The sequence below is a fragment of the Cytobacillus sp. FSL K6-0129 genome (assembly GCF_038007625.1).
Lineage (GTDB): Bacteria > Bacillota > Bacilli > Bacillales > Cytobacillaceae > Cytobacillus > Cytobacillus kochii.
Map to the genome: position 1 here is coordinate 173,015 of NZ_JBBOXM010000001.1, position 57,671 is coordinate 230,685.

The 57,671-nt window shown below is 37.9% G+C and carries 52 protein-coding genes, 1 pseudogene and 1 other annotated feature (1 of these 54 cut by a window edge); of the genes and pseudogenes, 50 read left to right on the top strand and 3 right to left on the bottom strand.

The features are described 5' to 3' along the window. The 21 genes from MHI57_RS00905 to pyrE all read left to right on the top strand — a co-directional run. Positions 1–49: the 3' portion of a YlmC/YmxH family sporulation protein gene (locus tag MHI57_RS00905; protein ID WP_095369605.1), read on the top strand. The gene continues 230 nt to the left of window position 1, outside the view; the window shows 49 of its 279 coding nt (coding positions 231–279); its start codon lies off the left edge, out of view; the stop codon is at positions 47–49. 59 nt (positions 50–108) lie between these two features. Next, the gene (gene pgeF, locus MHI57_RS00910) at positions 109–927 is read left to right on the top strand and encodes a peptidoglycan editing factor PgeF (RefSeq protein ID WP_095369604.1); all 819 of its coding nucleotides are present in this window, start codon (positions 109–111) and stop codon (positions 925–927) included. Positions 928–931: 4 nt separating this feature from the next. Beyond that, positions 932–1,609, top strand: a complete 678-nt coding sequence (locus tag MHI57_RS00915; RefSeq protein WP_095369603.1) for a YggS family pyridoxal phosphate-dependent enzyme — start codon at positions 932–934, stop codon at positions 1,607–1,609. Between the two features lie 15 nt (positions 1,610–1,624). Continuing rightward, positions 1,625–2,116: a cell division protein SepF gene (locus MHI57_RS00920; RefSeq protein WP_095369602.1), complete on the top strand. Its 492-nt coding sequence runs from the start codon at positions 1,625–1,627 to the stop codon at positions 2,114–2,116. Positions 2,117–2,123: 7 nt separating this feature from the next. After that, entirely contained in the window at positions 2,124–2,390 is a 267-nt protein-coding gene (locus MHI57_RS00925) for a YggT family protein (RefSeq protein WP_095369601.1), read from the top strand. Between the two features lie 177 nt (positions 2,391–2,567). Next, positions 2,568–3,344 carry a YlmH family RNA-binding protein gene (locus MHI57_RS00930; protein ID WP_095369600.1) on the top strand — a complete coding sequence of 259 codons (777 nt, stop codon included), beginning with the start codon at positions 2,568–2,570 and terminating at the stop codon, positions 3,342–3,344. Between the two features lie 144 nt (positions 3,345–3,488). Beyond that, positions 3,489–4,004 (top strand): DivIVA domain-containing protein, encoded by a 516-nt coding sequence (locus MHI57_RS00935; protein ID WP_095369599.1) that lies wholly within the window; start codon positions 3,489–3,491, stop codon positions 4,002–4,004. A 74-nt stretch (positions 4,005–4,078) separates the two neighbouring features. Then, positions 4,079–4,330, top strand: a binding site (T-box leader). Positions 4,331–4,427: 97 nt separating this feature from the next. Further along, the gene (gene ileS, locus MHI57_RS00940) at positions 4,428–7,199 is read left to right on the top strand and encodes an isoleucine--tRNA ligase (protein WP_095369598.1); all 2,772 of its coding nucleotides are present in this window, start codon (positions 4,428–4,430) and stop codon (positions 7,197–7,199) included. 335 nt (positions 7,200–7,534) lie between these two features. Next, the gene (locus tag MHI57_RS00945; RefSeq protein ID WP_224938549.1) at positions 7,535–7,828 is read left to right on the top strand and encodes a hypothetical protein; all 294 of its coding nucleotides are present in this window, start codon (positions 7,535–7,537) and stop codon (positions 7,826–7,828) included. 88 nt (positions 7,829–7,916) lie between these two features. Then, positions 7,917–8,402, top strand: coding sequence for a signal peptidase II (gene lspA / locus MHI57_RS00950; protein WP_095369597.1), 486 nt, complete (start codon positions 7,917–7,919; stop codon positions 8,400–8,402). Next, positions 8,383–9,288, top strand: coding sequence for an RluA family pseudouridine synthase (locus MHI57_RS00955; RefSeq protein WP_328199043.1), 906 nt, complete (start codon positions 8,383–8,385; stop codon positions 9,286–9,288). The genes lspA and MHI57_RS00955 overlap by 20 nt, the downstream gene beginning before the upstream one ends. A gap of 186 nt (positions 9,289–9,474) precedes the next feature. Further along, positions 9,475–10,017 (top strand): bifunctional pyr operon transcriptional regulator/uracil phosphoribosyltransferase PyrR, encoded by a 543-nt coding sequence (pyrR, locus tag MHI57_RS00960; RefSeq protein WP_095369595.1) that lies wholly within the window; start codon positions 9,475–9,477, stop codon positions 10,015–10,017. A gap of 131 nt (positions 10,018–10,148) precedes the next feature. Continuing rightward, positions 10,149–11,426, top strand: coding sequence for a uracil-xanthine permease family protein (locus tag MHI57_RS00965; protein ID WP_340974462.1), 1,278 nt, complete (start codon positions 10,149–10,151; stop codon positions 11,424–11,426). 203 nt (positions 11,427–11,629) lie between these two features. Next, positions 11,630–12,565 carry an aspartate carbamoyltransferase catalytic subunit gene (locus MHI57_RS00970; protein ID WP_340974464.1) on the top strand — a complete coding sequence of 312 codons (936 nt, stop codon included), beginning with the start codon at positions 11,630–11,632 and terminating at the stop codon, positions 12,563–12,565. After that, on the top strand, positions 12,528–13,814 hold the full coding sequence (locus MHI57_RS00975; RefSeq protein WP_289433502.1) for a dihydroorotase: 1,287 nt from the start codon (positions 12,528–12,530) through the stop codon (positions 13,812–13,814). Before MHI57_RS00970 ends, MHI57_RS00975 begins: the two co-directional genes overlap by 38 nt. Next, entirely contained in the window at positions 13,811–14,899 is a 1,089-nt protein-coding gene (locus MHI57_RS00980) for a carbamoyl phosphate synthase small subunit (RefSeq protein WP_251161456.1), read from the top strand. The genes MHI57_RS00975 and MHI57_RS00980 overlap by 4 nt, the downstream gene beginning before the upstream one ends. Next, positions 14,896–18,114 carry a carbamoyl-phosphate synthase large subunit gene (gene carB, locus MHI57_RS00985; RefSeq protein WP_340974467.1) on the top strand — a complete coding sequence of 1,073 codons (3,219 nt, stop codon included), beginning with the start codon at positions 14,896–14,898 and terminating at the stop codon, positions 18,112–18,114. Before MHI57_RS00980 ends, carB begins: the two co-directional genes overlap by 4 nt. Beyond that, on the top strand, positions 18,111–18,890 hold the full coding sequence (locus tag MHI57_RS00990; RefSeq protein ID WP_340974468.1) for a dihydroorotate dehydrogenase electron transfer subunit: 780 nt from the start codon (positions 18,111–18,113) through the stop codon (positions 18,888–18,890). The genes carB and MHI57_RS00990 overlap by 4 nt, the downstream gene beginning before the upstream one ends. Continuing rightward, positions 18,887–19,828: a dihydroorotate dehydrogenase gene (locus MHI57_RS00995; RefSeq protein WP_340974470.1), complete on the top strand. Its 942-nt coding sequence runs from the start codon at positions 18,887–18,889 to the stop codon at positions 19,826–19,828. The genes MHI57_RS00990 and MHI57_RS00995 overlap by 4 nt, the downstream gene beginning before the upstream one ends. Further along, complete coding sequence (gene pyrF / locus MHI57_RS01000) at positions 19,800–20,516, top strand: orotidine-5'-phosphate decarboxylase (RefSeq protein WP_289433505.1); 717 nt, start codon at positions 19,800–19,802, stop codon at positions 20,514–20,516. The genes MHI57_RS00995 and pyrF overlap by 29 nt, the downstream gene beginning before the upstream one ends. After that, the gene (pyrE, locus tag MHI57_RS01005; protein WP_224938560.1) at positions 20,513–21,145 is read left to right on the top strand and encodes an orotate phosphoribosyltransferase; all 633 of its coding nucleotides are present in this window, start codon (positions 20,513–20,515) and stop codon (positions 21,143–21,145) included. The genes pyrF and pyrE overlap by 4 nt, the downstream gene beginning before the upstream one ends. Before the next feature lie 82 nt (positions 21,146–21,227). Here pyrE and MHI57_RS01010 read toward each other — a convergent pair whose 3' ends face one another. Next, a complete protein-coding gene (locus MHI57_RS01010) occupies positions 21,228–22,271 on the bottom strand; it encodes a LuxR C-terminal-related transcriptional regulator (protein WP_340974474.1) in 1,044 nt (347 codons plus the stop codon). A gap of 243 nt (positions 22,272–22,514) precedes the next feature. Here MHI57_RS01010 and MHI57_RS01015 point away from each other — a divergent pair. Beyond that, positions 22,515–23,269, top strand: a pseudogene (locus MHI57_RS01015) (SDR family NAD(P)-dependent oxidoreductase). Between the two features lie 22 nt (positions 23,270–23,291). Further along, on the top strand, positions 23,292–24,035 hold the full coding sequence (locus MHI57_RS01020; protein WP_340974477.1) for an SDR family NAD(P)-dependent oxidoreductase: 744 nt from the start codon (positions 23,292–23,294) through the stop codon (positions 24,033–24,035). 73 nt (positions 24,036–24,108) lie between these two features. Here the strand turns inward: MHI57_RS01020 and MHI57_RS01025 are convergent, their stop codons facing one another. After that, a complete protein-coding gene (locus MHI57_RS01025; protein ID WP_340974478.1) occupies positions 24,109–25,821 on the bottom strand; it encodes an Rqc2 family fibronectin-binding protein in 1,713 nt (570 codons plus the stop codon). Positions 25,822–26,102: 281 nt separating this feature from the next. Here MHI57_RS01025 and MHI57_RS01030 point away from each other — a divergent pair, with 281 nt between their 5' ends. From MHI57_RS01030 to spoVM, 17 genes are all read left to right on the top strand, one after another. Continuing rightward, positions 26,103–28,781 (top strand): cation-translocating P-type ATPase, encoded by a 2,679-nt coding sequence (locus tag MHI57_RS01030; RefSeq protein ID WP_307314500.1) that lies wholly within the window; start codon positions 26,103–26,105, stop codon positions 28,779–28,781. A 167-nt stretch (positions 28,782–28,948) separates the two neighbouring features. Beyond that, positions 28,949–29,821 (top strand): YicC/YloC family endoribonuclease, encoded by an 873-nt coding sequence (locus MHI57_RS01035; protein ID WP_224938566.1) that lies wholly within the window; start codon positions 28,949–28,951, stop codon positions 29,819–29,821. A gap of 59 nt (positions 29,822–29,880) precedes the next feature. Beyond that, positions 29,881–30,144: an extracellular matrix/biofilm regulator RemA gene (remA, locus tag MHI57_RS01040; protein ID WP_095369581.1), complete on the top strand. Its 264-nt coding sequence runs from the start codon at positions 29,881–29,883 to the stop codon at positions 30,142–30,144. A 9-nt stretch (positions 30,145–30,153) separates the two neighbouring features. Continuing rightward, positions 30,154–30,768 (top strand): guanylate kinase, encoded by a 615-nt coding sequence (gmk, locus tag MHI57_RS01045; RefSeq protein ID WP_095369580.1) that lies wholly within the window; start codon positions 30,154–30,156, stop codon positions 30,766–30,768. Between the two features lies 1 nt (position 30,769). Further along, the gene (gene rpoZ / locus MHI57_RS01050; RefSeq protein WP_095369579.1) at positions 30,770–30,994 is read left to right on the top strand and encodes a DNA-directed RNA polymerase subunit omega; all 225 of its coding nucleotides are present in this window, start codon (positions 30,770–30,772) and stop codon (positions 30,992–30,994) included. Positions 30,995–31,152: 158 nt separating this feature from the next. Next, on the top strand, positions 31,153–32,361 hold the full coding sequence (gene coaBC / locus MHI57_RS01055; protein WP_340974484.1) for a bifunctional phosphopantothenoylcysteine decarboxylase/phosphopantothenate--cysteine ligase CoaBC: 1,209 nt from the start codon (positions 31,153–31,155) through the stop codon (positions 32,359–32,361). Continuing rightward, on the top strand, positions 32,358–34,766 hold the full coding sequence (gene priA / locus MHI57_RS01060; protein WP_340974486.1) for a primosomal protein N': 2,409 nt from the start codon (positions 32,358–32,360) through the stop codon (positions 34,764–34,766). The genes coaBC and priA overlap by 4 nt, the downstream gene beginning before the upstream one ends. 112 nt (positions 34,767–34,878) lie before the next feature. Then, positions 34,879–35,364 (top strand): peptide deformylase, encoded by a 486-nt coding sequence (def, locus tag MHI57_RS01065; RefSeq protein ID WP_095369576.1) that lies wholly within the window; start codon positions 34,879–34,881, stop codon positions 35,362–35,364. Next, positions 35,361–36,311, top strand: a complete 951-nt coding sequence (fmt, locus tag MHI57_RS01070) for a methionyl-tRNA formyltransferase (RefSeq protein ID WP_095369575.1) — start codon at positions 35,361–35,363, stop codon at positions 36,309–36,311. The genes def and fmt overlap by 4 nt, the downstream gene beginning before the upstream one ends. Next, positions 36,308–37,660 (top strand): 16S rRNA (cytosine(967)-C(5))-methyltransferase RsmB, encoded by a 1,353-nt coding sequence (gene rsmB / locus MHI57_RS01075; protein ID WP_095369574.1) that lies wholly within the window; start codon positions 36,308–36,310, stop codon positions 37,658–37,660. The genes fmt and rsmB overlap by 4 nt, the downstream gene beginning before the upstream one ends. A 4-nt stretch (positions 37,661–37,664) precedes the next feature. Beyond that, positions 37,665–38,750, top strand: coding sequence for a 23S rRNA (adenine(2503)-C(2))-methyltransferase RlmN (rlmN, locus tag MHI57_RS01080; RefSeq protein WP_095369573.1), 1,086 nt, complete (start codon positions 37,665–37,667; stop codon positions 38,748–38,750). A 4-nt stretch (positions 38,751–38,754) separates the two neighbouring features. Then, the gene (locus MHI57_RS01085; RefSeq protein WP_095369572.1) at positions 38,755–39,504 is read left to right on the top strand and encodes a Stp1/IreP family PP2C-type Ser/Thr phosphatase; all 750 of its coding nucleotides are present in this window, start codon (positions 38,755–38,757) and stop codon (positions 39,502–39,504) included. 9 nt (positions 39,505–39,513) lie between these two features. Next, positions 39,514–41,505 (top strand): Stk1 family PASTA domain-containing Ser/Thr kinase, encoded by a 1,992-nt coding sequence (pknB, locus tag MHI57_RS01090; protein WP_307314487.1) that lies wholly within the window; start codon positions 39,514–39,516, stop codon positions 41,503–41,505. A gap of 15 nt (positions 41,506–41,520) precedes the next feature. Beyond that, on the top strand, positions 41,521–42,405 hold the full coding sequence (rsgA, locus tag MHI57_RS01095; protein ID WP_095369570.1) for a ribosome small subunit-dependent GTPase A: 885 nt from the start codon (positions 41,521–41,523) through the stop codon (positions 42,403–42,405). A gap of 3 nt (positions 42,406–42,408) precedes the next feature. Beyond that, on the top strand, positions 42,409–43,053 hold the full coding sequence (gene rpe / locus MHI57_RS01100; RefSeq protein ID WP_224938574.1) for a ribulose-phosphate 3-epimerase: 645 nt from the start codon (positions 42,409–42,411) through the stop codon (positions 43,051–43,053). 132 nt (positions 43,054–43,185) lie between these two features. Further along, positions 43,186–43,839: a thiamine diphosphokinase gene (locus MHI57_RS01105; RefSeq protein WP_322909222.1), complete on the top strand. Its 654-nt coding sequence runs from the start codon at positions 43,186–43,188 to the stop codon at positions 43,837–43,839. A 90-nt stretch (positions 43,840–43,929) separates the two neighbouring features. Beyond that, positions 43,930–44,010, top strand: coding sequence for a stage V sporulation protein SpoVM (gene spoVM / locus MHI57_RS01110; protein ID WP_095369568.1), 81 nt, complete (start codon positions 43,930–43,932; stop codon positions 44,008–44,010). An 83-nt stretch (positions 44,011–44,093) separates the two neighbouring features. Here spoVM and rpmB read toward each other — a convergent pair whose 3' ends face one another. After that, the gene (gene rpmB / locus MHI57_RS01115; protein ID WP_095369567.1) at positions 44,094–44,282 is read right to left on the bottom strand and encodes a 50S ribosomal protein L28; all 189 of its coding nucleotides are present in this window, start codon (positions 44,280–44,282) and stop codon (positions 44,094–44,096) included. A gap of 406 nt (positions 44,283–44,688) precedes the next feature. On the opposite strand from rpmB, the gene MHI57_RS01120 reads away from it, so the two are divergent. The 10 genes from MHI57_RS01120 (at position 44,689) to smc (ending at position 57,611) form a co-directional block, all read left to right on the top strand. After that, entirely contained in the window at positions 44,689–45,051 is a 363-nt protein-coding gene (locus MHI57_RS01120) for an Asp23/Gls24 family envelope stress response protein (RefSeq protein WP_095369566.1), read from the top strand. A 16-nt stretch (positions 45,052–45,067) separates the two neighbouring features. After that, positions 45,068–46,753, top strand: coding sequence for a DAK2 domain-containing protein (locus tag MHI57_RS01125; protein ID WP_307314475.1), 1,686 nt, complete (start codon positions 45,068–45,070; stop codon positions 46,751–46,753). A gap of 252 nt (positions 46,754–47,005) precedes the next feature. Then, positions 47,006–49,045 (top strand): ATP-dependent DNA helicase RecG, encoded by a 2,040-nt coding sequence (recG, locus tag MHI57_RS01130; RefSeq protein ID WP_322909224.1) that lies wholly within the window; start codon positions 47,006–47,008, stop codon positions 49,043–49,045. A gap of 208 nt (positions 49,046–49,253) precedes the next feature. Next, entirely contained in the window at positions 49,254–49,811 is a 558-nt protein-coding gene (gene fapR / locus MHI57_RS01135) for a transcription factor FapR (protein WP_095369563.1), read from the top strand. A gap of 32 nt (positions 49,812–49,843) precedes the next feature. Continuing rightward, positions 49,844–50,833: a phosphate acyltransferase PlsX gene (gene plsX, locus MHI57_RS01140; RefSeq protein ID WP_095369562.1), complete on the top strand. Its 990-nt coding sequence runs from the start codon at positions 49,844–49,846 to the stop codon at positions 50,831–50,833. A gap of 15 nt (positions 50,834–50,848) precedes the next feature. Next, on the top strand, positions 50,849–51,796 hold the full coding sequence (gene fabD / locus MHI57_RS01145; protein ID WP_095369561.1) for an ACP S-malonyltransferase: 948 nt from the start codon (positions 50,849–50,851) through the stop codon (positions 51,794–51,796). Beyond that, positions 51,793–52,536, top strand: coding sequence for a 3-oxoacyl-[acyl-carrier-protein] reductase (gene fabG / locus MHI57_RS01150; RefSeq protein WP_322909225.1), 744 nt, complete (start codon positions 51,793–51,795; stop codon positions 52,534–52,536). Before fabD ends, fabG begins: the two co-directional genes overlap by 4 nt. Before the next feature lie 132 nt (positions 52,537–52,668). Further along, positions 52,669–52,902, top strand: coding sequence for an acyl carrier protein (locus MHI57_RS01155; RefSeq protein ID WP_095369559.1), 234 nt, complete (start codon positions 52,669–52,671; stop codon positions 52,900–52,902). 357 nt (positions 52,903–53,259) lie between these two features. After that, a complete protein-coding gene (rnc, locus tag MHI57_RS01160) occupies positions 53,260–53,997 on the top strand; it encodes a ribonuclease III (protein ID WP_095369558.1) in 738 nt (245 codons plus the stop codon). A gap of 47 nt (positions 53,998–54,044) precedes the next feature. Then, a complete protein-coding gene (gene smc, locus MHI57_RS01165) occupies positions 54,045–57,611 on the top strand; it encodes a chromosome segregation protein SMC (RefSeq protein WP_340974512.1) in 3,567 nt (1,188 codons plus the stop codon). Positions 57,612–57,671: the final 60 nt, after the last annotated feature.

Consider the following 57,671-nt stretch of genomic DNA (forward strand, 5'->3'; position numbering starts at 1 on the left):
TCATCAATATCAATTAAATGAACCAAAAGAAGAATATAGCAATCGATAGTTATAGCTGTAAACCTTAATCGCAATATGGTAAACTAAAGAAAAAAATGGGGAAAGTGTATGGAGCCATTTCAATTAACGAATGAAAAATATTTGATTATAAAACATTGGTTTGAAAAATATGGACTTACCTGTGGGTTTACAACTAAAAATGATGGGTATAGTGACAAAGCTTACACATCGCAAAACTTTGGCTTTCATGTAGGTGACCAACAAGTGCATGTTATTCAAAATCGAATAGCATTAGCACAAGAATTACAATTTCCGTTAGAGAATTGGGTGGGAGCAGAACAAACTCATGGTGTTCATATTGAATATGTTCAAACTAAAGATAGAGGTAAGGGCGCAAAAGAGTATGATACATCATTTGCTGCTACAGACGCCTTGTTTACAGATGAAAAAGATTTATTATTAACCATGTGTTACGCAGACTGTATTCCCCTATATTTCTTTCATCCAAAGAGTCAGCATATGGCTGTTGCTCATGCAGGATGGAAAGGGACGGTCTTTGAAATCGCTAAAAATGCGATTGATGCCTTCCGTGAAAAAGGAATTCATCCACAAGAGGTCGAAGTTGTTATAGGCCCGGGTATATGTCGTTCTTGTTATATTGTAGATAATTATGTAATTAACAAAGTGAACGATTGCCTAGGAGAAATAGCTCCTAGTGTATATAATGAAATAGCTAAAGGTCAATATCAATTAGATTTAAAACGATGTAATCAGCTCATATTGCAGAAATATGGTGTTTTACGAGATAATATTCATACTACTGAATATTGTACAAGCTGTCATGAATCCTTGTTTTTTTCACACCGAAGAGATGACGGAAAAACGGGTAGATTGATGAGCTTTATTGGTTTGCGTGAGGAGGAATAGCATCTTGAATGTACAAACAAACCTAGAGAATATACAGGAAAATATACAAGCTGTTTGTGAGAAAGTTAATCGTTCTAGTGATGAAGTGAAAATTATCGCTGTGACAAAATATGTATCAACAGAAAGAGCGCAGGAGGCAATTGCAGCGGGGGTTAATAACCTTGGGGAAAATCGCGATGAAGGCCTATTAGAAAAACAAGCTGTCATTAAAAATGGGGCTGTTTGGCATTATATCGGAAGCTTACAATCTAGAAAAGTAAAAAATATCATCAATAAAGTGGATTATATCCATTCATTAGATCGCATATCTCTTGCAAAAGAGATTGAAAAGCGAGCGAATAAACCAATTAAATGCTTTGTACAAGTTAATGTGTCTGGAGAAGATTCGAAGCAAGGGTTATCCAAAGAAGAAATCATTCCTTTTGTTAAATCACTGTCAGATTTTAAACAAATAGAAGTAGTTGGTCTTATGACAATGGCACCATTTACAAGTGATGAGACAGTATTAAGAAATTGTTTTCGAAATTTGAAGTTGATTCAGAAAGAAGTATTATCCCTTCAATTATCTCATGCACCGTGTAAAGAATTATCAATGGGGATGTCCAATGATTATCAAATTGCTATTGAAGAAGGGGCAACAATGGTCCGTATAGGAACGGCTTTAGTTGGAAAAGAAAAGTAAGGAGGCTAGGTGCAGATGAGTATAAAATCAAAGTTTAAATCATATTTCTTTTTAGATGACGAAGAAGACAACTATGAGACAAGAGAAGATGATTACGCTAATAGTAGGGATCGTAAAGAAGAGCAAGAAACAACCTCTGTGCGGACTTCTCAAAGGCAGCACGCTGCAACAAAACAAAATGTCGTAAGTTTACAATCCGTTCAAGGACAAGGCGGTCAGCAAAAATCATCAAAAGTTGTCCTTGTGGAGCCACGGGTCTATGCTGAAGCTCAAGAAATTGCTGATCAATTGAAGAATAGAAAAGCAGTTGTGGTTAATCTCCAAAGAATTGATAAAAGCCAGGCAAAGCGCATTGTTGATTTTTTAAGTGGAACTGTGTATGCCATTGGTGGAGATATACAAAAAATTGGAATGGACATCTTTTTATGTACACCTGAAAACGTTGAAGTATCTGGGAATATTTCACAAATGATTCAGGAACATGAAGAAGAAAACTCGAGGTGGTAAATTAAATATGGCAACTTTATTTTCGATTATTATAACAGCCGTGGAGATTTATTCATGGGCATTGATTATATACATACTCATGTCATGGTTTCCGAATGCAAGAGAATCTAGTATTGGGCAAATGTTAACAAAAATTTGTGAACCATTTCTTGAACCATTTAGACGTGTCATTCCGCCAATTGGTGGGATGTTAGATATTTCGCCGATTGTAGCAATATTAGTATTAAATTTAGCTACATCCGGAATAAGACAAATATTTTTTTGGATGATGTAAAAAATACGAGCTAATGCTTAGCTCGTATTTTGTTTTTATCAATAACAAATCATCGGATTCTAAGACAGTTGTAAAACAAATAAAAAAATAAATGTTATACTATTATACAATTGTAAACATAGGGGTAAGCGAGAAATTAGGCATTTCTTGCCTAACCAGTTTTAAAGGAGTAAGCTAATGTCAAATATATATCAACATTTTCGTATGGAAGAGAGAGAGTTTATTGATCAAGTGTTAAGTTGGCGACAAACGGTTGAACAAACGTATGCGCCTAAGCTTACAGATTTTCTCGATCCAAGGGAACAAGATATTTTACACACCATCATTGGTTCTCAAAGTGATGTGCGCGTCCAATTTGACGGTGGACATAGAAACGCTGAAAGAAAACGCGCGCTTATTTTTCCTGATTATTTTATACCGGAAATGGACGATTTTCGCTTAGAGTTATACCAAGTAAATTATCCGCATAAATTCGTATTAATCGAGCATCCCCAAGTACTTGGAAGCCTGATGTCACTCGGATTGAAAAGAAGTAAATTTGGAGATATTTTGTTTGAAGGTCATACGATACAAGTAATTGTCTCTAAGGAAGTATCCTCTTATATTTCTATGCAATTAGAATCTGTTGGGAAAGCTTCTGTTCAACTTGAAGAAAAGCCATTTTCATCTGTTATCGATGCAAAAGAGCAGTGGCAAGAAAAAGTTTTTACAATGTCATCCTTAAGACTTGATACGCTTATTGCATCGATTTATAATTTTTCTAGACAAAAGGCGCAACAACTCATTTCTGCAAAAAAAGTAAAAGTAAATTGGGCAATGAAAGAAAATGTAGCATTCGATTGCCGTGAGAGTGATACAATTTCAGTAAGAGGCTATGGGCGCTGTAAGGTTATTGCGATAGAGGGAAAAACGAAGAAAGAAAAATGGAAAGTAGTTGTCGGTATACAAAAATAATCTTTTTTAGCTATAATGATTATAGTGTTTTACCGATATAAAATTGAAAGTGTATCGAATTTTATGCAGGAATCTGCAAGAAACTGTCGAATTACATGTTAACAAATGTACATAATTTGACCAACTGATCTAGGAGGTGGCCTTATGCCATTAACACCATTAGATATTCATAACAAAGAGTTCAGCAAAGGTTTTCGTGGATATGATGAAGATGAAGTAAATGAGTTTTTAGATCAAGTGATTAAAGACTATGAAATCATTATTCGTGAGAAGAAGGAATTAGAAGAGCGTTTAAACGACTTAAATGAAAGAGTCGGACATTTTAATACGATTGAAGAGACGTTAAATAAGTCGATTGTTGTTGCGCAAGAAGCTGGCGAAGAAGTGAAGCGAAACGCACAGAAAGAGGCAAAGTTAATTATTCGGGAAGCGGAGAAAAACGCCGATAGGATTGTGAATGAATCATTATCTAAAGCAAGGAAGATTGCGCTAGATATAGAAGATTTGAAAAAGCAATCGAAAGTATTTAGAAATCGTTTTAAAATGTTAATTGAAGCCCAATTAGATATGCTTCAGAATGATGACTGGGACCACTTAATGGAATATGAGCTAGATACAACAGAATTAAAGTCTACAAAAGAAGAAGAGTCTAGAGTATAAGATACTTTTATCTTTTAAGATGAACGACGACTTGACGAAGTTGTATCCTATCGCATATAATCTAGAAAAAACATGATAAAACGATGACAGGGATAGTAGCATTCTATCTTACTTAAAAGAGTGGATTTCCACTTCAGCGATTCAGGGAAGGTGAAAGCCTGATATTAAGGAGAAGAATTTGAACATCACCCTTGAGTTCCTTACTTGAGCTAAAAAGTTAGAGTAAGGCGTAGACGTTCACGTTACGAATTGATTTTTGAGCGGATAGGAAATTTCTCTATCTACAAGGGTGGTACCGCGGGAATATATAACCTCTCGTCCCTTTTTTGGGATGAGGGGTTTTTTGTGTTTTTTCCGAGTACCTTATGTATGAACGCTACTTTGGTCATAATGTTATGTAGTATGTTGAGGAGGAAATGAGCTATGGATTACAAAGATACTTTATTAATGCCTAAAACAGATTTCCCAATGAGAGGAAATCTGCCAAAAAGAGAACCTGAAATGCAAACAGAATGGAATGAACAAGATATTTATGCAAAAGTGCTTGAGCGCACGAAAAATCAACCGTTGTTTGTCCTGCATGACGGTCCTCCTTATGCGAATGGCGATCTTCATATCGGACATGCGTTAAATAAAATTTTAAAAGACTTCATTAACCGCTATAAGTCAATGAGTGGTTACCATGCACCATATGTACCTGGTTGGGATACGCATGGATTACCCATTGAACAAGCGTTAACGAATAAAGGTGTAAAACGTAAAGAAATGACGGTAGCAGAATTCCGTAAGCTTTGTGAAGAATATGCGTACGGTCAAATCGAAAATCAACGTGAACAATTCATGCGATTAGGTGTTCGTGGAGATTGGGAAAATCCCTATATTACATTAAAACCTGCCTATGAGGCCCAACAAATCAAAGTTTTTGGTGAGATGGCGAAGAAAGGTTATATCTATAAAGGGAAGAAACCTGTATACTGGTCACCATCATCTGAGTCTGCATTAGCTGAAGCTGAGATTGAATATAAAGATAAGCAATCCGCTTCCATTTATGTAGGATTTAAAGTGAAAGATGGCAAAGATGTTTTAACTGATGACGTACGTATTGTTATTTGGACAACTACTCCTTGGACAATGCCAGCTAACTTAGGTATTTCTGTCCACCCGAAACTAAAATATGTTGTCGTTGAAGTGGATAACGAAAAATATTTAGTAGCTGAAGACCTGCTAGCGGCTGTATCAGAAGAGATTGGCTGGGAAAATCCTAAGGTCGTTCAAACCATTCAAGGTAGTGACTTAGAATATGTGACTGCTGAACATCCATTATATGGCCGTGATTCACTTGTTATGCTAGGTGACCATGTAACTACAGACGCTGGTACTGGTTGTGTTCATACGGCTCCAGGACATGGTGAAGACGACTTTTACATCGGATCTAAATATGGTTTAGATGTATTATGTCCAGTAGATGATAAAGGGGTAATGACAGAAGAAGCGCCTGGCTTTGAAGGTCTTTTCTATGATAAGGCGAATAAACCAATCACTGAAAAATTAGAAGAAGTTGGCGCGTTATTGAAGCTTTCTTTTATCAAGCATTCTTATCCGCATGATTGGCGCACAAAAAAACCAGTTATTTTCCGTGCAACGGCTCAATGGTTTGCGTCAATTAAAGATTTTAGACAGGAATTATTGCAAGCAATTAATGATACAACATTTACACCAGCATGGGGCGAAACAAGGCTTTATAATATGGTTCGTGATCGTGGCGATTGGTGTATTTCTAGACAGCGCGCATGGGGTGTGCCAATTCCTGTCTTCTATGCAGAAAATGGAGAAGAGATTATTACAGACGAAACCATTAATCATGTATCCAACCTATTTAGAGAGCACGGTTCTAATGTGTGGTTTGAAAAAGAGGCAAAGGAATTATTGCCTGAAGGATTTACTCATCCAGGTAGCCCAAATGGAGTATTTACAAAAGAAACTGATATTATGGATGTGTGGTTTGATTCCGGTTCTTCGCATCAAGCTGTATTGCTAGAACGTGAAGATTTACAAAGACCAGCAGACCTTTATCTAGAAGGATCTGATCAATATAGAGGTTGGTTTAACTCATCATTATCAACAGGTGTCGCTGTAACTGGTAAAGCACCATATAAAGGCATCTTAAGTCACGGCTTTGTTTTAGATGGTGAAGGTAGAAAAATGAGTAAATCAATTGGTAATGTCATTGTACCTTCAAAAGTGATGAACCAATTAGGTGCAGATATTTTAAGACTTTGGGTTGCATCAGTTGATTACCAAGCAGATGTAAGAGTATCTGATCCAATCTTAAAACAAGTAGCAGAAGTTTACCGTAAAATTAGAAACACTTTCCGCTTCTTATTAGGAAACTTAGCTGATTTTGATCCAGCAGTACATCGAGTTTCTTATGATGATTTACGTGAAGTCGATCAGTTTATGTTAGTGAAGTTAAATAAACTAATCGAAACATCGCTTCAATCATATGAGAACTATGAATTTGCAGGTATTTACCATGCTGTGAATAATTTCTGCACATTAGACTTAAGTTCGTTCTATTTAGACTTTGCGAAAGATGTATTGTACATTGAAGCGCAAGATCAACATGATCGTCGTGCGATTCAAACAGTGCTTTATGATAGCTTAGTTGCCCTTACTAAGCTTGTATCACCGATTCTTTCTCATACAGCTGATGAAGTTTGGCGTCACATTCCAAATGTGGAAGAGATGAGTGTTCAATTGACTGATATGCCGTCAGTAGAAACTTTTGCCAATGCGGAAGAATTAACGGCAAAATGGACAGCATTCATGAAATTAAGAAATCATGTCCTAAAAGCTCTAGAAGAAGCACGAAATGAAAAAGTAATCGGTAAATCATTGACAGCAAAAGTAACGTTGTATGTCGATAACGAAACCAATTCATTACTTGATTCTATTTCAGAAAGCCTACCACAACTCTTTATCGTTTCTGCATTTGAAGTGGCAGGCAGCTTAGAACAAGCACCAAATGAAGCACATAAATTTGACAATGTAGCAATCCTAGTTTCCAAAGCTGAAGGCGAAACATGTGAACGTTGTTGGACTGTCACACCAGAAGTAGGGGAAGTAGATGAATTTTCAACACTTTGCCCACGTTGTGCTACTGTCGTAAAAGAAAACTATAGCCATTTGAGCTAAGTGGCAGTAGGTTAAAAAGTACTACCATATTTTTGGCCCGGACTAACCGTTCGGGTCTTTTTCTAATTATATAAAAAGGATTAATGAAGATAGAAAATGAAGTAAAGCTAAAAATGATTTTTACCATAAAGCAAGTATGTTAGTGCATGGTTTTTATAATGTCTCGGCTTTTCACACTTTCCATTTTAATCCTTCATGATAATGAGTAAAAACTAATAAAATTTTCCTCAACCTGCAAAACTTGTTCAGCTTGTAAAATCTTTAGAGGCGTTCAAAATTAGCCAGTTGCTCATAATAACTTTATGAACAATCTTGTAGGATGAAGGGGGATTTTTTTGAACAATCAACCACATGTTATTCCACTAATTGAAGAGCTTCGTAATACGAGACAAGAGTTACTTGAGAGGTTAATGCAAAGTAATCTTCACCCCTTTATAAATGAAATGATATTAGATGAATTATATGATGTTGAAAAGGCAATTGAGAAGTATGAAAATGGCCAATTCGGCACATGTGAAATTTCTGGTGAGTTTTTGCCAGAGGATTTATTAACATTAATCCCTACGCTGAAAACAATGGACGATTGTCAGTCTCTTAAAAGGTTCTATCGTAAAGCCCTATATGATTAAAACGATCGCTTAAAGAGCAAAGCTACCGTTTTTTATGGGTTTATGCTAAAATGCAAAGGTATACAAATGAATATTGGAGGTTGCCTTTGTGTTTTTCTACATAATCGCTTTATTGATTATTGCTTTTGATCAATGGACTAAATGGTTAATTGTCAAGAATTTTACGCTTGGTGAAAGTATTACTGTCATTGAAGATTTTCTGTATATTACTTCCCATCGGAACACAGGTGCAGCCTGGGGAATATTAGAAGGTCAAATGTGGTTCTTTTATTTGATTACTGTTATTGTCATCATCGGAATCATTTATTATATGCAAACACATGCGAAGGGAAAATGGCTTCTTCAGCTCTCATTAGCACTTATATTAGGTGGTGCAATTGGAAACTTTATTGATCGTCTTTGGCGAAAAGAAGTGGTTGATTTTATTCATACTTTCCCGTTCGGATATAACTTCCCGATATTTAATGTTGCGGACTCCTCTCTATGTGTAGGTGTCGTGTTGTTATTAATACAGATGATACGAGAGGAAAGAGAAGTGAAAAAGGAGAAAGCAAATGAGCAAAGTGGAACATAATGTCACCGATAATCAAGCGGGTGATCGAATTGATAAGGTGCTGGCTAATCTGAATGCAGAATGGTCAAGAACACAAGTGCAAGAATGGATAAAAGCAGGACATGTGCTTGTCAATGGTAATAAAGTGAAAACAAATTATAAAGTAGTAAATGAAGACCATCTTGATATTATTATTCCTGATCCAGAGCCATTAGATGTAGTTGCTGAGGATATGGATTTGGATATTTACTATGAAGATAGTGATGTTTTAGTTGTCAATAAACCGAGGGGAATGGTTGTACACCCTGCGGTTGGACATGGAACAGGTACATTGGTAAACGGATTATTGGCACATTGTAAAGACTTATCAGGTATAAATGGGGTTATGAGACCAGGTATTGTCCATCGCATTGATAAGGACACTTCCGGCCTTCTGATGGTTGCTAAAAATGATCTTGCCCATGAGAAGTTAGTAGAGCAACTAGTTAATAAGACGGTGACGAGAAAATACAAAGCGATTGTTCACGGCGTTGTCAATCATGATCATGGCACAATTGATGCGCCAATTGGCAGAGATACGAAAGATCGTCAAAGTATGACGGTTGTGGATGGTGGCAAACATGCTGTAACGCATTTTAATGTTATCGATCGTTTTAAAGATTTTACTTTGATAGAATGTCAGCTCGAAACGGGAAGAACGCATCAAATCCGTGTTCACATGAAATATATTGGCTTTCCATTAGCTGGCGATCCGAAATATGGACCGCGAAAAACGCTTGAATTCGGAGGACAAGTGCTTCATGCAGGTGTGTTAGGATTTAATCATCCAAGAACAGATGAGTACCTTGAATTTACGGCACCATTGCCAGCTGATTTTAAACAGCTAATTGCTATGTTGGAAAAATAATTGTTGACACATAAGTTGAAGTGTTATAAGATGAATTCAGTTAAATAAGTCCTTTAAGAACAGTCCCGTGAGGCTGGGAAGGAAACGGTATGAACATACGGTTGTTGTATGTTCAAATAAAGTACAATCGTTTACCCTCTCATCCTTAGGTGAGAGGGTTTTTTAGTATAAAATGAGGTGAAAAAGATGTCACAAAAAGCCATTGTACTGGACGAACAAGCGATAAGAAGAGCACTGACAAGAATAGCTCATGAAATGATTGAAAAGAATAAGGGCATAGAGGATTGTGTGCTTATTGGAATTAAGACAAGAGGAATTTATATTGCTAATCGCTTAGCAAAACGAATAGAAGAAATTGAAGGTGCCAAGGTTTCGGTTGGTGAAATTGACATTACGCTATATAGAGATGACTTATCAAAGAAGACAGCTAATCAAGAACCACTTGTTAAGGGTTCAAATATCCCGATTGATATTAACGATAAGAAAGTGATTGTCATTGATGACGTCCTTTATACTGGAAGAACGGTAAGAGCAGCATTAGATGCTTTAATTGATATAGGTAGACCTTCAGCTATTCAATTGGGTGTGCTTGTCGATCGTGGTCATAGAGAATTACCGATTAGAGCCGATTATGTGGGGAAAAATATTCCAACTTCAAGTTCAGAAAAAATAGTTGTCGAACTAAATGAAATTGATCAAACAGATCAAGTTAGTATTTTTGAAAAATAAATGAGCCCTTTTTAAATGCAGTCCAGAGAGGCTGACAAAGGGGGAAGTAATAGACTGCTCCTGTCTATGCTTACCAACCCTCTTTGTCCGCAGGCAAAGAGGGTTTTATATTAAAGGGGAGAAATACCACCATGAATAAACCAGTATTAGACATACATGATAAACCAACGCCAGTACATTGGCTCACTCTCAGTTTACAGCATTTATTCGCCATGTTTGGTGCAACCATCTTAGTACCATACTTAGTAGGATTAAGTCCGGCCATTGCACTAATCTCAAGTGGTATCGGCACACTTGCTTTCCTAATGATTACAAAATGGAAAGTACCTGCTTATCTAGGTTCGTCGTTCGCATTTATTATCCCTATACAGACGGCACAGCTCGAAGGTGGACCTGGTGCTGCTATGATAGGGAGCTTTATGGCAGGTCTCGTTTATGGGATTGTCGCTCTCATTATTAAGCAAGCAGGTTATCGTTGGATTTTAAAATTATTACCACCAATTGTTACAGGACCTGTTATTATCGTTATTGGACTTGCGTTATCAGGAACAGCGATAGACATGGCCATGAACAACCCCGTAACAGGAGAATATAGCATGCTTCACTTCTCGGCAGCTTTAATTACACTTGCTGCTACAGTAGTTATCTCAGTATATGGAAAAGGTATGTTTGGAATGATTCCGATTCTTGCTGGTATAATTATCGGTTATGTATATTCACTCATGATTGGTATTGTTGACTTCTCGGTTGTTGCAAAAGCTGCATGGTTTGAAATGCCTGAATTTATCTTTCCTGTAATGGATTATGATGTCAGAATTACTTTTGATCTTGCTCTATTGATGATTCCAGTAGCTGTTGTCACTCTTTCTGAACATATCGGTCATCAACTTGTACTCGGAAAAGTCGTTGGCAAAGACTATATTAAAGACCCAGGCTTACATCGCTCAATCTTAGGTGATGGGATGGGAACCATGTTATCAGCTCTCATTGGTGGGCCACCGAAAACAACGTATGGAGAAAATATCGGTGTACTTGCGATCACCAAAATTTACAGTGTTTATGTAATTGCAGGCGCAGCAGTGATTGCCATCGTCTTCGGTTTTGTCGGAAAAGTAACAGCTTTAATAAGTTCAATACCGACACCTGTTATGGGCGGTGTTTCAATCCTTCTATTCGGTATCATAGCTTCTTCAGGGTTAAGGATGCTTGTAGATAATAAAGTGGACTTTGGTAATAACCGTAACTTAGCTATCGCCTCTGTTATCCTAGTATTAGGAATTGGCGGCGCGCATTTACAACTTTGGGTATTCAACTTAGAGGGAATGGCGATTGCTGCAATTGCTGGGGTTATACTCAACTTAGTCTTACCGGGTAAACCGGATGTAGATGAAAATATGTTTGAAAACTAATTACGCCTTTTAAAAGGAATCCAGAGAGGTTCATAAGGGTGTTGAAGAGCTCAGTTCAAAGTGGGAAGAAAAATCCCACCTTTGTACACTCATGTTTATTCGACACCTTGACTTGTTTTTGTCAAGGTGTTTTTTAATAGCAAAGCAAAGAAGTCAAGGTTGATCAAGCTTTACGTTTCAATAAAAAAAGGAGGCTGTCTTTTATGGAACATTGTCTCACTACAACTGATCTAACAATAGACGAAATTCAAGGGATTTTAGCCGATGCAGAGCATTTTATTAACGGTAAAATGTGGAAACCTAAAAACAAAGTTTTTATCGCTAATCTCTTTTTTGAAAATAGTACAAGAACAAAGTGTAGCTTTGAAGTAGCTGAAAGAAGATTGGGCTTAGATATTATTCCATTTGAAGTGAGTACTTCTAGTGTGTCAAAGGGTGAAACGCTCTATGACACAGTAAAGACGCTTGAAGCAATTGGTGTTCAACTAGCTGTCATCAGGCATAATGAGAATTGTTATTTTGATCAACTGATTGGGAAAACCAATAGTGCGATTATTAATGCAGGCGATGGATGTGGCCATCATCCAACACAGTCTTTGCTTGACTTACTAACGATCAAACAAGAATTCGGTAGCTTTAAAGGGTTAAAGGTAGCCATCGTTGGTGACTTACGTCATAGCCGTGTTGCAAGGTCAAATGCAGAGAGCTTAAATCGGTTAGGTGCGAACGTAATTTTCTCAGGACCAGAAATATGGTTCGATCAAGACATGGCCCAACATGGACAATATGTGACTATCGATAAAGCGGTCAAAGAAGCCGATGTCATCATGCTGCTAAGGGTACAGCATGAACGTCATGAAGGTGGTATATGGGACGCTGAAAAGTACCATAAGGCATTTGGGTTAACACTTGAACGGGAAAAAATGATGAAAAAGGGCAGCATTATTATGCACCCTGCACCAGTTAACCGTGGCGTAGAGATTGCAGACAGTTTAGTTGAGTGTGAACGGTCAAGAATTTTCAAACAAATGCAAAATGGTGTATTTATTAGAATGGCGGTATTAAAAAGAATAATTGAACAATTTGAAAGGGGAGAGCGTAATGGGAATCATCATCAAAAATGGTCAATTGCTTACTAATGAAGGGGAATTACTTCAACAGGATGTGTTAATTAATGATGGGAAGATTGAAGAAATCGGTCAATCCATCGCAGTAAATGAGCATGAGGTCATTGATGCAACAGGTCAACTTGTAACAGCAGGATTTGTCGACCTTCATGTCCATTTACGCGAGCCGGGTGGTGAACATAAAGAAACAATTGCAACTGGTACACAGGCAGCGGCACGAGGCGGATTCACTACAATTGCTGCAATGCCAAATACAAGACCTGTACCAGATAGTAAGGAACAAATGGAAGCATTACATAAAAGAATCACTGAAACAGGCGTAGTGGAAGTATTACCATATGCATCCATCACTATAAGAGAAGCTGGAGTCGAACTAACAGATTTTGCAGCACTTAAAGAAGCAGGGGCCTTCGCTTTTACTGATGACGGGGTTGGCGTACAGTCAGCTGATATGATGTACTCAGCGATGAAGAAGGCAGCTGAAGTAGATATGGCAATTGTCGCTCATTGCGAAGAGAATACACTAATTCATAAAGGTGCTGTTCATGAAGGGAAGTTTTCAAAAGCACAAGGTATAAATGGTATCCCTTCAGTATGTGAATCTGTGCATATTGCAAGAGACGTGTTATTAGCAGAGGCAGCCAATTGCCATTATCATGTTTGTCATATTAGCACAAAAGAATCGGTTCGTGTGGTAAGAGATGCCAAAAGGGCAGGAATTAAAGTAACGGCAGAAGTGACGCCACACCACTTATTATTATCAGAAGAAGATATCCCTGGTCTTGATACAAACTATAAGATGAACCCTCCACTTAGAGGCAAAGACGATCAAGAAGCGCTGTTAGAGGGTCTACTAGATGGGACAATCGATTTTATTGCTACTGACCATGCCCCGCATGCAGCAGAAGAGAAGGCTGAAGGGATGACCTTATCACCGTTCGGTATTGTAGGATTGGAGACAGCTTTTCCACTTCTTTATACTAACTTTGTTAAGAAAGGTATTTTCACACTAAAGCAACTCATCGATTTCTTAACAAGAAAACCAGCTGAATCTTTCTCTTTAAATAGAGGGCTATTACAAAAAGGAAGCAGGGCGGATATTGTATTGCTTGATTTGGAAAAAGAAGAAGCAATTGATCCTGATACCTTCTTATCAAAAGGTAAAAATACACCGTTTGCTGGTTGGAAGTGTAAAGGTTGGCCAACAACGACAATTGTCGCTGGAAAGGTAGTCTTTAAAAAGGGGAGTGTAACAGCATGAAAAGACAATTAATTTTAGAAGATGGCACAGTATTTATTGGTGAAGGCTTTGGTAGTGGTAAACAAACGATGGGTGAAGTCGTGTTTAATACAGGCATGACGGGATACCAAGAAGTGTTATCTGACCCTTCGTATTGTGGTCAAATCGTCACTTTAACTTACCCGTTAATAGGTAATTATGGTATTAACCGTGATGACTTTGAATCCATTCATCCAGCTATCAGTGGCTTCATTGTGAAAGAAGCAGCGGAATATCCTTCAAATTTTCGTCATCAACAATCGCTTGCTGAGTACTTTTCTATGAAAGACATACCAGGCATCGCTGGGATTGATACGAGAAAATTAACAAGAATCATCCGTAAAGCAGGAACTTTAAAAGGAACGATTTGTAGCATGGAAGAAAATGTTGCCGAGATATTAGAAAAAATGAAAGCAACTAAACTGCGAGTCGATCAAGTAAAGCAAGTATCAACAAAAACGCCTTACCCATCACCAGGGCGTGGCAGAAGAGTAGTATTAGTTGATTTTGGTATGAAACACGGGATTTTAAGAGAATTAAATAAAAGAGATTGTGACGTCATTGTTGTTCCATACAACACGACTGCACAAGAAATCTTAAATTTAAGTCCTGATGGCATCATGTTATCAAATGGCCCTGGGGATCCAAAAGATGTGCCACAAGCAATTGAGATGGTTAGAGAGATTCTTGGGAAAGTTCCACTGTTCGGCATTTGTCTTGGACATCAAATCTTTGCGCTCGCTTGCGGGGCCAATACGGAAAAGATGAAATTTGGTCATCGTGGATCGAACCATCCTGTAAAGGAACTGGCTACAGGTAAGGTTGCGATCACTTCACAAAACCACGGCTACTCCGTAGATGAAGCATCAATTACACAAACAGACCTTGAAATAACACATATTGCTTTAAATGATGGCACAGTTGAAGGGTTAAAGCATAAAGTGCACCCTGCTTTCACTGTACAGTATCATCCAGAAGCTTCACCAGGACCTGAAGATGCCAACGGACTTTTTGAACAGTTTTTAACACTAATTGAAATGAACAGACAGGAAGGTGTTTATCAATGACAAAGCGTACAGACATAAAAAGCATACTCGTAATTGGATCAGGACCGATTGTCATTGGGCAAGCAGCAGAATTTGACTACGCGGGTACACAAGCTTGTATCGCACTAAAAGAAGAAGGGTATCGAGTCATTCTCGTTAATTCGAATCCAGCAACGATCATGACAGATACAGAGATTGCTGATGCAGTCTATATCGAACCTTTAACACTTGAGTTTGTGAGTAAAATTATAAGGAAAGAACGTCCAGATGCGCTCGTGCCAACATTAGGTGGTCAGACAGGTTTAAACTTGGCCGTTGAATTGGCCAAATCAGGCGTGTTAGATGAATGTAATGTCGAGATATTGGGTACGAAACTTTCGGCTATTGAACAAGCAGAAGATCGCGACTTATTCCGTACATTAATGAATGAGCTCGGTGAACCGGTACCAGATAGTGAAATTATTCACACGCTAGAAGAGGCCAAACAATTTGTTGATATTGTTGGTTACCCAGTCATCGTCAGACCTGCTTTCACACTAGGTGGAACAGGTGGAGGCATTTGCCACGACGAAGAAGAACTAAATGAAATTGTTATAAGCGGTTTGAAAAACAGCCCGGTGACGCAATGTTTGTTAGAGAAAAGTATTGCTGGTTTTAAAGAAATAGAATACGAGGTTATGAGAGATTCAAATGACAATGCCATTGTTGTTTGTAACATGGAGAATATTGATCCTGTCGGCGTCCATACTGGTGACAGTATTGTCGTCGCGCCGAGCCAAACGTTAAGTGATCGTGAATATCAAATGTTAAGAAACGCTTCGCTCAAAATTATTAGAGCACTCGGTATTGAAGGGGGCTGTAACGTACAATTAGCCCTTGACCCTTACAGTTTCCATTACTACATTATTGAAGTAAACCCGAGGGTTAGCCGTTCTTCTGCTTTAGCCTCTAAAGCAACTGGCTACCCGATCGCGAAGTTGGCAGCGAAAATCGCTGTCGGATTAACTTTGGATGAAATGATGAACCCGGTAACAGGGAAAACTTATGCAAGCTTTGAACCAGCATTGGACTATATCGTTACCAAAATTCCACGCTGGCCCTTTGATAAATTTGAATCGGCTAACCGTTCATTAGGGACACAAATGAAAGCAACTGGGGAAGTCATGGCGATTGGTCGAAACTTTGAAGAGTCGATTTTAAAAGCTGTCCGATCACTAGAAGCAAATGTTCATCATCTCGCATTACAAAATGGAGATGAAATAGATGATGCCCTTTTACAAAAGCGGATTCGTAAAGCTGGCGACGAACGATTATTCTATATCGGAGAAGCATTAAGGCGCGGTGTCACCATTGAAACCATTCATGAATGGAGCCAAATTGATTTGTTTTTCTTATACAAATTCAATAAAATTGTTAAGCTGGAGGATCAATTAGCGGCGAATATTGGTGATCTAGAAATCTTGCAGGCAGCAAAAAAACTAGGGTTTGCTGATACGACAATTGCACAAATATGGTCGATGCAAGAAAGAGAAGTTTATGAAAAGAGAAAAAATGCGGGCATTACACCGGTTTATAAAATGGTCGATACTTGTGCAGCTGAATTTGAGTCAGAAACACCTTATTATTACGGAGCATATGAAGATGAGAACGAATCTGTTGTAACAGATAGAAAAAGCGTGCTCGTATTAGGATCTGGTCCGATTAGAATTGGTCAAGGGGTAGAATTCGATTATTCCACTGTCCATGCCGTTTGGGCAATTAAAGAGGCAGGATATGAAGCGATCATCATTAACAACAATCCAGAAACCGTGTCAACTGACTTCAGTATTTCGGATAAGCTCTACTTCGAACCTTTAACAATAGAAGATGTCATGCATATCATCGACCTAGAACGTCCTGAAGGGGTTGTCGTTCAGTTCGGTGGCCAAACGGCGATCAATTTAGCGGCAGGACTTGTTGAACGAGGAGTGAAAATCTTAGGAACCTCACTTGAAAATCTTGATCGTGCAGAAGACCGCGACAAGTTTGAACATGCATTGCAAAAATTAGACATTCCAATGCCAGAAGGAAAAACAGCATTATCGGTTGAAGAAGCAGTGGAGATCGCGACTGATATCGGCTATCCAGTTCTTGTCAGACCATCTTATGTACTAGGTGGTCGCGCGATGGAAATCGTCTACAAAGAAGAAGAGCTCCTGCTGTACATGAAGAATGCTGTAAAAGTAAATCCTGAACATCCGGTATTAATCGACCGTTACTTAACCGGTAAAGAAATCGAAGTGGATGCGATTAGTGATGGAGAAACGGTAGTGATTCCTGGGATTATGGAACATATCGAACGAGCTGGCGTACACTCAGGTGATTCGATTGCTGTCTATCCTCCGCAAAGTATTAGCCAAAGCATTCAGGCGAAGCTGGTTGATTATACCGAGAGATTGGCAAAAGGGCTTGGCATTATCGGATTGTTAAATATCCAATATGTCATCTCAAAAGGTGAAGTCTATGTGTTAGAAGTGAACCCTCGCTCAAGTAGAACGGTACCTTTCTTAAGTAAAATTACAAATGTACCAATGGCAAAAATTGCTACAAAGGTCATTTTAGGAGAAACATTACAAAGTCAAGGGTATGAAAATGGTTTAGTGTCGGAGAAAGCCGGCGTATACGTTAAAGTACCGGTATTCTCTTTCGCGAAACTAAGGAGAGTTGACATTACGCTTGGACCAGAAATGAAATCCACTGGTGAAGTGATGGGCAAAGATCAAACCCTTGAAAAAGCGTTATATAAAGGATTAGTTGCTTCAGGAATGAAAATCTATCCATATGGCACGGTTTTAATGACTGTAGCAGATAAAGATAAGGAAGAAGCTTTGAGTCTAGCGAAACGCTTTGCCTCTATCGGTTATAGATTGATGGCGACCAGTGGGACGGCAGAATATCTTCAAAGTGCGGGTATACCGGTTGATATTACGAATAAAATTGGCACAGATGAACCAAATTTACTTGATGTCATCCGAAACGGTCAAGCGCAAATTGTTATAAACACCTTAACAAAAGGGAAGCAGCCAGCAAGAGATGGTTTTAGAATTCGTAGAGAATCGGTTGAAAATGGGGTCCCATGTTTAACATCCTTAGATACAGCAGATGCCATTCTCCAAGTAATTGAATCGATGACTTTCTCTGCTGATGCAATGAATAATTTAGAAGAAAAAGCAGTACAGGAGGCGGTTTTCTTATGATCAAACAAGAATTATGTCAAGTGATTGATCAAACAGAAATCGCAACAAATATTTATGAGCTCACCGTAAAAGGTGAGCTTGTTCATGAAATGAAAGAGCCAGGACAATTTGTTCATTTGAAAGTGAATAACGGAATCTCACCGCTTTTAAGAAGACCAATCTCGATTGCAAATATCAATCAAGACGAAGAGACTTTCACGATGATCTATCGTGCAGAAGGAAAAGGTACACGCTTGTTAGCAACGTTACAACAAGGCGACCTTCTTGATGTATTAGGTCCGCTTGGTCACGGATTTCCTGTAGAGGAGACGGAGGCTTGTGATACGGCATTGCTTGTCGGTGGCGGTATTGGAGTCCCCCCGCTATATGAACTTTCGCAAAGACTAACTGCCAATGGTGTAAAAGTCATTCATGTCCTCGGGCATCAAACAAAGAATGCTGTTTTTTATGAAGAAGAGTTTAAACAATTAGGTCCGACTTTTATTGCGACTGCTGATGGTAGTTACGCTTATTCAGGATTTGTGACAGATATTATAAAGAATGAAAATATAACGTTCGATGTTTTGTATACTTGTGGGCCAACGCCCATGCTCCGCGCACTTGAAAAAGAATATAGACATAAAAAAGTATTTTTATCATTAGAAGAGAGAATGGGTTGTGGAATCGGTGCTTGTTTTGCCTGTGTATGTCATACAGCAGAAGATCCCACAGGCGTGTCTTATAAAAAGGTTTGTAGCGATGGGCCAGTCTTTAAGGCAGGGGAGGTTGTCATATGAGCGCTTTGAATATTAGTTTACCAGGGCTTGAGTTGAAAAACCCAATAATGCCGGCATCTGGTTGCTTCGGTTTCGGTAGAGAATACAGTGACTTGTATGATTTGAGTCAGCTCGGTGCGATCATGATTAAGGCAACAACGAAAGATGCGAGATTCGGTAATCCTACACCAAGGGTAGCGGAGACATCTGCCGGAATGCTGAATGCGATCGGGCTGCAAAATCCAGGATTGACGAAAGTCGTAGAGGAAGAATTACCGTGGCTTTCGCAATTTGATGTACCAATCATAGCTAATGTCGCCGGTTCAATGGAAGAAGATTATATCGAGGTGGCAAAAGAAATTTCGCAAGCGCCGAATGTTCATGCACTTGAATTAAATATTTCATGTCCCAATGTGAAAACAGGTGGTATTGCTTTTGGAACCGTACCGGAAATTGCGCAATCATTAACGAAGAAGGTAAAGGAAGTATCAGCTGTTCCTGTATACGTGAAACTCTCGCCGAATGTCACAAATATTGTTGAAATGGCAAAGGCTGTTGAACAAGGTGGTGCTGACGGATTAACAATGATCAATACGCTCGTTGGTATGAGAATTGATATAAAGACCGGTAAACCGGTAATCGCCAACAAAACCGGTGGTCTTTCTGGGCCGGCCATTAAACCAGTTGCCATTCGCATGATTCATGAGGTAAGCCAACAAGTAGCGATTCCAATCATCGGTATGGGGGGCGTGGAATCAGCTGAAGATGTGATTGAATATTTTTATGCCGGGGCGAGCGCCGTCGCAGTGGGAACGATGAACTTTGTTGATCCATTTATCTGTCCAAAAATCATAGCAGAGTTGCCAGAACTTATTCATTCTTTAGGATATGATCATATTTCTGAATGTACGGGAAGGAGCTGGAAAACAGTTGAAAAACTCACTCATCATCGCGCTTGATTTTGCTAACCGTCAACAAGTGGAAGATTTCCTCAAACCTTTCACAAATGAGCAATTATTCTTAAAGGTTGGAATGGAGTTATATTATCAAGAAGGTCCACAAATTGTGGAACGATTAAAAGCTGAAGGCCACCAAGTTTTCCTTGATTTGAAACTGCATGATATTCCGAATACAGTCAAAAGTGCCATGAAAGGACTTGCTCGTCTCGGTTGTGATCTCGTGAATGTCCATGCAGCTGGTGGTATAGAGATGATGCGGGCAGCTGTTGAAGGACTTGAGGAAGGGAAAGTGCAAGGAAAGGAACGGGCAAAGCTTATTGCTGTTACGCAATTAACGAGCACATCTAGGCAGCAAATGAATAGTGAACAGTTAATCCCTGTTTCTTTAAATGAATCTGTGTTGCATTATAGCCAAATAACAAAGCAAGCAGGCTTAGATGGTGTGGTTTGTTCGCCTTTTGAAGCCAAACAAATTGCCGAGAAGGTGGGCGCTGATTTTTTGACCGTGACACCAGGAATAAGAATGGAGACTGACGACAAGCAAGATCAAAAAAGAGTGGCAACACCTGATTTTGCCAGAGCTGAAGGTGTTTCAGCAATCGTCGTAGGGCGATCCATTACTAGAGCATCTAATTCCCTTGCTGCCTATTATCAAATCAAGAATCTTTGGGAGGGTATTTCCGTATGAAAAAACAAATAGCAGAAAGTTTATTAACTATTAAAGCAGTCGCACTAAATCCTAAAGATCCTTTTACGTGGTCATCTGGTCTTAAATCACCAATCTACTGTGATAATCGCTTAACATTAGCTTATCCTAAAGTAAGAAATGAAATTGCGCAAGGGCTACAAGCACTTATTGAGGAACATTATGCAGACGCTGAGGTGATTGCTGGGACAGCTACTGCAGGCATTCCACATGCTGCATGGGTAAGTGATCGGATGAATTTACCGATGTGCTATGTTCGGTCAAAGGCGAAAGCTCACGGTAAAGGCAAACAAATTGAAGGGAAAGCGGAGAACGGGCAAAAAGTTGTCGTCGTCGAGGATTTAATTTCGACAGGTGGCAGTGTGATCAACGCTGTCGAAGCACTAAGAGAGGCAGGTTGTGAAGTTCTAGGGGTGGTCGCTATTTTTACTTATCAATTAGCAAAAGGCGAAGAATTACTTCAGGCAGCAAATGTGTCCGTTCACACACTTTCCGATTTTGAATCATTAAAAGAAGTTGCAAAGAATCAAGGGACAATCGAGGCATCCGATTTTGCAGTATTAACTGAATGGAGAAAAGACCCGCAAGCATGGGGGAAAGCATTTGCATAAATAAGTGGCGGCGAAAAGTTAGCAATAGCAAACTTTTCGCTTAGCCTATCTAACAGTATACAGTTTTATCAGTAAAGAGGAATTAATGTAATAATCCCGATTGAAAAGCAATCGCCACAACTTGTGTGCGATTTTTTGCTTTTAGTTTAGTCATTAATTGACTGACATAATCTCTCACCGTATGCTCGCTTAAATAGAGCATGGAGGCTATGGTTTTATTATCATGACCATCAGCTAGTAGGATGAGAATAGAATGCTCCCTTTGGGTAAGATGAATGGAGGATTGGATCATATCATTTCCACTTTTTCGAGAAAAGAATAAACCCAATAATATACCTACTTCATTGATATAATCTAACTCTTCTTTACTATATTCAAACGCCTCTCCCTTTTGGTCAAAAGTTAACCAGCCATATAATTGTTCTTCACATAAAATAGGAAGAAAGATAATTGAAGATAAGCCGAATAATTCAATATGTTCTTGTCTAATTAATTGCTTAGGGTCTTTTAGGAAAATTGGTTTCTTTGTAGAGAAGACTGAGAAATTCTCTCCTAACTGACCTTTCATACTCTGCACTTTGATAACTTCTGTTCCGACTGCACCATAAAATTCATTGGACCACGGAATATAACCATAAAAGACACAACGTTTAAACCCAAACCAATCTTCACATTTTTTTAGGATATCGGGGAGTTCCGTCTTCGATGAACGAATTAATAATTGACTTAATTTAGTTAAGGGTGCTCTATGAGGTATTTGCTTCTCTTTTTTTGCTATTTGCTGATATGTTTTCAGTAAATCTGATTGTAAGTTAAATAAAAACATGATAAACCCATCGTTCTTATGAATTTTTTCTTTCTTTAATAAGGTTGTTACCGCTTTTTGTAGAATCAATGAAAACAAATATAATCGTTCAGTGGATAGAATGGATATTTGCGCATAAAGCCAATCTATTAACTGATTATGAATGTCTTCCTCCATTTCTCCCATGTGTATATGGTGAAACCATTCTGTAAAGGAACGGAGTAGCAGTGTAACCGCCTCAAAATGCTCTTCGTCAGAAATCCCCTCGACATTAAGGTATATCCGGATATTTTCTTCTAAGTTTTGCCTATATGTTTTCATAAAGAATATAAATTCCCGCAATGTAACTTCTTCAAAACGATCATGAGATTGAGCGATCATGAGATTGAGCCATGAAATTCCCCCTATATATGACTGTAAAATAGCTACTCATAAACAGTATCTTATAGGATAGCGCTAAAAAGTTAAAGTTTGTATCATTGTAGATGTGGGGTGAACAATGAATGAATTGTTGATAAGTAAGGATATTCATGTAAATATGACAGCAGAGAAGGGGTAAGGATTATGAGATTAAATGAAAAAGTGGCTGTTATTACTGGTGGTGGCACTGGGATTGGGAAAGAGACAGCACTTCTTTTTGCACAAGAAGGAGCAAAAGTTATTCTGACAGATATTCATGAAACGTCTGGTCAAGGTACCGTCGAAGAAATCAAAGCAAATGGTGGGGAAGCAATATTGTTCGCCATGATGTAAGTAATGAAAATGATTGGCGTAAGGTCGCTAATGAGGCGATAAAAGCTTATAACCAAATAGATATTCTCTTCAATAATGCAGGGATTTATCTTATTAAACCACTAGCTGAAATTGAGCTAGAGGAATGGAATAAATTAATGGCTATTAATGTAGGGGGTGTGTTTTTAGGAATGAAGCATATTATGCCATTAATGGCTGAGCGGCAGAAAGGTTCTGTGATTAACGCTTCTTCTATTGCAGGCTTAGTTGGCTCTCCTGGCCATGTTTTATATGGTGCAAGTAAAGGTGCTGTACGTGTCATGACTAAGGACGCTGCCATTGAATATGCTCCAATGGGTGTTAGAGTAAATTCCATTCATCCAGGGTATATTGATACTGGCATGGCTGATTATGCTTCAGAACAGACTGGTCAGTCAAAAGATGCACTAGGAAAGAACCTATTTCCACTCGGTTATTTAGGTAAAGTAAAAGATGTAGCTAATACAGTGCTCTTTTTAGCTTCAGACGATTCAGCATACACTACAGGGGCAGAGTTTGTCATTGATGGTGGAGCGACAGCAAGATAATGAAAAGAAAGAGGAGATTAAAATGAAATTACAAGATAAAGTAGCAATCGTAACAGGTGGAGCAAGTGGTATTGGTGAAGCAGTTGTCAAAGAATATGTAAAAGAAGGTGCAAAGGTTGTCATAGCTGATTTCTCTGACAAGGGACAAGCTCTTTCTGATACTTTGAATAAAGAAGGATATGAGACTTTATTTGTTAAAACAGATGTATCAAAAGAAGAAGATGTGAAAAATGTCGTTGCACAGACAATTAGCCGGTTTGGAAAATTGGATATCATGTATGCCAATGCGGGTATTGCCAGCGATGGGCCAGCAGCTGAATTAGATTATGATAAATGGAAAAAAACGATTGATATTAATCTTTCTGGTGTGTTTCTATCAGATAAATACGCAATCGAACAATTCCAAAAACAAGGAAGCGGCGGTGTAATAGTGAATGCAGGATCTATTCATAGCTTTGTCTCACTGCCTAATATACCAGCATACTCCTCTGCAAAAGGTGGCGTGAAACTGTTAACACAAAACCTATGTACGGCATATGCGAAAGAAAATATCCGTGTAAATGCGGTTTGTCCGGGATACATTGATACGCCTTTATTATCAGAATTAGATTCAGATGTGAAAAATCACCTTGCCTCCCTTCATCCACAAGGTAGACTTGGAAAACCAGAAGAAATTGCTAAAGCTGTTTTATTCTTATCAAGTGATGATGCGAGCTTTGTAAATGGTACAACCTTATTAGTAGATGGTGGTTATACAGCACAGTAACTGTTTAACTAATAAAAAACCCAATTGGATGGAGCGCCTGGTAGAGTAAGGCGTTCATCTCAATTGGGTTTTGTTATTTCTTTTTACTAAGTGAAATGACTTTTTCTTCATCAGGGGTGACAAAGATTGTTTGTTGTTGATCATAAATGACAAACCCGGGCTTGGCACCACTCGGCTTTTTCACATTACGTACCTTTGTGTAATCGACGGGTACACTACTTGAGTTACGCGCTTTACTAAAATAAGCAGCTAAACAAGCAGCTTCTTGAATAACTTCATTACTTGGCGCTTTATCTCTAATGACCACATGGGACCCAGGGATATCTTTTGTATGGAGCCATATGTCGTCTTTTGCAGCTAATTTATTCGTCAAATAATCATTTTGTTTATTGTTCTTACCAACAATGATTTCTGTCCCATCGCTAGCGAAAAAATAATCAAGGATTGGTTTGGCATTGACCGGCTTTTTCTGTTTTTTTTGTCTTTCCCGTAAGTAACCGCCTTCAATAAGTTCCTCCCGTATTTCTTCAATATCTTTCGGTGAAGCGGCTTGTATTTGTTGTAAAAGATGATCGAAGTAGTTAACTTCTTCATAGGCTTGATCTATTTGTTCTTGTACAACTTGTTTGGCATGTTTAGCTTTTTGATATTTCTTAAAGTATATCTGTGCATTTTGCGAAGGTGTTTTTTGTGTATCTAGAGGGATAAGGACATTACTGTTGTTTTCATCATAATAATTGCTCACTTCAATCTCATCCATCCCTCTATGAATGGCATACATATGAGCTGTAATTAATTCACCGTACAATTGAAATTGCTCGGCATTTTTTGCATCTTGCATGGTTAGTTTTAATTTCTCTATTTTTTTTGTGTTTTTTTCTTTTTCATTGCTAATGAATTTTTCCAAGTCATTACCTTGTTGTTTGACACGATCTCTTTCTGCTTTGCCGAAATAATAGCGGTCAAGCATTAGACTTAAGCTCTCAAAATGACGCTGCTCTCCCTGAATATGATCTAACTGGAGGAAATAAAAAGTCTCTTTATGCTCATTTATCGTAATGGTCGGTTGAACTTCTTTGTTTTTTATTTTATCTATTGTCTTAATAAAGGCAGCAGGTAATGTTGTACGGTTGGCTAATCCTGATTGGTAAACAATTTCTTTTGCAAGTAGGGGAGAAAACCCGCTGTAATGTTGTACAAGTTGTCTATCTAACTTCCCACTATTAAAGTCCATTCTTCGTAATACATCCGTCTCATCAGCTTCTATTGGGTTGGCTTTATTTTGAGCCGGGGGAGTCACATATGTTTGACCTGGAAGTAAGGCACGATAACTATTTACGGCATAAGATACATGTTTAATACAATCGAGAATCATATTTCGTTCTTGGTCGATAAGCGTAATATTACTATGTCGTCCCATTATTTCTACAATTAGTCTTTTATAGGAAACGTCCCCAATCTCATTGCGGCCTTTAATGTCAAAGATAATAATGCGATCTAAATCCATTTGTTTAATATCTTCTAATATATATCCTTCTAAATGTTTTCTTAATAGCATGCAAAACATCGGTGGTATGCTCGGGTTGTCATAGGCTTCATTTGTTAATTGTACCCGAGCATAACTTGGGTGAGCAGATAAGAGTAATTTATGATTTTTTCCGTTAGCTCTAATTACTAAGATGATTTCATTTTTATATGGTTGGTGAACTTTATTAATTCGACCACCTTTAAGAGTAGCTTGTAGCTCCTCTACCATCGCTTTTGTAAATAATCCATCAAATGACATCTCTAACATCCTTTTCTACGCTCTTAGTTATCCGAAAGGCGTCTCTTTACTTTATGGAAGCTATTTTCCCATAAACAAATGGTTTTTAAAAGCTTTCTGTTTATGTAAAATACATTCTTTCTCATAATAGCATAGCATTTTTTAGGACGAGACTGAATAAGCTTTCATGAGAGCCTTAAAAATAGGACAGCTCTCCATCGAGATAGTAGGGGAAGCAGGACGGTTCGCATGTAGAAGATGCGAATTCTCTTAAAATGAAAAGGAGGAAGTGTGATGTCCGAATGAAATACCATGAGATGGAAGCGAGAGAGGTTGAAGACACGTTAAACACAAATAGGCATGAAGGCATGTCTGAAGAAGATGCGCAAAAAAGATTGGAGCAATTTGGATATAACGAATTAGCAGAAGGAGAAAAGCAATCCGCTTTACTCTTATTTTTTAGTCAATTCAAAGACTTTATGACTTTAATTCTATTAGTAGCCACATTGATATCTGGGCTACTGGGTGAATATATTGATGCAATCGCCATTATTGCGATTGTGCTTATCAACGGAGTATTAGGTTTTTTTCAGGAACGAAAAGCAGAGAAGTCATTAAGTGCGCTAAAAGAATTATCCACACCTCATGCAACAGTATTACGTGATGGAGAATGGAAGAAAATCCCCTCAAAAGAAGTCGTTGTTGGTGACTTATTGAAGTTCTCCTCCGGTGATAGAATTGGGGCGGATATCCGCTTAATCGAGTGCAATAACTTAGAAATAGAAGAATCGGCCTTAACAGGTGAATCATTACCGGTGCAAAAAACAGTCGCAGCAATTAAGCAAGATAACCCCGGAATCGGCGATATGGAAAATATGGGATTTATGGGTACGATCGTAACGAAGGGTAGCGGAGTGGGGGTTGTCATTGGCACAGGAATGAAAACAGCGATGGGACAAATCGCTGATATGATTCAAAGTGCGGAAACGATGACAACACCGCTGCAAAGAAGGTTGGAACAATTAGGGAAAATTCTCATTGTTGTCGCACTATTCTTAACGGTTCTTGTCGTAGGTATCGGTGTGCTACAAGGACAAGAATTATATACGATGTTCTTAACAGGGGTATCGTTAGCTGTAGCAGCTATACCAGAGGGATTACCGGCGATAGTCACTGTGGCCTTATCGCTAGGAGTCCAACGCATGATTAAACAAAAGGCGATTGTCAGAAAGCTCCCAGCAGTAGAAACATTAGGCTGTGCTTCTGTCATATGCTCCGATAAAACGGGAACCCTGACTCAGAACAAAATGACTGTCACCCATTTATGGAGTGGTGGGAACACATGGCAAGTAGATGGCATTGGCTATACACCAAAAGGAGATTTTTATCGCAGTGAAAAACGTATAGATCCGAAAAATGAAAAAACATTACAACAATTATTGATGTTTGGTATGCTTTGTAATCATGCTGAAATTCATAAGAAAAATAAAGAATTTGTCATTGACGGTGATCCAACAGAAGGTGCATTGTTAGTCGCTGGGATGAAAGCAGGATATAGTCGCCCCTCTTTATTAAATCAATATGAAATTCTCGAGGAATTTCCTTTTGATTCAACTAGAAAAATGATGAGTATTGTGTTAAGGGATGCCAGTGGCAGAAGATTTGTTGTCTGTAAAGGAGCACCGGATGTGTTGGCGCAGAACTGTGAGAGTATCCTGTGGGAAAATCGTAAGCAAGCAATGACCCAAGAGATGCATAGATCAGTTAATGAGGCAATTCACGGTTTAGCCTCCCAAGCACTAAGAACAATTGCAATAGGATATAAGGAATTGACTAATGAGGGCAGAATAACATCAGAAAAAGATGCAGAAAATCGATTGACGTTTATAGGTTTACAAGGAATGATTGATCCACCAAGGACAGAGGTACGAGCTGCGGTTAAAGAATGTAAAGAAGCAGGAATTAAGACAGTGATGATTACAGGCGATCATATTACAACTGCTCAAGCAATTGCTAAACAATTAGGTATTCTTAATAAGTCAACAAAAGTAATGGAAGGAAAAACATTAGCTACATTGAGTACAGAAGAGTTAGAAGATGTAGTGGATGATGTATCTGTGTTTGCGCGCGTATCACCGGAACATAAACTAAAGATTGTTAAAGCTCTGCAAAATCGCGGTCATATTGTAGCTATGACAGGGGACGGAATCAATGATGCGCCAGCTATCAAAGCTGCCGATATTGGCATTGCGATGGGCATTACTGGTACGGATGTAGCAAAAGAAGCATCTTCTCTTATTTTACTTGATGACAACTTTGCAACCATTAAATCAGCAATAAAAGAAGGGCGAAATATTTACGATAATATTAGAAAGTTTGTAAGGTATTTACTTGCATCTAATGTTGGCGAAATACTGGTTATGCTATTTGCAATGATTTTAGCGCTACCTCTGCCGCTAGTACCTATACAAATACTTTGGGTGAATTTAGTAACAGATGGCCTGCCGGCGATGGCGTTAGGTTTAGACCGACCAGAAGGTAATGTCATGAAGCGAGAGCCGCGAAATCCTAAAGAAGGCATTTTTTCAAGAGGGCTTGGCTGGAAGGTTATTTCAAGAGGTTTTTTAATTGGTGGAGTAACCTTACTTGCGTTTATGCTCACATATAAAGGCGATCCTAGTGAGCTCGCATATGCGCAAACCGTCGCTTTTGCGACATTAGTCCTTGCTCAATTAATTCATGTGTTTGATTGTCGAAGTGAAAAATCAGTTTTTGCTCGAAATCCATTCGGTAATATGTATCTTGTCTGGGCGGTTATTTCTTCGGTTTTACTTATGCTGATTGTTTTATATTGGCCGCCATTGCAACAAATTTTCCACACAGTACCAATCGCTGGTCGTGATTGGTTAATGATTGTTGGCTTATCAGCTGTCCCAACATTTTTGCTTGGCTTCACATATTTGGCAAGAAAATCGAAGTGAAATATGGTATAATCCTTTAGGTAGTAGAGTGAAACTCTATTACCTTTTGGTTTTTTAAAGAAAACTACATAATATATGAGTGTAAGAAAAGGTATGGTTAGTGCCAAATTTGTATAAGAAAGTTGTAGGTACTTCCCGCAAACGGCGAAAGGAAGTGTGGTTAAACGATGGTAGCGAGTATGACAGGGTATGGACAGGGTAAAAGGCAAACTGACACCTTCTCTATCACGATTGAAGTAAAAACGGTTAATCATCGTTTTACAGAATATTTCCTGCGCATTCCAAAGCAATTTCTCAAGCTGGAAGATAAAATAAAAAAAACGCTTAATCAATATATTAAGCGTGGTAGAATAGAAGTCTATGCAACCATAGAACAAACGGGATCGAAACAAAAGAAGATACGTGTGGATTGGGATTTGTTAGACGAATTTTATCGTTCAATGACAGAAGTGAAAGAAAAATATAAGTTAAGTAGTGAGCCTGGGCTAAAAGATTTACTTAATGAAGATGTGTTTGCTATTGTGGAAGTGGATGAAGAAGACGAATGGCTAGATGAGCTGATTCTTGAAGCGACAAATGAAGCTGGTAAAGAGCTGCAAATGATGCGGTTAGCTGAAGGTAAGGAGCTAGAGAAGGATCTTTTTAAACAGCTCGGTTTACTAACTGAATGTCTTAACCGCTTATATGACCTAGCCCCTAACGTGGTAAAGCAATACGAAGACCGTTTGCGAAAGCGAATGGAAGAATATGCTGATGGTCATATTGATGAATCAAGAATTATTACAGAGGTGGCAATTTTTGCAGATAAGGCCGATATCAATGAAGAATTGACACGACTCGCATCACATCGTAATCAATTTCAATTGACCCTTTCCTTGGAAGATGCAATTGGCAGGAAGCTTGATTTCATGATTCAAGAGATGAATCGCGAAGTCAATACAATCGGTTCAAAAGCGAATGATTCTACCATTGCTGGAGAAGTAGTTGAGATGAAAGGTCTATTAGAAAAGATGAAAGAACAAGTACAAAATATTGAATAAAGCGGTTTAGAAACGCGTGATAAAGGTCAAAATAGTTAACTGATGACGGGGGGACGCATATGTCAATAAAATTAATTAATATTGGCTTCGGAAACATTGTTTCTGCCAATAGAATCATATCAATAGTGAGTCCGGAATCGGCACCAATTAAGAGAATTATTCAGGATGCAAGAGACCGTGGTGTACTGATAGATGCAACATATGGCCGTAGAACGAGAGCAGTCATTGTCATGGATAGTGATCATGTCATTTTATCTGCTGTTCAGCCGGAAACAGTAGCTGCACGACTGAATGACCGCGATGATGTTATCGATGAAGGGTAGGATTTTCTAATGAAGGAAAAAGGTTTATTAATAGTACTCTCAGGTCCATCTGGTGTAGGAAAAGGAACAGTGAGAAAAGAGATTTTCTCGCAGCCTGATACGGCATTTGAATACTCTATTTCTATGACAACAAGAAAACCGAGACAAGGTGAAGTTGATGGAGTAGATTATTTCTTTAAATCTCGTGAAGAATTTGAAACATTAATAGAGCAAGATAAATTATTGGAGTATGCTGAGTTTGTTGGCAACTATTATGGAACCCCTGTTGATTATGTGAAACAAACGTTAAACGAGGGCAAGGATGTATTTTTAGAAATAGAAGTACAAGGTGCAAAGCAAGTGCGTGAGAAGTTTCCTGATGGCTTGTTTATCTTCCTAGTTCCACCTAGTTTATCTGAATTGAAAAATCGTATTGTTACACGAGGCACAGAAACAGAAGATATAATTAATAATCGTTTAAGTGCAGCTAAAGAAGAAATTGAAATGATGAAATTATATGATTATGTTGTAGAAAATGATCAAGTGGAAAACGCTTGTGACAGAATTAATGCGATTGTAGTAGCAGAACATTGCCGTCGCACGCGCGTTGAACCTAGATATTTGAAAATGTTGGAGGCTGAATAATATGTTAAATCCATCAATTGATTCATTGATGACAAAAATTGATTCAAAATACTCTCTTGTGTCTGTGGCTGCTAAAAGAGCACGGAAATTACAAAATAATGAAGAGCAATATCGTTTAGAAAAATATGTATCACATAAAAATGTGGGTAAAGCATTAGAAGAGATTAATGCAAACGAACTATTTTATCGCTTAGGTGATACAACGCATGAAGGGGAAAAAAGGTAAAATACACATATATGAAAAAATAACAACCTGTATGGAGGTTGTTATTTTTGTTCATAGCCGTAATTTTTGTTAAAAACAAGAAGAGATAGATGAAAAAGTGAGCGAAATTATTCATAATAAAAGAAAAATAACCTTTTGAATATTGGGGGTTTGTATAGATGTTGAATGGTAAAAAAATCCTGTTGTGTGTAACCGGCGGTATTGCTGTTTATAAAGCTGTAGCTTTAACAAGTAAGTTAACGCAAGCTGGAGCTTGTGTGAAAGTAATGATGAGCGAGTCAGCTAGACAATTTGTGTCACCATTAACTTTTCAAGTGATGTCACGTAATGAAGTATATTTTGATACCTTCGATGAAAAGGACGCTAGTAAGATTGCTCATATTGATTTAGCAGACTGGGCAGATTTGATATTGATTGCACCAGCAACTGCGAATATTATTGGTAAGCTTGCAAATGGCCTAGCAGATGATATGATTTCTACAACATTGTTAGCACACACATCGCCTGTATGGATTGCACCGGCGATGAATGTCAATATGTACAATCATCCTGCAGTGATAAAAAATATTGATACACTTCATCAGTTTGGTTATCAATTTATTGAACCGAGTGAAGGCTATCTCGCATGTGGTTATGTTGGAAAAGGTAGATTAGAAGAACCGGAAAAGATTGTTGAGCATATGAATCATTTTTTCAATCAAAAGGAACCGTTGTTAAAAGGGAAAAAGTTATTGATCTCAGCAGGGCCGACAAGAGAAAAAATTGATCCTGTTCGTTATTTAACCAATCATTCGAGTGGTAAAATGGGCTATGCGATTGCAGAAGTCGCAGCGAAACTTGGTGCAGATGTGACATTAGTATCAGGTCCTGTCCATATTTCTTCACCTCATGGTGTAAAAGTGATCAATGTTGAAAGTGCGGAAGAAATGTATGAAGAAATGATTACTCGTTTTGCTGATGCTCATATTGTAATAAAAACGGCTGCTGTAGCAGATTATCGGCCTAAATATACTTATGATCAGAAAGTGAAAAAGAATGATGGTGATCAACAGTTGGAATTAGAAAGAACTAAAGATATTTTAATGGCACTTGGTAAAAGAAAAAACAATCAAGTGTTGGTGGGTTTTGCGGCAGAAACAAATAATGTGGATGTATATGCGAGAGGAAAGCTGAAAAAGAAAAATGCTGATATGATTGTAGCCAATGATGTAACAAGTGCGGGTGCCGGATTTGGAACAGATACGAATGTTGTTACTCTCTATAAACGAGATGGGACTAAAACAGATCTCCCGTTGATGTCAAAACATGACGTAGCAGAAAGCATTTTAAAAGAAGCGCTTTATTTATATGAGGATGAGGGGAAATGATTGCTGAGGTCATTGTTGATGTACCGGCTAAGCAAACAGATCGACCTTTTGATTATGTTATTCCGCAATCACTTGAGACGGTCATTCAAATTGGGATGCGAGTCGTTGTCCCATTTGGGCCAAGGAGAATTCAAGGTTTTGTCATTGGGATCAAACCTCAGTCCACGCTTAATAAATTAAAAAAAATCATTGAGCCGTTAGATTTAACACCTGTATTATCTGAATCGCTCATTTCATTAGGAAATTGGCTATCAGAAGAAACTTTAAGTTATCGGATCTCTGCTTATCAAGCGATGTTACCAGCAGCACTTAAAGCAAAATATCAAAAAAAATTACAAGTTTCAACTGAAAACAAACAGTTGTTGCCGCAAACCTTACAAGGCTTTTTTACTAACCAAGATAGCATCCTGTGGGAAGAAGCGAAAGAAACAGGCTATTTATCATTGTTACAGCAAGAAGTAACGAAAGGTCATATTCTAATTATTTATGAAGTGAAAGATAAAATAAAAAAGAAAAAACGCCTAGCCATTAGAAGCGCTCTTTCAACAGAGGAATTAAAGACTTATCAATCGTCTCTTACCCCACGGGCACAAAAACAACATGACGTGATTAATTACTTTATCGAAAATAAAGATTGGATATTCTTAACTGACTTAACGGCAACACTACAAATATCGAATGCCGTTGTAAAAGAACTAGTGAAAAAAGAAGTATTAGAGGAGAGCGAACGTGAAATTTATCGTGATCCTTATGAAAATCGTTATTTTGCACGAACAGAACCATTACTGTTAACATATGAGCAACAAGAAGCCATCGATCCAATCCATGATCGCATCGCAAAATCCCTTCATGAAGTGTTTTTATTGTATGGCGTAACAGGGAGTGGGAAAACAGAAGTTTACTTACAGTCGATACAGAAAGTACTAGAGAGAGGTCAAGAAGCGATTTGTTTAGTGCCAGAGATTTCACTTACCCCACAAATGGTTCATCGTTTCAAAGGAAGATTTGGGAATCAAGTAGCTGTGATGCATAGTGGATTATCTGCTGGTGAGAAGTATGATGAATGGCGAAAAGTTCAGCGGGGAGAAGTGAAAGTCGTTGTTGGAGCGCGGTCAGCTGTATTTGCTCCGTTTGAAAACCTCGGTCTCATCATTATAGATGAGGAACATGAGACAAGTTATAAACAAGAGGAAAACCCAAAATATCATGCAAAAGATGTAGCAATAAAACGAGGGAAGCAAGGGAGTTTCCCCGTTATTTTAGGTAGCGCTACACCTTCACTCGAATCATTTGCTCGTGCTAAAAAAGGTGTATACACTTTGTTAAGTTTGCCGAAGAGGATGAATAATCAAGATTTACCACAGGTGGATATTGTAGATATGCGTGAAGAGCTAAGAAGTGGAAATCGCTCGATGTTTTCTTCCTCCTTATTAGAAAAGCTCCAATTACGTCTAGAAAAAAAAGAGCAGACAGTCCTTTTCTTAAATAAACGTGGATACTCTTCTTTTGTCATGTGTCGTGATTGTGGTTATGTTGTTAATTGTCCGAACTGTGATATTTCATTAACTTATCATCGCCACCAGCAGCAAATGAAATGTCATTATTGTGGATATGAGGATCATGTCCCCTCTGTTTGTCCAGAATGCCAGAGTGATCATATTCGTTATTTTGGCACAGGGACACAAAAGGTAGAAGAAGAACTCCATAAAGTATTGCCTGAAGCGAGAGTTATTCGTATGGATGTGGATACAACGAATAAAAAAGGCTCTCATGAGCGACTGCTTAATGAGTTCCAAAAAGGCCATGCAGATATTCTACTTGGGACCCAAATGATTGCCAAAGGACTCGATTTTCCAAATATAACGCTTGTCGGTGTATTATCAGCTGATACAATGCTTCATTTGCCAGATTTTCGTTCATCAGAAAAAACGTTTCAGTTATTGACGCAAGTGAGTGGAAGAGCAGGGCGTCATCAATTACCAGGAGAAGTGGTCATTCAAACATACAGTCCTGAACATTATAGTATTGAGTTAGCAGCTGAACAAAATTACGACCAGTTTTACGAGCGCGAAATGATGATTAGAAAAGGCTTAAAGTACCCACCTTTTTATTTTATTACGCTTATTACGGTCAGTCACGAGCAATTGATGAAAGCGTTAGATGTCACAGAAAAAATTACCACATTTCTGACTAGTCGCTTAACTAAAAGCGCCATCTGTCTTGGTCCGGTTGCATCACCTATTCCACGAATCAACAATAGATATCGCTACCAATGTTTGATAAAATACAAACGGGAGCCAGAGTTAAATCAATCATTAAAAAAGATATTAGATCAGTATCAGCAAGAAGTGACTTCAACTTCCTTGAAAATATCTGTGGATGTTAATCCATTTATTCTGATGTAAAGAAAAATAACTAAAAAAGGTTATAGATAGAGAAAATCGTCGAGAATGGTAATAATTTTAGTCTAGCTATGGCTGCCTGTTGAATGAGAAGATGTTATGGAGGATTTATATTTTGAGTGTTAAACAAATAGTGATGTACCCTAATACAATTTTAGAAGAAAAATGTACACCGGTAACGGTTTTTGATAAAAAATTAGTAAGGCTATTAAATGATATGTATGATACAATGATTGAATTTGATGGTGTAGGACTAGCTGCTCCTCAAATAGGTCTCAATAAGAGAATAGCGATTGTAGATATTGAAGATGAACATGGCACGATTGAGATGATAAATCCCGAAGTAATCGAAACATCAGGTGAACAAACAGATCCAGAAGGCTGTTTGAGCTTTCCCGGTATTTATGGTGATGTCACACGACCGTCATTTGTGAAAATAAAAGCATTCAATCGAAAGGGAAAGCCATATGAGTTCGCAGCAGAAGGTTTTCTTGCTAGAGCCATTTTACATGAGATTGATCATTTGGATGGAATCCTATTCACCACTAAAGTTAGCAGATATATAGAGGCAGAAGAGTTAGAGAGGTTGGATGAAGAATGACGAAAATTGTATTTATGGGAACACCGGATTTTTCAGTTCCGGTATTACGAAGTGTTATTCAAGCAGGTTATGAAGTCATTGCAGTTGTTACACAACCTGACCGGCCAGTGGGAAGGAAAAAGGTGTTAACTCCACCACCAGTAAAGGTGGAAGCACAAAAACATGGTATTCCAGTGCTACAGCCTGAGAAAGTTAAAAATAAAGAGGACTTGCAAGCTGTTTTAAATCTAGAGCCTGAACTTATTATCACGGCTGCATTCGGACAAATACTCCCTAAGCAATTGTTAGATGCACCTAAATATGGTTGCATTAACGTACATGCTTCATTATTGCCAGAATTAAGAGGTGGAGCACCGATTCATTACAGCATCATCCAAGGGAAAGAAAAGACTGGTATTACAATTATGTATATGGCTGAAAAATTGGATGCAGGCGATATTTTAACACAGGTAGAAGTCGAAATCGCTAAGGATGATACTGTTGGTAGCTTACATGATAAATTAAGTGAAGCTGGTAGCAAACTATTGCTAGAAACATTACCACCATTATTAAAAGGTGATTTGCTTCCGAAACAACAAGATGAAAATTTAGCAACATTTGCATACAATATTAAGCGTGAAGAAGAAAAAATTCAGTGGAGTAAACCAGCATTAGAAATTTATAACCATATTAGAGGGATGAGTCCTTGGCCAGTTGCTTATACGACTTTGTCTGATGCAGTTATGAAAGTGTGGGCTTCTGTGATCATTGAATCAAAATCAAATCAAGTGCCTGGAACGATTGTCGGATTAGAAGAGGATGGCATCAATGTCTCCACCGGCGATGGTCAGATATTGAAGCTAACGGAGATTCAGCCATCAGGTAAAAAACGCATGAAAGCGAAAGATTACCTGCGCGGCGCAGGTGCCCATCTTCAAGTTGGCATGAAGTTAGGGGACAATCGATGAAAAAACAAAGAAAGAAAAATGTAAGAGAAGTCGCGATGGATTTGTTAGATGCAATTGAAAAGAACCAATCGTATAGTAATCTCCTGTTAAACCATGCTATTAATCAAAATCATTTAGAACAAAAAGATATTGGTTTGCTGACAGAACTGGTTTATGGGACGTTACAACGTAAAATGACATTAGATTATTATTTACAGCCCTATATAAAAAAACCAAACAAAGTGGAGTCTTGGGTAAAGCAATTACTAAGGATCACGGTTTACCAAATGGTTCACTTAAATAAAATTCCTGATCACGCGGCATTAAATGAAGCCGTAGAAATAGCAAAAAATAAAGGCCATAAAGGCATTGCTTCATTTGTGAATGGGATATTACGAAATGTACAAAGAACTGGGATTAGACAAGTGGAAGAGATCAAAGATCCTATTCAAAGAATTTCAATAGCAACAAGTCACCCAGAATGGCTCGTTGCTAGATGGGTGGATCAATTTGGGATAGAAACAACGGAGGAAATGTGTAAGCTTAATTTACAAGCTCCGACTCAAACAGCGCGTGTAAATATTACGAAGGCTACGACAGAAGAAGTGATTACATTATTAGAAGAGGAAGGATATGCCGTGAAACGGAGTGAATGGGTTTCAGAAGCCATTCATGCTCTTCGAGGAAATCTTGCCAAGTCTACAGCATTCAAAAATGGACTTATCACAATACAAGATGAAAGTTCAATGTTAGCTTGCTTGGCCCTAAATCCTCAAAAGAATGAAAAGATCCTTGATGCTTGTGCAGCTCCAGGTGGGAAAACGTCTCATATAGCTGAAGCGATGTCGGGGAGTGGAGAGGTTATAGCGATAGATCTCCATGAGCATAAAGTTAAGCTTATTGCACAAACAGCAGACAGATTAGGATTAGAGAATATTGATACTCTTGCTCTCGATAGTAGACAAGTTCAAGATCATTTCCCGCAAGAGTCGTTTGATCGTATTTTGCTAGACGCGCCGTGCTCAGGTTTAGGTGTGATGCGTAGAAAACCTGATATGAAATACACAAAAAAAGAAGATGATTTATCACGCCTGCAGTCCATTCAATTGGATTTATTAAATGCCATCACCCCATTATTAAAAAAAGGTGGTATGCTAGTGTATAGTACATGCACTGTTGATGAATCTGAAAACCATCAAGTCATTTCACGTTTTTTAAGTGACCATAAAGAATTTGTTGGAGACTCAACACTTAAGGCAAGGCTACCACAAGCGTTACAAACGTTTGTGAATGATTTTGAAATACAAGTATTACCGCAATATATTGGTTCAGATGGGTTTTATATCGCTTGTCTGAGAAAGAAGGTGTAATCACATGGAAAGAAGTGCAACAAAGAAAAATACAGAAACGAATCATCAACCATCCATTTATTCATTACAATTAGACGAACTAAAGGACTGGTTAAAAGAAAATAATGAAAAAGCATTCCGCGCAAGTCAAATTTTTGATTGGTTATATACAAAAAGAGTAACAAACTTCGATGATATGACAAATTTATCAAAAAGTTTGCGAGAAAAGCTCGATGCTTCATTTACTTTAACAACATTAAAAACGATTATTCAGCAACAATCTACTGATGGCACGATTAAATTTTTATTTGAGTTACACGATGGCTATTCAATTGAGACGGTTTTAATGCGTCATGAATACGGTAATTCTGTTTGTGTTACAACACAGGTAGGGTGTCGTATTGGTTGTACATTTTGTGCCTCGACTTTAGGAGGATTAAAACGTCATCTAGAAGCAGGAGAAATCGTTGCTCAAGTCGTAAAAGTACAACAAGCGTTAGATGAAACAGATGAAAGAGTAAGTTCTGTTGTCATTATGGGTATTGGGGAACCGTTTGATAATTATGATCAAATGATGTCTTTCTTGAAAATTATTAATCATGATGATGGCTTGAATATTGGTGCTAGACATATCACTGTATCTACAAGCGGAATTATCCCGAAAATCTATAAATTTGCTGATGAAAATATGCAAATCAATTTTGCTGTCAGCTTGCATGCCCCTAATAATGATATAAGAGGAAGATTAATGCCAATCAACCGCGCTTATAAATTGCCCGATTTAATGGAAGCTATTCATTATTATGTGAACAAGACAGGTAGACGTGTAAGTTTTGAATATGGTTTATTTGGAGGAGTCAATGATCAAGTAGAGCATGCAGAAGAGCTTGCTGATCTCGTTAAAGGATTGAAGTGTCATATTAACTTAATCCCAGTCAATTACGTACCTGAGAGAGACTATGTAAGAACTCCTAGAGAGCAGATTTTTCAATTTGAAAAGGCTTTGAAAAATCGTGGGGTTAATGTGACCATCCGTAGAGAACAAGGTCATGATATTGATGCAGCATGTGGACAACTTCGTGCAAAGGAGAGAAAAGAAGAAACGAGGTGACAGTATGAAGGCTGTTTTTATGACTGATGTAGGGAAACTTCGTCAGCGAAATGAAGATAATGGTGGCATTTTTACAAACGCCAGTGGTGATCGCTTAGCTATTGTAGCTGATGGTATGGGCGGTCACCGAGCTGGTGATGTAGCTAGTGAAATGGCCAAGGAAAAGCTAAAATCTATGTGGCTGCTTGCACCAAAGATTGAAACCGCGGACCAAGCAGAAAAGTGGTTGCATGACCATATTAATGAAACCAATAAGGCTATATATGCTCACAGTAAAGAAGTAACTGAATGTGAAGGTATGGGTACGACCGTTGTTGCTGCTATTTGTACTAGTCGATTTGCTACGATTGTAAACGTAGGTGATAGCCGGTGTTATATTAGAAATGAAGCGGGTTTTCAGCAGCTAACTGACGACCATTCCCTTGTTAATGAACTGCTTCGGTCAGGGCAAATTACAAAAGAGGATGCTGAAAATCATCCGATGAAAAATTTAGTGTTACGTGTGCTCGGTACGGAAGAAGATGTAAACCAAGATATTAAAACAATTATTTTTGAGGAAGATGATAGACTATTGCTATGCTCTGATGGTTTGTCAAACAAAGTTTCAGAACAAGAGATGGAATCGATTATAAATGGAAATGACTCATTAGAGGAGAAAGCTACTGAGTTGATTAAAAGAGCAAATGAAAATGGAGGGGAAGATAATATTACCCTCGTAATCATCGAGTATGCAGATGATTGTGAGAGAGGGTGATAAACGTTGATGATTGGTAAGCGTATAAACGGCCGTTATAAAATTTTGGAAATGGTCGGTGGAGGCGGCATGGCCAACGTTTATTTAGCTCATGATATGATTCTAGATCGAAACGTGGCATTAAAGATGTTGCGTCTAGACTTCGCTGAAGATGATGAGTTTATTAAACGATTTCACCGTGAAGCTCAATCAGCTACAAGCCTAACTCACCAAAATATTGTGACGATTTATGATGTTGGAGAAGAAGATACCCTATATTACATCGTCATGGAATATGTTGACGGTCAAACATTAAAACAATACATACAAAAAAACGGGCCTGTCCCTTTGGAAACAGCGATTGATATTATGAAACAGCTGACATCAGCTATTTCTCACGCCCATCAAAACCAGATTATTCATCGTGATATTAAACCACATAATATCTTAATTGATCATGAAGGCAAGATAAAAATTACTGATTTTGGAATTGCAATGGCTCTAAGTGCAACTAGCATTACCCAGACGAATTCCGTATTAGGGTCGGTTCATTATTTATCACCAGAACAAGCAAGAGGCGGTATGGCAAACCGTAAATCAGATATATATTCATTAGGGATTGTCATGTTTGAGCTGTTAACTGGAAGATTACCGTTTTCAGGAGAATCAGCTGTTTCTATTGCATTGAAACACTTGCAATCAGAAACGCCTTCCTTAAGAAGATGGAACCCAGATATACCACAAAGTGTTGAAAATATCGTATTGAAGGCAACAGCAAAGGACCCTTTCCATCGCTATAATAGTGCCGATGAAATGGAAGAAGACCTCTCTACATCTTTGAACGAAGAGAGGATGAACGAAAGAAAGTTTACTGTACCTGATGACGATGATGCTACAAAAGCAATTCCGATCATTACTGCAGATAAAATGTACCATCCTACTGACGAAACGATTATTCATAAAATTGAAGAAAAAAATGAAGATAGTCCTGTACCTATTGTAAAAAAGGAAAGTCCAAAAAAAGAAAAAGAAGATACGAAAAAGAAGAAAAAACGAAAAAAAGGTCCAATGATCCTTATATCTACTTTTGTTCTATTAGTTGTGCTATTTGTTCTTTCCGTCACTGTTTTACCTGAGATGCTTTCACCTGATGATGTTACTGTACCAGATGTATCAAATATGAGCGTTGATGACGCGAAAACATTGTTACAAGAAGAAGGATTTACGATTGGTGAAGAAATCGAACAAAACAATGATGAAGTGAAAGCAGGGGAAGTTATAAGAACCGAACCGAGAGCAGGGAGGACACAGAAAGAAGGAACAGCAGTAAATATTTATGAAAGTATCGGTAAAGAACGCTATTCAATGGAGGATTTTACTGGTCGCCCATATAGTGATATAGAAGAGTTACTAAAAGAAGAGGGTTTCCAATCTATCCAATCAGAAGAAGAATTTAGTGAGGAAGCAAAGGGAACAATTCTAGAACAGAATATTGATCCCGGAGAAGAAGTGATTCCCCAAGAAGAAGAGCTCATCTTTGTCGTCAGCAAAGGGGAGGAACCGATAGAATTAAAAGATTTAACCGGTTATAATGATAAGGCCCTAGCAGAATACGAAGCATCTAGTGGATTAACAATTGAAGTAGCTGGAGAAGAGCATCATGCTGAGATTGCTCAAGGTGAGGTCATTCGGCAGGAACCTGGAGCTGGAGCATCTTTAAATGACGGGGACACAGTAAAAGTTTATCTATCAAGTGGGCCGGAACAAGTTCCTGTAGAAGTGAAAAGAGAAGTGAATGTACCGTATAAGCCAAATCCTGATAATGTCGGACAACCTCAAGAAGTACAAATCTTTATAGAAGATATGGACAACAATATTGATGAGCCATTTAATACGATTCATATTACTGAAGATCGAGTTATTTCCTTTTCACTGCAAATACAACCAGGAGAAACCGCTTCTTACCAAATTATGAGGGATGGACAAATGATTATTCAAGAAAATGTTCCGTATGAACAGTGATGTAGGAGGACTACTATGCCAGAAGGCAAAATCATAAAAGCTTTAAGTGGCTTTTATTATGTTTTGAACAAGGATAAAGAAATCATCCAATGTCGTGGACGTGGTGTCTTTCGTAAAAATAAAATAACTCCATTAGTCGGAGATGAAGTACACTATCAAGCAGAAAATGATAAAGAAGGGTATATTTTAGAAGTGAAAAAGCGTAAAAATGAACTTATTCGCCCACCTATAGCGAATGTAGATCAAGCTTTTCTCATTTTCTCAAGTGTTGAACCTACCTTTAGTACAGCGTTATTAGATCGTTTTCTTGTCCTGGTAGAATCGAATCATATTACGCCTATTATTTGTATCACTAAGATGGATTTGGCAAGTAAAGAGGAACAAGAAACACTAGCTGTATATGCTGATAACTATCGAAAAGCAGGCTATAAAGTTGTTTTGACTTCGTCCGAAACGGCGGAAGGGATTGAGGATCTTTATCCTTTCATTACGGGAGAAATATCCGTATTTGCTGGTCAATCAGGTGTTGGTAAATCTTCACTTTTAAATGTATTACGTCCTGATTTGCAATTAAAAACAGACGATATATCCTCTCATTTAGGGAGAGGAAAACATACAACAAGACATGTGGAGCTCATTGAGATTAATGGTGGACTTGTTGCTGATACACCGGGTTTTAGCTCTTTAGAGTTTACTGAAATTGAGCAAGAGGACTTACAAAATTATTTCCCTGACATCCAAGAACTAAGCAGCTCATGTAAATTCAGAGGTTGCATGCATTTGAAGGAACCTAAATGTGCAGTTAAACAAGCTATAGAATCCGGAGATTTGCCACGTTATCGCTATGAGCATTATATTACTTTTATAGACGAAATAAGAGACAGAAAGCCGAGGTATTAACGCATGGTAAAAATTGCACCATCGATTTTATCTGCAGATTTTTCTAAATTAGGAGAAGAAATTCTTGATGTCGAACGTGGGGGAGCGGATTATATTCATGTAGATGTGATGGATGGTCACTTTGTTCCTAACATTACGATTGGTCCGTTAATTGTTGAAGCCATTAGACCGATAACGAACCTACCATTAGATGTTCATCTTATGATAGAAAACCCTGATCAATATATTCCAAGCTTCGCCTCAGCAGGAGCAGATATTATTACTGTTCATGCTGAGGCGTGTAAACACCTTCATCGTACAATACATCTCATTAAGTCCTTGGGTGTTAAAGCAGGAGTTGTGATTAACCCAGCGACACCTGTCGAAGCGATTAAGCATGTGATAACTGATGTTGATATGGTGTTATTGATGACTGTGAACCCTGGCTTTGGTGGACAATCATTCATTGAAAATGTTTTACCTAAAATTGCTGAAGTAAAAGAATGGAGTAAAACATCTAACCCCTCTCTCGAAATCGAAGTGGATGGTGGGGTAAATGAGGAGACTGCAAAAAAATGCATTGCTGCAGGAGCGAATGTTTTAGTAGCAGGCTCTGCCGTTTATAATAAACAAGACCGTAAAGAAGCAATCGCTAGACTGCGGAATTGACCTGAAAAAGCTGATTTTAAGATTATACTTAGAGTCAGCTTTTCTTATGTTTCTTGCATTTTACGATAGTTAACAATTAAAAGAATAAATAGTTCATAACCTAAAAGGATAGGAAAAGTGGAGGGCGTAGAGATGAAAATCAATATATTAGCAGGGGGACCACAACAGTATCTACCCAATCTCAATGACTATTGTTTTGATGAAGTATTATGGATAGGTGTTGACCGTGGCGCCTATACATTAATTAAAAAGGGAATCGCAATTGATTATGCATTTGGAGATTTTGATTCAGTTGATGAAAGTCAGTACAGTATGATTAAGCAGCATGTTCCTCATCTACAAAGGGTAAAACCGGAAAAGGATGAAACGGATATGGAACTAGCACTTTTATGGGCGATCGAACAAAAGCCAGAAGAAATTACGGTATTTGGAGCCACAGGTGGGAGATTAGATCATTTTTTTGCTAATACTCAACTGTTAATTCAACCACTTCTAAATGACATTCTAGTACCTATTCGTTTAGTTGATAAACAAAATCAAATTATGGTTAAAAAGAGCGGCCATTATCAAATTGCTAAGGAATCATCTTATCCATATATATCTTTTATTCCGGTAACAGAAAACGTGAGGAACTTGACATTAACGGGATTCAAGTACCCATTAACTAATCACTTCGTACCTTTAGGGTCAACTCTTTGTATAAGTAATGAACTTATTGATGATAATGGTACTTTTTCTTTTAATAAAGGCATATTAATGGTGATAAGAAGTAAGGATGAAAAATAACTAATATTGATTCCTTTGTTCTAATATGAATAAAAAGAAGTAGTGCGTACGTTTATTACTTAAGGTGTGAGACTTTGAGGAGGGACTTAAATGAGATTTTATACAATCAAGCTGCCTAAATTTTTGGGAGGCATTGTGAGGGCGATGCTAGGGACATTTAAAAAGGAGTAAAGAGTACAATCTCTTTTTCTAACGTCTTTAGTGCGAATATTGTATAAAAAAAGAGGGTACCAATACTGGTACCCTCTCATTCATTATACGCGTTCAACTTTACCTGATTTCAAAGCTCTTGCAGAAACCCATACACGTTTAGGTTTACCGTCTACAAGAATGCGTACTTTTTGTAGGTTAGCACCCCAAGTACGTTTGTTAGCATTCATCGCATGAGAACGAGCATTACCTGTTTTTGTTTTCTTTCCAGTAATTACACATTGGCGTGGCATCTATATTCCCTCCTTACTAAAACATGACATCATTATTTTCATGTTTCGATCACAATTGTCAGTTACATCTAACTTAATATGAAAGTAGCTCGCACTAATTTCATACTAAAAAGATACTTTAATAATTTATCATACAAACACCTACAATGCAATAGTTTGCCTCTATTCTATCAAGAAAAAAACCTTGACATATATGCTGTGAAAATACGTTATAATATGAAAGAGGTAAGTATGGCTTTTAAAATGCTTACATGTATAGTAAAATATTCTTTATGAAAAGTGTAGTACATGCGTCTATTCGTTCCATGGCTTCATCAAACAATGATTGTCATTCATTAGATATTCACAATGAAAACGAAGACTAGCTAAGAAGAAGCAGTAATTTACCAGAAGGGGGAACAACAAAATGTCCATCGAACTAAAGAATAACTACGGGCAAATTGATATCTCAAATGACGTAATTGCGACAATTGCAGGAGGAGCAGCAGTCGACTGCTATGGTATTGTTGGCATGGCCTCTAAACATCAAATAAAAGACGGCTTATCTGAAATCCTGCGTAAAGAAAACTTTACTAAAGGTGTCATCGTGCGTCAGGAAGAAGATGAAGTACATATCGACATGTATATTATTGTTAGCTACGGAACGAAAATTTCTGAAGTTGCTCATAATGTGCAATCCAAAGTTAAATACACTTTAGATCAAACAGTCGGTCTAAGTACTGAGTCTGTTAATATTTTTGTTCAAGGTGTTCGTGTAACGAACCCGTAATGAGGAGGAAAATTTCGTGTCAATTAAAGTTTTAGAAGGAAAACAATTTGCGAAAATGATTGTCCAAGGAGCTAATCATTTATCTACAAATGCGAATTATGTAGATGCATTGAATGTTTTCCCTGTTCCAGATGGTGATACTGGGACAAATATGAACTTGTCAATGACTTCTGGTGCAAAGGAAGTTAAAAATATAACAACCAATCATATTGGTAAAGTTGGGGTTGCTCTTTCAAAGGGTCTATTAATGGGCGCTCGTGGTAACTCTGGTGTAATTCTCTCTCAGCTTTTTCGTGGGTTCGCAAAGCATATTGAGCAGAAAGAAAGTGTAAATGGACTTGAATTTGCATCTGCATTTGAAGCGGGTGTAGAAACTGCTTATAAAGCGGTGATGAAACCTGTTGAAGGAACAATATTAACTGTTGCGAAAGATGCTGGAAACAAAGCAGTACAAGTAGCACAAACAGAAGATGATATTGTTCAAATTATGCAAGCAATCGTTAATGAAGCTAAAGCTTCTCTTGAGCGTACACCAGAGCTACTACCAGTGTTAAAAGAAGTAGGGGTAGTTGATAGTGGTGGACAAGGTCTACTTTTTGTATATGAAGGCTTTCTAGCAGAATTAAAAGGAGAAGCATTACCTGACTCCAGTGCATCTCTTCCGAAAATGGAGGAGCTTGTAAGTGCGGAACATCATAAAAGTGTACAGAGCCATATGAATACAGAAGATATTGTATTCGGATACTGTACAGAATTTATGGTTAGATTTGAATCTGAGAAGTTAGCTACGAATCCATTCTCTGAAGACAAATTCCGTCAAGACTTAAGTCAATATGGTGATTCCCTACTTGTGATTGCTGATGAAAACCTTGTGAAGGTTCATATTCATTCTGAACAACCAGGGGATTGCTTATCCTATGGACAAAAGTACGGAAATCTTATTAATATGAAGATCGAGAATATGCGTTTGCAGCACACAAACATTCTTGACGAAGATGAAAAGGCTTCCGCATCACAAAATGATGCTAAAGTTCCCCAAGAAAAACGTGAATACGGAGTGATCACTGTTTCAATGGGAAGCGGAATTGCTGAGGTTTTCCGTAGTATTGGGGCGCATGTAGTAATTGAAGGCGGCCAAACAATGAATCCAAGCACAGAGGATATTGTCAAGGCGATAGAAGAAGTGAATGCAGAAAAAGTAATTATCTTACCAAATAATAAAAATATTATTATGGCTGCTGAACAGGCGTGTGAAGTATCAGAAACCGATGCCATTGTTGTTCCTTCCAAAACGGTTCCTCAAGGAATGAGTGCGCTACTTGCCTTTAATCCATCCGCGGAACTATCAGAGAATAAGGATTATATGTCTGAAGCGTTATCGCATGTGAAAACAGGTCAGATCACTTTCGCAGTCCGTGATACGAGTATCGATGGTCTTGAGATTGAAAAAGGCGACTTTATGGGGATTGAAGAAGGCAAAATAATCGTTAAAGATAAGGATAAGCTTCAATCTGCTAAAAGTTTAATTGACCAGATGATAGATGAAGATTCGGAAATTGTCACAATTATTCAAGGTGAAGATGCCTCAAAAGAAGATGTAGAAGTAATTCTTAACTATATAGAAGAGAAGTATGATGATGTCGAAGTAGAAGTGCACGACGGCAAACAACCATTATATGCATTTATCTTCTCGGTAGAATAAATAGAAGAGAATGACCATGGGTAGCTTCTTTTACACTGCTCCCGTGGTCTTTTTTCATCAAATGACTCACTGCCTTCTCCTACTTACTGCAATTGGAATTTGATATCGATGGTTAGGAGGGTAATTAGAGGTTAGTTATTTAATCATTTGGTTTATGAAACTATGCCTCTGTCTTCGCCTTAGTGCTCGCCAAAAGGGCGAGTTTTCTTTATTTCTCGTAAAGAAAGGCTGTTTTGAAAAGGAGGGTCAAGTATGTTAAGTGACAAAGTAGATCATATAAAGGGGTTGGGTCAATCTGCTGCAGATAATCTGAAAGATATGGGGATCACCACTGTAGGCGACTTGATTGAATACTTGCCTTTTCGTTATGAAGATTATCGTCTAAAAGATTTAAGTGAAATCAAACATGAAGAAAGAATTACAGTTGAGGGGAAAGTCCATTCACAGCCCACACTTAGTTTTTATGGACGTAAACGTTCGCGCTTAACATTTAGAGTTTTAGTCGATCGCTACCTCATACAAGTAATTGCTTTTAATCAACCATATTTAAAAAAACAAATAGAATTAAATGATACAGTTACTATTACGGGAAAGTGGGACCAACATCGCCAAACGATTACACTAGGTAAACTCAGCAAAGGTGAGGTTACGCAAACGAATGCATTTGAACCTGTTTATGCTGTTAAAGGCAAAGTCACAGTGAAGTCTTTACGTCGCTATATTAAGCACGCACTTGATCAATACGGACACGATATAGTAGAAACACTACCTTCAGAATATATTGGGGCATATCGGTTGATGGCGCGTGAAAAAGCGATTCGTACATTACATTATCCTGATACTCCGGAAATGCTAAAGCAAGCAAGAAGAAGGTTAGTATATGAAGAGTTCTTTTATTTCCAATTAAAAATCCAAGCATTACGAAAAATAGAAAGAGAAAGTAGTGCAGGTGTGAACATTGATTATGATCTGAAACGCTTAAAGTCATTTATAGATACACTTCCATTTGAACTGACGGGTGCACAAAAAAGAGTTGTCAATGAAATTCTCTTTGATATGAAATCTAACTATCGTATGAATCGACTGCTTCAAGGTGATGTTGGATCAGGTAAAACAGCAGTTGCTGCTATTATGTTATTCGCTGCTAATAGTGCGGGTTATCAAGGTGCATTAATGGTACCAACAGAGATTTTAGCTGAACAACATGCAGAATCACTGGCTATGATGTTTGCGAATTATCCAATAAGGATTGAAAGATTAACAAGTTCAGTGAAGGGGAAAAAGAGAAGAGAACTACTTGCAGAATTAGAGGCTGGTAACATTGATATTGTTATTGGTACACATGCGCTTATTCAAACGGAAGTTGTTTTTAAAAAATTAGGACTTGTTATTACAGATGAACAACATCGCTTTGGTGTTGAGCAGCGTCGTGTATTAAGACAAAAGGGTGAAAACCCTAACGTGTTATTCATGACTGCGACGCCGATACCGAGAACTTTGGCCATAACCGCATTTGGCGAAATGGATGTATCCATCATTGATGAAATGCCAGCAGGTAGGAAAGTAATAGAAACGTATTGGGCAAAACTAGATATGTTAGAAAGGGTATTAGGCTTTATGGAGAAAGAATTGCGTGGAGGACAGCAAGCTTATGTGATTTGCCCACTCATTGAAGAATCAGAGAAACTTGATGTCCAAAATGCAATTGATGTCCACACTATTCTTATGCAATATTTTCAGGATAGGTATAAAGTTGGTTTAATGCACGGGCGTCTACACCCTGATGAGAAAGAAGATGTGATGAAGAAGTTTAGTGACAATCAGACGCAAGTACTAGTATCTACAACTGTGGTTGAGGTAGGTGTCAATGTACCGAATGCCACAATGATGCTCATCTACGATGCTGATCGTTTTGGGCTAGCTACGCTTCATCAATTAAGAGGAAGAGTTGGTAGAGGAGATAAACAGTCCTATTGTATATTACTAGCTGATCCTAAGTCAGAAGTTGGTAAAGAAAGAATGCGGATTATGACAGAAACGAATGATGGGTTTGTTTTAAGTGAGAAGGATTTAGAGCTACGTGGTCCAGGTGATTTTTTTGGTCGCAAGCAAAGTGGGCTTCCTGAATTCAAGGTAGCTGACATGGTGCATGATTACCGTGCGCTTGAAGTGGCAAGAAATGATGCTACTCAATTAATTCAGACAGATAGCTTTTGGTATGAAAAAAAATATCAAATATTGAGGGATTACTTAAGGGATAATGGTGTGCTTGAAGGTGAGAAGTTAGATTAATAAAAAGGGAATGAAAGGAGATATGCGGACTAGAAGCAGCTATCTATTTGAATAAATAGTTTGAGGTAAACATTGCCTAGATGCTCGCTAGTAAGCTTAAGACTTTAAAAGGTCAATAGTAGCAATAATTACTTCTTGCAATATAATAGCTATAATTATATACTACTATTAGTACCTAGTCTTAATTTTCTTGGACGGTGTATAAAAAATGAAAAGAAATAAAAAGCAACGACAATCATTGTTAGTAGAAACGATAAAAGAGAACCCATTCATTACGGATGAAGATTTAGCCGATAAGTTTTCTGTCAGTGTGCAGACGATTAGGCTTGATCGGTTAGAGCTCTCAATACCTGAATTGAGAGAAAGAATAAAAACAGTCGCTGAAAAAAATTTTGAGGACGAGGTTGTCGCGCTGCCTATTGAGGAAGTAATAGGGGAAATCATTGATATTGAGTTAGATAATGTAGCCATTTCTATATTCGATGTCAAAGAGGAGCACGTTTTTAAACGAAATCAAATTGCGCGTGGACATCACTTATTTGCTCAAGCAAACTCTTTAGCGGTCGCGGTTATTAATGATGACCTTGCCTTAACAGCGAAAGCAAATATTCACTTTACTCGCTCGGTAAAGCAAGGGGAACGAGTAGTATGTAAAGCGAAAGTGATAAGTATCGATAACGATCGGACAAAGATAGAGGTTATAAGTACCGTACATAATGAATGTGTTTTTAAAGGTGAGTTTGATATGTATCGCTCGCATCAATAAAAATATTAAATGAGACTAAAGGATGAATAGATGTGAAAATTGCCATAGATGCAATGGGTGGTGACAATGCACCAGAGGAAATTGTTCATGGTGCTATGAAGGCTGCGTTAGACTTCAATGATATTGAAATTACTTTAGTAGGTAATGAAGATGAGATTAGAAAATATTTGACATCAAATGATGACAGAATTCAAGTGCTTCATACGAACGAAATGATTTTGGGCACTGATGAACCTGTTCGCGCTGTAAGAAGAAAAAAACAAGCATCAATGGTGTTAGCTGCACAACTTGTTGCAGATGGTAAGGCTGATGCTTGTATATCTGCAGGTAATACTGGAGCCTTAATGGCTGCTGGATTATTTGTAGTTGGTAGAATTGAAGGGATTGAAAGACCAGCGCTAGCCCCTACTTTGCCAACCATAGGAGGAGAAGGTTTCTTACTTTTAGATGTAGGAGCAAATGTCGATGCTAAACCTGAGCATTTAACGCAGTATGCCTTGATGGGGGCGATTTATGCAGAGAAGGTAAGAGGAGTTAAGAACCCTAGAGTTGGTTTGTTGAATATTGGTACAGAGGAGAAAAAAGGAAGCGAACTAACAAAGGATACTTTTACTAAATTGCAACAAGCTGATATCAATTTTATTGGAAATGTTGAAGCGCGTGATTTACTAAATGGCGTAGCAGATGTGGTAGTGACCGATGGTTTTACTGGCAATATGGTATTAAAGACCATTGAAGGGACAGCGATGAGTCTGTTTAAAATGTTGAAAACGGCAATGACAAGTAATCTGAAATCAAAACTAGCTGCAGCAGTATTAAAGCCTGATTTGAAAGAGTTGAAAGGAAAAATGGACTACTCTGAATATGGTGGAGCAGCATTATTTGGACTAAAGGCACCAGTTATTAAAGCACATGGATCGTCTGATCGCAATGCTTTGTACAGTGCTGTAAAGCAGACAAGAATTATGGTAGAGCATGAAGTAGCTGAAAAAGTGAAAGCGTCGCTTGAAATTCAATCATAATGGGAGGCGGATAATATGGGGAAAATTGCATTTGTTTTTCCAGGACAAGGTTCACAAACTGTTGGAATGGGGAAATCACTAGCTGATGAGAATGAGAACGTTTTAAAATTATTTAAACAAGCTGATGAACGTTTAGGATACTCTCTTTCACAACTTATTTTCGAAGGCCCACAAGAACAGTTGACGCAAACGATGAATGCTCAACCGGCATTGTTAACAACAAGTATCGCGGTTTTGGAAGCATTCAAACAATCTGGCATCACAGCAGATTATGTTGCTGGCCATAGTTTAGGAGAATATTCAGCACTTGTTGCAGCAGAAGCCATTTCTTTTACTGACGGTGTTTATGCTGTTCATAAACGTGGTGAATTTATGGAAGATGCTGTTCCTAATGGAGAAGGGACAATGGCTGCAGTTCTTGGTATGGAAAGAGAAGCACTGCAAGCTATTACCGATAAGATTACTGAATCAGGTCATTCTGTACAATTAGCCAATTTGAATTCACCTGGACAAATTGTCATTTCCGGTACAAAACAAGGTGTAGAACTAGCTGGCGTAGAAGCAAAAATGGCAGGTGCGAAAAGAGTATTACCATTAGAAGTAAGCGGTCCCTTCCATTCGCAACTAATGAGACCAGCAGCTGATCGTCTATTAAGCGTATTAGATGAAATCAAATTACAGGATGCAAGTGTGCCAGTGATTGCGAATGTTTCAGCAACGCCAATCACTGCGTCTGGAGAAATCAAAGAAAAGCTATTGCAACAATTATATTCACCTGTTCTTTGGGAGGATACTGTAAGGAAGTTACTTGCTTTAGGTGTAGATACTTTTATTGAAATTGGACCTGGAAAGGTTTTATCAGGCCTTATCAAAAAGGTAGACCGTAATGTTCAACTTTTTGCTATCTCTGATAGTAAGTCCATTGAGTCAACTATCGAAGCCATAAAGGAGGCTGCAAAATGAAGTTATCAAATAAAATTGCAATTGTAACCGGTGCTTCTAGAGGGATTGGTAGGGAAATAGCTTTAGAGCTTGCCAGAGATGGGGCAAAAGTAGCTGTCAATTATGCAGGTAGTGAGGCGAGAGCCAATGAAGTAGTTGATGAAATTAAATCATTAGGGTCAGAAGCATTTGCAATTCAATGTGATGTTTCTAATAGTGAATCAGTTACAAATATGATTAAAACGGTCATCGAACATTTTGGCCGTATTGATATTCTAGTGAATAATGCAGGCATTACAAAGGATAACCTATTGATGAGAATGAAGGAAGATGAATGGGACGCTGTCATCAATACCAATCTTAAGGGAGTATTTCTGTGCACGAAGGCTGTAACTAGACAAATGATGAAGCAGCGGAGCGGACGCATTATTAATATTTCCTCTATTGTTGGAACAACAGGAAATCCAGGCCAAGCAAATTACGTAGCTGCTAAATCTGGTGTCATCGGCTTAACTAAAACAACAGCCAAAGAATTAGCATCGAGAGGCATTACGGTTAATGCGATTGCACCTGGGTTTATTACGACAGAAATGACCGATGAATTAAATGCAGAAATTAAAGAGCAAATGCTTGCTAATATTCCACTGGCAACATTCGGAGAGCCAAAAGATATTGCAAAAGTAGTTAACTTCCTTGCTTCTGAAGATAGTAAGTATATGACTGGTCAAACTTTGCATGTTGATGGTGGTATGTATATGTAAACAGTAAGTCCTTTTTTAAAGGGTTTACATATAAATGAAAGATTTAAGATTACGTGATTGTTGCATTTACTAAAAACATCTTTCGTATTTATTAACTTTCATCTATAATATCTTGAGGGGAGGTGAACAAGCATGGCAGAAGTATTAGAACGTGTAACAAAAATCGTTGTTGATCGTCTTGGTGTTGATGAAGCAGAAGTAAAAGAAGAAGCGTCTTTCAAAGATGATCTTGGTGCTGATTCCCTAGATGTAGTTGAACTAGTAATGGAATTAGAAGATGAGTTTGATATGGAAATCTCTGACGATGATGCTGAAAAAATTGTAACAGTGGGTGACGCTGTAAATTACATAAAAGCAAAAAACTAATCGTTAGATAAGTATGAGTGAGGGATATCCCTCACTCAATCTTTCTATATAAATAGCAGTTAATGAGCCAGATGTCACTTTTGTGCTTATTGTCCGCCGTGACTTGAGTTAATCAGGTAGTGACGGACAGTAAGTACATCCAGATTTATCCTCATTAGCGCTTTAAACTTGGTTAAGAATTCTTTCTGCCAAGTTTCTTTGTGTTTTTATGTAAAATTGCTTAAACTAAGAGAGAATGATGTATATAAAAAGATAAGATTTGTCATCAGTAATAAACCACGTCTAATAATGTAGACAAATATGTGTGGTTATCACCATTTAGGATAAATTTATTTAAGGTACAAGGTGGCTGTTAAAATGCGTAATTACAAAGAAAAAGAGAAAAGAAAACGTGCGGATGAAAAGAAGTTTAAAGAATTACAACAGGTATTATCTATTGAATTTAAAAACGAAAAATTATTAAGACAAGCTTTTACTCATTCTTCATATGTGAATGAGCATCGAAGAAAGCCTCATGAAGATAATGAAAGACTCGAATTTTTAGGAGATGCGGTATTGGAATTAACAGTTTCCAAATTTCTCTATATTAAATATCCGATGATGAGTGAAGGTGAATTAACAAAATTAAGAGCAGCGGTCGTGTGTGAACCTTCCTTGGTTGAATTTGCTAATGAAAGAGATTTTGGCCAATATGTTTTACTAGGCAAAGGAGAGGAAATGACTGGGGGGAGAATGCGTCCGGCACTATTAGCTGATGTCTTTGAAGCCTTTATTGGAGCACTATATTTAGACCAAGGGATTGATGTTGTTGTTTGCTTCTTAGAAAAATATGTTTTTCCTAAGATAGACTCTGGCGCATTTTCTCATGTAATGGATTTTAAAAGCCAATTACAAGAATTAGTGCAGAGAGATTCAGCGGGAATGATTGAATATAAGATTCTGCAGGAAAAGGGACCGGCTCATAATCGTGAATTTGAGTCAACTGTTTATCTAAACGGTGAAGAGCTTGGAACTGGTACAGGTCGTTCAAAAAAACAAGCGGAACAACATGCAGCGCAAATGGCATTAGAAGTACTTAAAAACCATGTGAACTAAATCTTTATAAAGGTGAAAAGGAGATTTAGTAAGGGAGGAGCAGAATTTTGTTTTTAAAGCAACTCGATATCGTCGGTTTTAAATCTTTTGCTGAACGAGTAACAGTTGATTTCGTTACTGGTGTAACTGCAGTTGTTGGCCCTAATGGAAGTGGTAAAAGTAATATTACGGATGCCATCCGTTGGGTATTAGGTGAACAATCAGCTAAATCGTTACGTGGCGTGAAAATGGGTGATGTTATTTTTGCAGGTAGTGATACACGCAAACCATTAAACTATGCAGAAGTTACTTTAACGCTAGATAATCATGATCAATTTTTACCACTTGACTACAGTGAAGTTAGTGTAACAAGAAGGGTTTTTCGTTCGGGAGATAGTGAATATTTAATTAATAAACAACCTTGTAGATTAAAGGATATTGTTGAGTTATTTATGGATTCGGGGCTAGGGAGAGAAGCATTTTCGATCATAAGCCAAGGAAGAGTAGAGGAAATTCTTAATAGTAAGCCGGAAGAAAGAAGAACGATTTTTGAAGAGGCTGCAGGTGTTTTAAAATATAAAACACGTAAAAAGAAGGCGGAAGTCAAACTAAGTGAAACAAAAGATAATCTAAACAGGGTAAACGATATTCTTCACGAATTAGAAACCCAAGTTGAACCATTGAAGATGCAAGCTTCTATTGCTAAAGATTATTTACAGCAGAAAGAGGAGCTTGAACAGTTTGAAGTCGGTTTAACAGTTTATGAAATAGAGGATTTGCATAAAAAATGGGAACAGCACTCGAATGATTTTGATCAACAGCAACAGCAAGAAATAGCCCTTTCAGCAGAGGTACAAACGAAAGAAGCGAAAATTGCTGAAGTACGAGACCGCACAGTCGCATTGGATGAATCAGTTAATGAATTACAAGAAGTACTCCTCCATGCGAGTGAAGCATTAGAAAAACTTGAAGGTCGTAAAGAAGTGCTTAAGGAAAGAAAGAAAAATGCTTCGCAAAACAAAGAACAGTTACAAAAAAACAAAGAAGTATTAACCATGCGTGTAGAGGAACTTAAAAAGTTAAGACAAGAACAAGATCAAAAAACGCTTGCTTTAAAGTCTGAGGCCTCTACTTATGAAAAACAACTTTCCGAGAAGTTAGAACAGTTGAAGTTATATAGCGTTGATATTGATGAACAAATTGAGAACTTAAAAAGTGAGTATATTGATCTTTTAAATACTGAAGCAGCAGCAAAGAATGAACAGCAGATGTTGCAAAAACAACTTACGCAACAAGCAACGCGTGAAGAAAAGTTGATTGGTGATAATAGTCGATATATTGAGGAAAGAGAAGTATTGCTCGAACGTAAAGCGGCGTTATTGCATGATCATGAGGCAGTTAAGGCACAGTTAGACAACCATATACACCAATATAGGCAAAAGCAAAAAGAATATGAAATGTTGCAACAAACCTATGAAAAGGATGAAAAGAAATACTATCAAGCCATTCAATTTCTACAACAAGCACAGTCTAGAAAAGAAATGTTGGAAGAGTTGAAAGAAGATTATTCCGGGTTTTTCCAAGGTGTGAAAGAAGTACTGAAAGAAAGAAACAATCGCCTTACTGGTATTGAAGGAGCAGTGGCGGAGTTAATTGAAGTTCCTAAAGAATATCAAACTGCAATGGAAGTTGCGTTAGGCGCGGCAATGCAGCATATCGTTGTGCAGACAGAAGCTGATGGGCGAAAAGCCATTCAATATTTAAAGAGCCAATCCTATGGTAGAGCGACTTTCTTGCCACTTGATGTATTAAAAAAGAAAACATTGAATGAAGCGCAATTAAAAATTGTGAAAGAACACGAAGCGTACATAGGGACAGCTGCTTCTTTACTGCAATATGATGCTAAATATGCTCCTGCTATTGAAAGCTTACTAGGCAACGTAATAATTGCCAGTGATTTAAAAGGAGCTAATACGCTAGCCAAGCTATTAGGGTATCGCGTACGAATAGTCACACTCGATGGTGATATCGTTAATCCTGGTGGCTCAATGACAGGCGGAGCGGTTAAACAGAATAAATCATCGATATTAAGTAGAAAAAATGAGCTGGATGATTTGAATGATAAAATCACTCATATGGATCAGCAAACAAAAGAACTTGAGGCACGTGTGAAGAAAATGAAGCAACAGTTCAAAGATGCTGAGCATATATTAGAAACGCTTAAGCAAAAGGGAGAACAATTACGCGAAGAAGAGCAAAGCCGTCTTGGTCTCCTTAAAGATATGGAGTATGAAGAGAAAAGAGTAAATGATCGCCTTTCTTTGTATGACCTGGATAAGGCACAATTTGTTGAAGAGAAAAGCCGCTTCGTCAATCGAGAAAACGAATTAACAGAAATACTGCGAAATTATGCTGAAGAAATTATCTCATTAGATAACCAAATTAAAGAATTAACGCAATTAAAGAATGTACAACAAACGTCAAAAGAAAGCTTACAAGAAGAGATAAACGAATTAAAGGTGCAATTTGCTTCTAAAAGTGAGCAACTAAAATCTGCACAAGATCGTTTGCGTTCAATCGTCTCAGAAAAAGCAGACACAGAAGAGAAATTACAACTCGTTATAGATGACTTGCATTTATTATCATCAGAAATGACCAATAATTCCTCAGGAGAACAACATCTCGAAGAAGAAGCAATGAGAAAGCGTGAAGATAAGAATCAAACGATTGAACTAATCGCTAAACGCAGAGAAGAAAGATTTTCATTGCAAACAGTACTTGAAGATATCGAAGTGGAGTTAAAAGAGTTAAAACGTCTTCATAAAGGAAGAGTAGAAGGATTAAAAGATCTTGAAGTGAAAATTAATCGATTAGACGTAGAGTTAGAGACCCGTTTAACACATTTGCGTGAAGAATATATGCTCTCTTATGAAGCAGCGAAAGAGGCATTCCCACTAAGTATTGATGTGGAAGATGCACGCAAAAAGGTAAAGTTAATCAAATTAGCAATAGATGAACTTGGCACGGTTAATTTAGGTGCCATTGATGAATATGAACGTGTTTCAGAACGTTACGAGTTTTTATTAGAACAGCAGAACGATTTACTAGCTGCAAAAGACACGCTTTTCCAAGTCATAGATGAGATGGATGTGGAAATGAAAAGGAGATTTCAAGAAACATTTGAAGGAATTCGTTTCCACTTTGAATCTGTTTTTCAATCATTATTTGGTGGGGGACGTGCAGATCTTAAGTTTACAAATCCTGAGGACTTATTAAATACTGGTATTGATATCGTCGCGCAACCACCAGGTAAAAAGCTGCAAAATTTAGGGCTTTTATCTGGTGGAGAAAGAGCTTTAACTGCGATTGCGTTATTATTTTCTATATTAAAAGTCCGGCCTGTCCCATTTTGTATATTAGATGAAGTAGAGGCAGCCTTAGATGAAGCTAATGTGCACCGCTATGCGAAGTACTTAAGAAACTATAGCCATGAAACACAGTTCATTGTGATTACTCACAGAAAAGGAACAATGGAGGAAGCGGATGTATTGTATGGTGTTACGATGCAAGAATCCGGCGTTTCAAAAATGGTATCTGTAAGGCTTGAAGAAACAAAAGAGATGGCGATGAGCTAACATAATGATAAGTCCCATTAGTAATTAGTTAGTGGGGCTTATCCTCATACATATTAATAG

What these genes read in the sequence shown, in the direction of transcription:
- spoVM (WP_095369568.1), top strand. Translation starts at nt 43,930, where the DNA reads ATGAGATTTTATACAATCAAGCTGCCTAAATTTTTGGGAGGCATTGTG.
- MHI57_RS00935 (WP_095369599.1), top strand. Translation starts at nt 3,489, where the DNA reads ATGCCATTAACACCATTAGATATTCATAACAAAGAGTTCAGCAAAGGT.
- MHI57_RS01105 (WP_322909222.1), top strand. Translation starts at nt 43,186, where the DNA reads ATGAAAATCAATATATTAGCAGGGGGACCACAACAGTATCTACCCAAT.
- pyrE (WP_224938560.1), top strand. Translation starts at nt 20,513, where the DNA reads ATGAAAAAACAAATAGCAGAAAGTTTATTAACTATTAAAGCAGTCGCA.
- MHI57_RS01120 (WP_095369566.1), top strand. Translation starts at nt 44,689, where the DNA reads ATGTCCATCGAACTAAAGAATAACTACGGGCAAATTGATATCTCAAAT.
- MHI57_RS01155 (WP_095369559.1), top strand. Translation starts at nt 52,669, where the DNA reads ATGGCAGAAGTATTAGAACGTGTAACAAAAATCGTTGTTGATCGTCTT.
- rpe (WP_224938574.1), top strand. Translation starts at nt 42,409, where the DNA reads ATGGTAAAAATTGCACCATCGATTTTATCTGCAGATTTTTCTAAATTA.
- MHI57_RS00965 (WP_340974462.1), top strand. Translation starts at nt 10,149, where the DNA reads ATGAATAAACCAGTATTAGACATACATGATAAACCAACGCCAGTACAT.
- MHI57_RS01010 (WP_340974474.1), bottom strand. Translation starts at nt 22,271, where the DNA reads ATGAAAACATATAGGCAAAACTTAGAAGAAAATATCCGGATATACCTT.
- rsgA (WP_095369570.1), top strand. Translation starts at nt 41,521, where the DNA reads ATGCCAGAAGGCAAAATCATAAAAGCTTTAAGTGGCTTTTATTATGTT.
- MHI57_RS00955 (WP_328199043.1), top strand. Translation starts at nt 8,383, where the DNA reads ATGAGCAAAGTGGAACATAATGTCACCGATAATCAAGCGGGTGATCGA.
- MHI57_RS00975 (WP_289433502.1), top strand. Translation starts at nt 12,528, where the DNA reads ATGGGAATCATCATCAAAAATGGTCAATTGCTTACTAATGAAGGGGAA.
- carB (WP_340974467.1), top strand. Translation starts at nt 14,896, where the DNA reads ATGACAAAGCGTACAGACATAAAAAGCATACTCGTAATTGGATCAGGA.
- rsmB (WP_095369574.1), top strand. Translation starts at nt 36,308, where the DNA reads ATGAAAAAACAAAGAAAGAAAAATGTAAGAGAAGTCGCGATGGATTTG.
- rpoZ (WP_095369579.1), top strand. Translation starts at nt 30,770, where the DNA reads ATGTTAAATCCATCAATTGATTCATTGATGACAAAAATTGATTCAAAA.
- MHI57_RS01020 (WP_340974477.1), top strand. Translation starts at nt 23,292, where the DNA reads ATGAAATTACAAGATAAAGTAGCAATCGTAACAGGTGGAGCAAGTGGT.
- MHI57_RS00970 (WP_340974464.1), top strand. Translation starts at nt 11,630, where the DNA reads ATGGAACATTGTCTCACTACAACTGATCTAACAATAGACGAAATTCAA.
- fapR (WP_095369563.1), top strand. Translation starts at nt 49,254, where the DNA reads ATGAAAAGAAATAAAAAGCAACGACAATCATTGTTAGTAGAAACGATA.
- pyrR (WP_095369595.1), top strand. Translation starts at nt 9,475, where the DNA reads ATGTCACAAAAAGCCATTGTACTGGACGAACAAGCGATAAGAAGAGCA.
- ileS (WP_095369598.1), top strand. Translation starts at nt 4,428, where the DNA reads ATGGATTACAAAGATACTTTATTAATGCCTAAAACAGATTTCCCAATG.
- coaBC (WP_340974484.1), top strand. Translation starts at nt 31,153, where the DNA reads ATGTTGAATGGTAAAAAAATCCTGTTGTGTGTAACCGGCGGTATTGCT.
- fabG (WP_322909225.1), top strand. Translation starts at nt 51,793, where the DNA reads ATGAAGTTATCAAATAAAATTGCAATTGTAACCGGTGCTTCTAGAGGG.
- pknB (WP_307314487.1), top strand. Translation starts at nt 39,514, where the DNA reads ATGATTGGTAAGCGTATAAACGGCCGTTATAAAATTTTGGAAATGGTC.
- gmk (WP_095369580.1), top strand. Translation starts at nt 30,154, where the DNA reads ATGAAGGAAAAAGGTTTATTAATAGTACTCTCAGGTCCATCTGGTGTA.
- MHI57_RS01085 (WP_095369572.1), top strand. Translation starts at nt 38,755, where the DNA reads ATGAAGGCTGTTTTTATGACTGATGTAGGGAAACTTCGTCAGCGAAAT.
- fmt (WP_095369575.1), top strand. Translation starts at nt 35,361, where the DNA reads ATGACGAAAATTGTATTTATGGGAACACCGGATTTTTCAGTTCCGGTA.
- MHI57_RS00925 (WP_095369601.1), top strand. Translation starts at nt 2,124, where the DNA reads ATGGCAACTTTATTTTCGATTATTATAACAGCCGTGGAGATTTATTCA.
- remA (WP_095369581.1), top strand. Translation starts at nt 29,881, where the DNA reads ATGTCAATAAAATTAATTAATATTGGCTTCGGAAACATTGTTTCTGCC.
- MHI57_RS00995 (WP_340974470.1), top strand. Translation starts at nt 18,887, where the DNA reads ATGAGCGCTTTGAATATTAGTTTACCAGGGCTTGAGTTGAAAAACCCA.
- MHI57_RS00980 (WP_251161456.1), top strand. Translation starts at nt 13,811, where the DNA reads ATGAAAAGACAATTAATTTTAGAAGATGGCACAGTATTTATTGGTGAA.
- rpmB (WP_095369567.1), bottom strand. Translation starts at nt 44,282, where the DNA reads ATGCCACGCCAATGTGTAATTACTGGAAAGAAAACAAAAACAGGTAAT.
- MHI57_RS01030 (WP_307314500.1), top strand. Translation starts at nt 26,103, where the DNA reads ATGAAATACCATGAGATGGAAGCGAGAGAGGTTGAAGACACGTTAAAC.
- priA (WP_340974486.1), top strand. Translation starts at nt 32,358, where the DNA reads ATGATTGCTGAGGTCATTGTTGATGTACCGGCTAAGCAAACAGATCGA.
- MHI57_RS00920 (WP_095369602.1), top strand. Translation starts at nt 1,625, where the DNA reads ATGAGTATAAAATCAAAGTTTAAATCATATTTCTTTTTAGATGACGAA.
- MHI57_RS01025 (WP_340974478.1), bottom strand. Translation starts at nt 25,821, where the DNA reads ATGTCATTTGATGGATTATTTACAAAAGCGATGGTAGAGGAGCTACAA.
- fabD (WP_095369561.1), top strand. Translation starts at nt 50,849, where the DNA reads ATGGGGAAAATTGCATTTGTTTTTCCAGGACAAGGTTCACAAACTGTT.
- rnc (WP_095369558.1), top strand. Translation starts at nt 53,260, where the DNA reads ATGCGTAATTACAAAGAAAAAGAGAAAAGAAAACGTGCGGATGAAAAG.
- MHI57_RS01035 (WP_224938566.1), top strand. Translation starts at nt 28,949, where the DNA reads ATGGTAGCGAGTATGACAGGGTATGGACAGGGTAAAAGGCAAACTGAC.
- recG (WP_322909224.1), top strand. Translation starts at nt 47,006, where the DNA reads ATGTTAAGTGACAAAGTAGATCATATAAAGGGGTTGGGTCAATCTGCT.
- pgeF (WP_095369604.1), top strand. Translation starts at nt 109, where the DNA reads ATGGAGCCATTTCAATTAACGAATGAAAAATATTTGATTATAAAACAT.
- rlmN (WP_095369573.1), top strand. Translation starts at nt 37,665, where the DNA reads ATGGAAAGAAGTGCAACAAAGAAAAATACAGAAACGAATCATCAACCA.
- MHI57_RS00990 (WP_340974468.1), top strand. Translation starts at nt 18,111, where the DNA reads ATGATCAAACAAGAATTATGTCAAGTGATTGATCAAACAGAAATCGCA.
- MHI57_RS00930 (WP_095369600.1), top strand. Translation starts at nt 2,568, where the DNA reads ATGTCAAATATATATCAACATTTTCGTATGGAAGAGAGAGAGTTTATT.